52 protein-coding genes, 1 pseudogene and 1 riboswitch (1 of these 54 only partly in view) are annotated in these 56101 nt (G+C 64.4%); of the genes and pseudogenes, 19 read left to right on the forward strand and 34 right to left on the reverse strand.

The genetic code is table 11. The annotated features are described in order from the left end of the window. Positions 1-158 precede the first annotated feature (158 nt). Positions 159-731, forward strand: coding sequence for a GNAT family N-acetyltransferase (locus tag HMPREF1478_RS07435; protein WP_016461471.1), 573 nt, complete (start codon positions 159-161; stop codon positions 729-731). Positions 732-744: 13 nt separating this feature from the next. On the opposite strand, the gene HMPREF1478_RS07440 is transcribed toward HMPREF1478_RS07435, so the two are convergent. Continuing rightward, positions 745-2616 carry a cation:proton antiporter gene (locus HMPREF1478_RS07440; protein ID WP_016461472.1) on the reverse strand — a complete coding sequence of 624 codons (1872 nt, stop codon included), beginning with the start codon at positions 2614-2616 and terminating at the stop codon, positions 745-747. Between the two features lie 218 nt (positions 2617-2834). Here HMPREF1478_RS07440 and HMPREF1478_RS07445 point away from each other — a divergent pair, with 218 nt between their 5' ends. Both HMPREF1478_RS07445 and HMPREF1478_RS07450 read left to right on the forward strand, forming a co-directional pair. After that, positions 2835-3428 carry a protoglobin domain-containing protein gene (locus HMPREF1478_RS07445; protein WP_016461473.1) on the forward strand — a complete coding sequence of 198 codons (594 nt, stop codon included), beginning with the start codon at positions 2835-2837 and terminating at the stop codon, positions 3426-3428. Continuing rightward, positions 3397-4002, forward strand: a complete 606-nt coding sequence (locus HMPREF1478_RS07450) for a methylated-DNA--[protein]-cysteine S-methyltransferase (RefSeq protein WP_016461474.1) — start codon at positions 3397-3399, stop codon at positions 4000-4002. The genes HMPREF1478_RS07445 and HMPREF1478_RS07450 overlap by 32 nt, the downstream gene beginning before the upstream one ends. Position 4003: 1 nt before the next feature. Here the strand turns inward: HMPREF1478_RS07450 and HMPREF1478_RS07455 are convergent, their stop codons facing one another. After that, positions 4004-5326, reverse strand: coding sequence for a hypothetical protein (locus tag HMPREF1478_RS07455; RefSeq protein ID WP_016461475.1), 1323 nt, complete (start codon positions 5324-5326; stop codon positions 4004-4006). A gap of 152 nt (positions 5327-5478) precedes the next feature. On the opposite strand from HMPREF1478_RS07455, the gene HMPREF1478_RS07460 reads away from it, so the two are divergent. Next, positions 5479-5742: a type II toxin-antitoxin system prevent-host-death family antitoxin gene (locus HMPREF1478_RS07460; RefSeq protein ID WP_016461476.1), complete on the forward strand. Its 264-nt coding sequence runs from the start codon at positions 5479-5481 to the stop codon at positions 5740-5742. Positions 5743-5864: 122 nt separating this feature from the next. Here the strand turns inward: HMPREF1478_RS07460 and HMPREF1478_RS07465 are convergent, their stop codons facing one another. The 5 genes from HMPREF1478_RS07465 to HMPREF1478_RS07485 form a co-directional block, all read right to left on the reverse strand. Then, positions 5865-7187: a YkvI family membrane protein gene (locus HMPREF1478_RS07465; RefSeq protein ID WP_016461477.1), complete on the reverse strand. Its 1323-nt coding sequence runs from the start codon at positions 7185-7187 to the stop codon at positions 5865-5867. Positions 7188-7418: 231 nt separating this feature from the next. Continuing rightward, positions 7419-8141: a nitroreductase gene (locus tag HMPREF1478_RS07470; protein ID WP_016461478.1), complete on the reverse strand. Its 723-nt coding sequence runs from the start codon at positions 8139-8141 to the stop codon at positions 7419-7421. 71 nt (positions 8142-8212) lie between these two features. Further along, on the reverse strand, positions 8213-8470 hold the full coding sequence (locus HMPREF1478_RS07475; RefSeq protein WP_016461479.1) for a type II toxin-antitoxin system RelB/DinJ family antitoxin: 258 nt from the start codon (positions 8468-8470) through the stop codon (positions 8213-8215). 106 nt (positions 8471-8576) lie between these two features. After that, a complete protein-coding gene (locus tag HMPREF1478_RS07480; protein ID WP_016461480.1) occupies positions 8577-9626 on the reverse strand; it encodes a threonine aldolase family protein in 1050 nt (349 codons plus the stop codon). Positions 9627-9691: 65 nt separating this feature from the next. Next, on the reverse strand, positions 9692-9961 hold the full coding sequence (locus HMPREF1478_RS07485; protein ID WP_016461481.1) for a type II toxin-antitoxin system RelB/DinJ family antitoxin: 270 nt from the start codon (positions 9959-9961) through the stop codon (positions 9692-9694). A gap of 82 nt (positions 9962-10043) precedes the next feature. On the opposite strand from HMPREF1478_RS07485, the gene HMPREF1478_RS07490 reads away from it, so the two are divergent. Then, positions 10044-10865: a class I SAM-dependent methyltransferase gene (locus HMPREF1478_RS07490; RefSeq protein ID WP_016461482.1), complete on the forward strand. Its 822-nt coding sequence runs from the start codon at positions 10044-10046 to the stop codon at positions 10863-10865. Between the two features lie 21 nt (positions 10866-10886). Here HMPREF1478_RS07490 and arfB read toward each other — a convergent pair whose 3' ends face one another. Both arfB and HMPREF1478_RS07500 read right to left on the reverse strand, forming a co-directional pair. Then, complete coding sequence (gene arfB, locus HMPREF1478_RS07495; RefSeq protein ID WP_016461483.1) at positions 10887-11327, reverse strand: alternative ribosome rescue aminoacyl-tRNA hydrolase ArfB; 441 nt, start codon at positions 11325-11327, stop codon at positions 10887-10889. Positions 11328-11359: 32 nt separating this feature from the next. Beyond that, the gene (locus HMPREF1478_RS07500) at positions 11360-11959 is read right to left on the reverse strand and encodes a uracil-DNA glycosylase family protein (RefSeq protein ID WP_034475488.1); all 600 of its coding nucleotides are present in this window, start codon (positions 11957-11959) and stop codon (positions 11360-11362) included. Between the two features lie 319 nt (positions 11960-12278). Here HMPREF1478_RS07500 and HMPREF1478_RS07505 point away from each other — a divergent pair, with 319 nt between their 5' ends. Next, the gene (locus HMPREF1478_RS07505) at positions 12279-13286 is read left to right on the forward strand and encodes an alpha/beta hydrolase (RefSeq protein WP_016461485.1); all 1008 of its coding nucleotides are present in this window, start codon (positions 12279-12281) and stop codon (positions 13284-13286) included. 98 nt (positions 13287-13384) lie between these two features. Here the strand turns inward: HMPREF1478_RS07505 and hemQ are convergent, their stop codons facing one another. Next, positions 13385-15595, reverse strand: coding sequence for a hydrogen peroxide-dependent heme synthase (gene hemQ, locus HMPREF1478_RS07510; protein ID WP_051113425.1), 2211 nt, complete (start codon positions 15593-15595; stop codon positions 13385-13387). Between the two features lie 204 nt (positions 15596-15799). On the opposite strand from hemQ, the gene HMPREF1478_RS07515 reads away from it, so the two are divergent. From HMPREF1478_RS07515 to HMPREF1478_RS07525, 3 genes are read left to right on the forward strand one after another with little or no spacing between them, the layout of a single operon-like run. Further along, on the forward strand, positions 15800-16723 hold the full coding sequence (locus HMPREF1478_RS07515; protein ID WP_016461487.1) for an ABC transporter ATP-binding protein: 924 nt from the start codon (positions 15800-15802) through the stop codon (positions 16721-16723). After that, positions 16710-17471, forward strand: a complete 762-nt coding sequence (locus HMPREF1478_RS07520; protein ID WP_016461488.1) for an ABC transporter permease — start codon at positions 16710-16712, stop codon at positions 17469-17471. Before HMPREF1478_RS07515 ends, HMPREF1478_RS07520 begins: the two co-directional genes overlap by 14 nt. Before the next feature lie 22 nt (positions 17472-17493). Continuing rightward, entirely contained in the window at positions 17494-18210 is a 717-nt protein-coding gene (locus tag HMPREF1478_RS07525; protein ID WP_016461489.1) for a TetR/AcrR family transcriptional regulator, read from the forward strand. Here HMPREF1478_RS07525 and HMPREF1478_RS07530 read toward each other — a convergent pair. Then, positions 18207-19340 (reverse strand): glycosyltransferase, encoded by a 1134-nt coding sequence (locus tag HMPREF1478_RS07530; RefSeq protein WP_034475494.1) that lies wholly within the window; start codon positions 19338-19340, stop codon positions 18207-18209. The two genes, HMPREF1478_RS07525 and HMPREF1478_RS07530, sit on opposite strands and share 4 nt — an antisense overlap. A 248-nt stretch (positions 19341-19588) precedes the next feature. On the opposite strand from HMPREF1478_RS07530, the gene HMPREF1478_RS07535 reads away from it, so the two are divergent. Then, the gene (locus HMPREF1478_RS07535) at positions 19589-20743 is read left to right on the forward strand and encodes an ADP-ribosylglycohydrolase family protein (RefSeq protein ID WP_016461491.1); all 1155 of its coding nucleotides are present in this window, start codon (positions 19589-19591) and stop codon (positions 20741-20743) included. 18 nt (positions 20744-20761) lie between these two features. On the opposite strand, the gene HMPREF1478_RS07540 is transcribed toward HMPREF1478_RS07535, so the two are convergent. Further along, complete coding sequence (locus HMPREF1478_RS07540) at positions 20762-21307, reverse strand: GNAT family N-acetyltransferase (RefSeq protein ID WP_016461492.1); 546 nt, start codon at positions 21305-21307, stop codon at positions 20762-20764. A 246-nt stretch (positions 21308-21553) separates the two neighbouring features. On the opposite strand from HMPREF1478_RS07540, the gene relB reads away from it, so the two are divergent. The 3 genes from relB to HMPREF1478_RS07555 all read left to right on the forward strand — a co-directional run bounded on the left by relB (position 21554) and on the right by HMPREF1478_RS07555 (position 22717). Then, positions 21554-21769 (forward strand): type II toxin-antitoxin system RelB family antitoxin, encoded by a 216-nt coding sequence (gene relB, locus HMPREF1478_RS07545; protein WP_007589967.1) that lies wholly within the window; start codon positions 21554-21556, stop codon positions 21767-21769. Then, entirely contained in the window at positions 21770-22036 is a 267-nt protein-coding gene (locus tag HMPREF1478_RS07550) for a type II toxin-antitoxin system RelE family toxin (protein WP_016461493.1), read from the forward strand. Positions 22037-22207: 171 nt separating this feature from the next. Beyond that, positions 22208-22717 carry a pyridoxamine 5'-phosphate oxidase family protein gene (locus HMPREF1478_RS07555; RefSeq protein WP_016461494.1) on the forward strand — a complete coding sequence of 170 codons (510 nt, stop codon included), beginning with the start codon at positions 22208-22210 and terminating at the stop codon, positions 22715-22717. 8 nt (positions 22718-22725) lie between these two features. On the opposite strand, the gene HMPREF1478_RS07560 is transcribed toward HMPREF1478_RS07555, so the two are convergent. Beyond that, positions 22726-23691 (reverse strand): Fic family protein, encoded by a 966-nt coding sequence (locus HMPREF1478_RS07560; protein WP_016461495.1) that lies wholly within the window; start codon positions 23689-23691, stop codon positions 22726-22728. A 145-nt stretch (positions 23692-23836) separates the two neighbouring features. Here HMPREF1478_RS07560 and HMPREF1478_RS07565 point away from each other — a divergent pair, with 145 nt between their 5' ends. Next, positions 23837-25165 (forward strand): ISL3 family transposase, encoded by a 1329-nt coding sequence (locus HMPREF1478_RS07565; protein WP_016461496.1) that lies wholly within the window; start codon positions 23837-23839, stop codon positions 25163-25165. Positions 25166-25266: 101 nt separating this feature from the next. Here the strand turns inward: HMPREF1478_RS07565 and HMPREF1478_RS07570 are convergent, their stop codons facing one another. The 4 genes from HMPREF1478_RS07570 to HMPREF1478_RS07585 all read right to left on the reverse strand — a co-directional run bounded on the left by HMPREF1478_RS07570 (position 25267) and on the right by HMPREF1478_RS07585 (position 27579). Then, positions 25267-25926: a DUF421 domain-containing protein gene (locus tag HMPREF1478_RS07570; protein ID WP_016461497.1), complete on the reverse strand. Its 660-nt coding sequence runs from the start codon at positions 25924-25926 to the stop codon at positions 25267-25269. Between the two features lies 1 nt (position 25927). After that, a complete protein-coding gene (locus HMPREF1478_RS07575) occupies positions 25928-26377 on the reverse strand; it encodes a DUF3290 domain-containing protein (protein WP_016461498.1) in 450 nt (149 codons plus the stop codon). Between the two features lie 159 nt (positions 26378-26536). Next, the gene (locus HMPREF1478_RS07580; protein ID WP_016461500.1) at positions 26537-26992 is read right to left on the reverse strand and encodes a hypothetical protein; all 456 of its coding nucleotides are present in this window, start codon (positions 26990-26992) and stop codon (positions 26537-26539) included. Further along, positions 26992-27579, reverse strand: a complete 588-nt coding sequence (locus tag HMPREF1478_RS07585) for a TetR/AcrR family transcriptional regulator (protein WP_016461501.1) — start codon at positions 27577-27579, stop codon at positions 26992-26994. Before HMPREF1478_RS07585 ends, HMPREF1478_RS07580 begins: the two co-directional genes overlap by 1 nt. Positions 27580-27840: 261 nt before the next feature. On the opposite strand from HMPREF1478_RS07585, the gene HMPREF1478_RS07590 reads away from it, so the two are divergent. After that, positions 27841-28689 (forward strand): aldo/keto reductase, encoded by an 849-nt coding sequence (locus tag HMPREF1478_RS07590; RefSeq protein WP_016461502.1) that lies wholly within the window; start codon positions 27841-27843, stop codon positions 28687-28689. Positions 28690-28889: 200 nt separating this feature from the next. On the opposite strand, the gene HMPREF1478_RS07595 is transcribed toward HMPREF1478_RS07590, so the two are convergent. Further along, positions 28890-29759 carry a DUF2262 domain-containing protein gene (locus HMPREF1478_RS07595; RefSeq protein ID WP_016461503.1) on the reverse strand — a complete coding sequence of 290 codons (870 nt, stop codon included), beginning with the start codon at positions 29757-29759 and terminating at the stop codon, positions 28890-28892. A gap of 148 nt (positions 29760-29907) precedes the next feature. Further along, a complete protein-coding gene (locus tag HMPREF1478_RS07600) occupies positions 29908-30120 on the reverse strand; it encodes a type II toxin-antitoxin system Phd/YefM family antitoxin (protein WP_003793591.1) in 213 nt (70 codons plus the stop codon). A gap of 111 nt (positions 30121-30231) precedes the next feature. On the opposite strand from HMPREF1478_RS07600, the gene HMPREF1478_RS10945 reads away from it, so the two are divergent. Continuing rightward, complete coding sequence (locus HMPREF1478_RS10945; RefSeq protein WP_016461505.1) at positions 30232-30366, forward strand: hypothetical protein; 135 nt, start codon at positions 30232-30234, stop codon at positions 30364-30366. A gap of 73 nt (positions 30367-30439) precedes the next feature. On the opposite strand, the gene HMPREF1478_RS07610 is transcribed toward HMPREF1478_RS10945, so the two are convergent. From HMPREF1478_RS07610 to HMPREF1478_RS07620, 3 genes and pseudogenes are all read right to left on the reverse strand, one after another. Further along, on the reverse strand, positions 30440-32281 hold the full coding sequence (locus HMPREF1478_RS07610) for a DUF262 domain-containing protein (protein WP_083326506.1): 1842 nt from the start codon (positions 32279-32281) through the stop codon (positions 30440-30442). Positions 32282-32344: 63 nt separating this feature from the next. Further along, positions 32345-32989 carry an integrase core domain-containing protein gene (locus tag HMPREF1478_RS07615; RefSeq protein WP_048676698.1) on the reverse strand — a complete coding sequence of 215 codons (645 nt, stop codon included), beginning with the start codon at positions 32987-32989 and terminating at the stop codon, positions 32345-32347. A gap of 29 nt (positions 32990-33018) precedes the next feature. Continuing rightward, positions 33019-33288 (reverse strand): annotated as a pseudogene (locus HMPREF1478_RS07620) (GMP synthase (glutamine-hydrolyzing)); the annotation flags it as partial. Positions 33289-33366: 78 nt separating this feature from the next. Between HMPREF1478_RS07620 and HMPREF1478_RS07625 the strand changes: the two are divergent. Further along, complete coding sequence (locus HMPREF1478_RS07625) at positions 33367-34212, forward strand: class I SAM-dependent methyltransferase (protein ID WP_016461509.1); 846 nt, start codon at positions 33367-33369, stop codon at positions 34210-34212. 619 nt (positions 34213-34831) lie between these two features. Here HMPREF1478_RS07625 and HMPREF1478_RS07630 read toward each other — a convergent pair. The 11 genes from HMPREF1478_RS07630 to HMPREF1478_RS07685 form a co-directional block, all read right to left on the reverse strand. Then, positions 34832-35656 carry an alpha/beta fold hydrolase gene (locus HMPREF1478_RS07630; RefSeq protein WP_016461510.1) on the reverse strand — a complete coding sequence of 275 codons (825 nt, stop codon included), beginning with the start codon at positions 35654-35656 and terminating at the stop codon, positions 34832-34834. 520 nt (positions 35657-36176) lie between these two features. After that, entirely contained in the window at positions 36177-37733 is a 1557-nt protein-coding gene (gene guaA, locus HMPREF1478_RS07640) for a glutamine-hydrolyzing GMP synthase (protein WP_034475387.1), read from the reverse strand. 151 nt (positions 37734-37884) lie between these two features. Then, positions 37885-38469 carry a biotin transporter BioY gene (locus HMPREF1478_RS07645; RefSeq protein ID WP_016461513.1) on the reverse strand — a complete coding sequence of 195 codons (585 nt, stop codon included), beginning with the start codon at positions 38467-38469 and terminating at the stop codon, positions 37885-37887. Positions 38470-38616: 147 nt separating this feature from the next. Then, entirely contained in the window at positions 38617-40458 is a 1842-nt protein-coding gene (gene purH, locus HMPREF1478_RS07650) for a bifunctional phosphoribosylaminoimidazolecarboxamide formyltransferase/IMP cyclohydrolase (RefSeq protein WP_016461514.1), read from the reverse strand. Between the two features lie 23 nt (positions 40459-40481). After that, positions 40482-40566, reverse strand: a riboswitch (ZMP/ZTP riboswitch). A gap of 3 nt (positions 40567-40569) precedes the next feature. Further along, the gene (locus HMPREF1478_RS07655; protein WP_232207453.1) at positions 40570-42087 is read right to left on the reverse strand and encodes a cell division protein PerM; all 1518 of its coding nucleotides are present in this window, start codon (positions 42085-42087) and stop codon (positions 40570-40572) included. 73 nt (positions 42088-42160) lie between these two features. After that, positions 42161-43081 carry a succinate--CoA ligase subunit alpha gene (sucD, locus tag HMPREF1478_RS07660; protein WP_016461516.1) on the reverse strand — a complete coding sequence of 307 codons (921 nt, stop codon included), beginning with the start codon at positions 43079-43081 and terminating at the stop codon, positions 42161-42163. Between the two features lie 27 nt (positions 43082-43108). Next, positions 43109-44296 (reverse strand): ADP-forming succinate--CoA ligase subunit beta, encoded by a 1188-nt coding sequence (gene sucC, locus HMPREF1478_RS07665; protein WP_016461517.1) that lies wholly within the window; start codon positions 44294-44296, stop codon positions 43109-43111. Between the two features lie 1888 nt (positions 44297-46184). Further along, positions 46185-49001: a UvrD-helicase domain-containing protein gene (locus tag HMPREF1478_RS07670; protein WP_016461519.1), complete on the reverse strand. Its 2817-nt coding sequence runs from the start codon at positions 48999-49001 to the stop codon at positions 46185-46187. A gap of 137 nt (positions 49002-49138) precedes the next feature. After that, positions 49139-50629 carry a DUF1846 domain-containing protein gene (locus HMPREF1478_RS07675; protein ID WP_016461520.1) on the reverse strand — a complete coding sequence of 497 codons (1491 nt, stop codon included), beginning with the start codon at positions 50627-50629 and terminating at the stop codon, positions 49139-49141. Between the two features lie 133 nt (positions 50630-50762). Continuing rightward, entirely contained in the window at positions 50763-51413 is a 651-nt protein-coding gene (locus HMPREF1478_RS07680; RefSeq protein WP_016461521.1) for a LuxR C-terminal-related transcriptional regulator, read from the reverse strand. Next, the gene (locus tag HMPREF1478_RS07685) at positions 51410-52600 is read right to left on the reverse strand and encodes an ATP-binding protein (protein ID WP_034475390.1); all 1191 of its coding nucleotides are present in this window, start codon (positions 52598-52600) and stop codon (positions 51410-51412) included. The genes HMPREF1478_RS07680 and HMPREF1478_RS07685 overlap by 4 nt, the downstream gene beginning before the upstream one ends. 259 nt (positions 52601-52859) lie before the next feature. Here HMPREF1478_RS07685 and HMPREF1478_RS07690 point away from each other — a divergent pair, with 259 nt between their 5' ends. Continuing rightward, on the forward strand, positions 52860-54530 hold the full coding sequence (locus HMPREF1478_RS07690) for a PspC domain-containing protein (protein WP_232207454.1): 1671 nt from the start codon (positions 52860-52862) through the stop codon (positions 54528-54530). Between the two features lie 15 nt (positions 54531-54545). Beyond that, a complete protein-coding gene (locus HMPREF1478_RS07695) occupies positions 54546-55274 on the forward strand; it encodes a hypothetical protein (protein ID WP_016461524.1) in 729 nt (242 codons plus the stop codon). Between the two features lie 90 nt (positions 55275-55364). On the opposite strand, the gene ptsP is transcribed toward HMPREF1478_RS07695, so the two are convergent. Continuing rightward, positions 55365-56101, reverse strand: partial view of a phosphoenolpyruvate--protein phosphotransferase gene (gene ptsP, locus HMPREF1478_RS07700; protein WP_016461525.1) — the end only. 946 nt of this gene lie beyond the right edge of the window; 737 of the gene's 1683 nt are visible here — the last part of the coding sequence; its start codon lies beyond the right edge, outside the window; its stop codon occupies positions 55365-55367.

Raw genomic sequence — 56101 nt, forward strand, 5'->3', positions numbered from 1 at the left:
CCCGACCGCCGCTGTTCACCCACTGGGCCCTGATCGTCCCCTGACCCGACCCTGACGACAGTTCCGCACGCCACAGTCCCTTGGTCGAAACCCCGCCCCGGCCTCGTTCATCGGGCCCGCTCCCTGGAGGCAACAGACCGAGCGAGTAGACTGGTTCCATGACCGACCTCACCCAGATTCCCGTGCCCAACGAGGGTCCGATCGCCGACAAAGTTACGGAAATCTACGAGCGGTCCTTCCCGCCCGAGGAACAGGTCCCCCTTCCCGAGCTGGCGCAGAGCGCCATGCGCGACGAGGTCGATTTCCTTGCCTGGATCGACCCCTCCCTCCCTGCGGGCGAGGACGGGGCGGGCAACGTGGTCGCCCTGACTTTCTCCTTCGCTTTCCCGGACCTGTTCTACCTGGGTTTCCTCGCGGTGGATGGTCGCACGCGCAGCTCGGGCTACGGCACGCGCATCCTCACGCACATCCGCGAGCGCTACGGCGACGTGCCGCAACTGCTCGAAATCGAGCCGGTCGTCCGCGAGGCCGGGAACTACCAGCAGCGCGTGCGACGCCTGGCGTTCTACGAGCGCAACGGCTTTACGGTGAGGAACATGCTCACGCACGAGGCCGGCCAGACCTACCGGGTCCTGGCGCGCGACGGCGTCGTCACCCCGCAGCGCCTGGAGGAGGCACTCAACTCGGTGAGCGAGAACCCGGCCTACGCCTCGCGGGTGACGACGGACTGACGTCTGCGCACAGTCAGTGGCCGACGCCGCCGCTGGAGACCAGGAGGATCTCCTCGTTGTCGAGTCGCGCGAGCGCGCCTTCCAGTGCCGCCGAGGAGAAGATGCCCTCGTCGCGGGCCTGCAGGAGCGCGTCACGCTGGGCGTGGATCGCCTCCAGCGCCAGTTCACGGATCTGGTCGCGCGTGAAGGAACGCTCAACCTCTTCCTCGCTCATGTCGACGGTGCCGTGACCATCGTCGTCGCTGTCGACAGCGGCATCCTGGAGGATGTCCGTGAGGACGCGGTCAGCGGCGTGCGCCGGCCGCACGTGCTCACCCATGGCCTCGTCAGTGAGTGCATGTCCCAACCGGGACAGCGTGCGCGAGACACCCGCGGACAGCAGGGTCTGTCCGTCGACCTCGTGGATCGCCTGGGCGAGGGCGGTGTCCACCAGCGCGGAGCCCATCACCTTCAGGAGCTTGGCGCGCTCCTCCTCGGAGATATCGCCCGTGGCCATCTGGGGCTTGACGAGGCGGATGAGCCCGGGCAGGGTCAGGCCCTGGATGACGAGGGCGCCCGCCGCGATGAACAGGGCGATCGTGAGCAACAGCGCGCGCATCGGCGCATGCGTCGAGATGGTTTGCGCTGCAGCCAGGGTGATCGCGCCGCGCATGCCCGCCCAGACGATGACGCTACCCTCGCGCGGGCCCAGCGGTTCGTTCTCGAAGTAATCCAGGTCGGAACCGCGCATGGCGTTGCGGCGCGCGCGCCGCTTGAGGCGGCGACGATAGTGGTTAAGCGCGTCTTCCCAGTGTTCGGGACTCAGGTTGCGGGCCTCGAGCATGTCGGCGTCGACTTCGCAGGCCTCGTTCATGCGTTTCTCGAAGCGCGCGATTCGCGAGTTCTCAACTTCGTAGCGACGTTGACGGTGGGTACGGCGGTGGTCCAGCCAGGCAAGCATGAACGCGATGAACACGGCGCGGATTGCCATGATGAGCGCGCCGAGGGTGACGGCGAGGAACGCGGCGAAGGCCAAGCCGCCGGAGAACGCGGCGGTCTCCTCGACGATGCCGAAGGCCTGCAGGCCCATCGTCAGGAAGATCCCGCTCTCCAAGACGAGCGTCATGGTCTGCCAGTTCTGCTGGGAGAAACGCCTGTTCGCCGCCGAGATCGTGGCGGCTCGGCGGCGCGAGACGACCAGGCCGGCGACGACGGCCGCGACCAGGCCGGAGCCTCCCAGATGCTCGGCGGGGATCGAGGCGATGAAGGGCATCGTGAAGGAAAAAACCGTGTCGGCCGAGGGCTCCTTGATGAGGGCGCGCAGGCGTACGCCGATCTCACCGACAACCCAGCCGATAGCGGCCGCGATACCGAGCGCAAGGGCGACCTTGCCGAAGAGCAGACCCGGGTTGAGCGCATGCTCGTCGGCCGCCAGGCCGGCGCTCATCGCGGCGGACAGGAGGACGAGCGAGGTCGCGTCATTGAAGAGCCCTTCGCCTTCGAGCACCGTAATGATGCGGTGGGAGACGCCGGAACGTTTCGCAATCGAGACGGCGACCGCATCCGTCGGTGACAGCACCGCCCCCAGGGCGACGCCCCAGGGCAGGGAGATGGCGGGAACCAGCCAGTTAATGACAAAACCGACCGCGAAGGCGGACAGGAACACGAGGGGGATCGCAAGCATCGCGACGGCGTTCATCTCGCGTCGGAAGTCCATGGTCGGCATACGCACGGCCGCAGAGAACAGCAGCGGCGGCAGCACCATTTCGAGGATGATGTGCGGCTCGATCTCGATGGCCCCCACCTGCGGCAGGAACCCGATCGCCAGGCCGACGACCAGCAGGATCAGGGGGGATGCCACGCGCACCTTGGGCGCGATGAATTGGCATGCCACGATGATGAGCATTCCTGCCAGGGCAATAAGAAGGGGTTCCACGAGTCAATTGTATTTCGGGCAACCCCACCTGCGTCGTTGCCATCTCACTACAGCGGCTACGCGCGCCGCGAACTCGCGCGGCGTACCACGCCCCGCCCGCATGGCCTCGACACCATCCCCGAATGTCAAACAGACCCACACGATCAGAGCACGTTGTACAATCGACGCATCGTTTCAAGGAGGTTCTCATGACTGCTTACGACCACTCGTCGGGGTACACCTACGGCACCGATGCCGTCCCCACGTCTCCGCTGACACTCGAGGATCTGCGCCAGATTGAGGCAGCCGCACACGTCCAGCCCGGTGACGCAGAGCTGCTCTCACGAGCAGAACCCATCCTGGCGCCGCATGCCATGGAAATGGTCGACACGTGGCGTGGAATTCTGGCTCAAAAGACGTATTTGGCAGCCCATTCCGCGCACCCAGATGGACAGCCGAACCCCGAGTACGCCCAGGCGTCAAAGCCCCGCTTCGCCCAGTGGATCATCGACATGTGCACGCGCGAGCGGGACCAGGCATGGTTGGACTACCAGTACCTGATCGGCGCACGGCATATGTCCGCAGCGAAGAACGCGGCGGATGGGGCGGACTCGACGCCATTCGTGCCCCTGCGCTACGTGCTCGCCTTCATCGCGCCGACTGTGGAGGTCGGGCACCGTCTCCTCGCGGAGGGCTTCGAAGGCGAAGAACTGAGCGCCGTCCGTGATGCCTGGACTCGCGCTGTCACTGTCGCCGTGACAGTGTGGGCGTATGCCTACCGAGAGCACCCCGAGCAGTTCTAATCCGGCGCTCGCCGCCTACAGCTCCCCCATCGGCAGCCTCACGCTGGCCGCGCGGGGCGGTGCGCTCATCGGCTTGTGGGGGGCCGGGCAGCGTTTCTTCGGCTCCCCCTACGGCATCGACGAGGCCGTGGCGCGCTCCGCGCTCGACCTAACCTCGCCCGTTTCCCGGGATGTTATCCTCGCCGAGGCCGGGTGGGGCGAGGCGGACGCGCGGGCTCTGGGCGCGGCGATGTCCTGGCTCGACGGATACTTCGCGGGCGAGGCCCCCTCCCCCGCCACCGTTCGTCTCGCGCCTGCGGGCACGGACTTTCAAAAGCGCGTGTGGGAGGCGATGGACGCTATCCCCTACGGCGCGACGCACACGTACGGGCATCTCGCGGCCACGATGCGGGGCGCGGGCATCCCCGCGTCAGCCCAGGCGGTCGGCGGAGCGGTCGGACGCAATCCCCTGCTGCTCATTCGCCCCTGCCACCGTGTTGTGGCCGCGGACGGCCCGGGCGGCTACGCGGCCGGAGCGGAGGCGAAAGCATGGCTGCTTGCGCACGAGGCAGCCACGGCCTCGTCGGTCAGCTGACTCAGCCGTTCGCCCGGTCTGCCTCAATCGCCTGCTCGACCAGGGCCTCGTCAACGGGCAGAGCCTCGCGCGCGTAGGCGGCGGCGTCATCCTGAGTGTCGGCGATCTGCTCGGCGATCGTGTCGGCCTCGCGGCGCAGCTCGGCGCCATCGACGACCGAGGCCTGCGCGAGGGTACGGGCCTGGGCGCGGTGCTCGTCCGTGTACTCCAGGTCGTCGGCGTGCTTGCGCACGAGGACGCGGATGAGCTTGCGGCGCAGGTTCTCCTCGCGTAGGACGGCGGAGCGCTCGCGCAGCCAGCCGACCGCGAGGACGACGAGGAGGGCGACGCCCAGCCAACCAATGATCGGGTACATGCCGCCGATCAGTTTCTTAAAGCCCATGAGCGAAGCCGCGTAGCCCACGGCAACGACGCCGACGAGGACGATGCGCATGCGAGTGGTCGACCCGCCCGAGAAGCGTCGCGCCGTCGAGTAGAACAGCGAAAAGACCGTGTTGTAGATGAGCGCGAAAATGATGAGGGTGTAGATGAAGGCGAAGGCCGGGTGGATCGAGCGCGCGATCTCGAGGGCGGGAACGTTCACGTCCCAGATGCGATCCATGTTCAGATACAGGCACAGGGCGTCCGCGCCGATGACGAGGGCGATGATAGTGCCGCCGATGCGCCCGGCGCGGCGGGCCTCGCCGATGCGTAGCACCGAGCCGCCGAGCACGAAGGCCATCGCAATTCCGTTGACGACACACAGCGCGAAGTAGTTGATCGTGGAGAGCCACAGGTTGGGCAGCGCCGGGGTGACCTGGGTGGCGGCGGCGTTGAGTTCGGCGACGCCCGGGTGCGGGGTGGCCAGCGAGTAGATGGTGAGGATCGTGATGGCGACGATGATCATGGGCGTAAAGACGCCGATCACCTTCATGATCCGGTCGAAGTCGAGAAAGGCCGTGAGGATCACGAGCACCGCGCACAGGGCGCTACCCGCCCACGCGGGCAGGCCGAACTGCTGCTCAAGGTTCGCGCCGGCCCCCGCGAGCATCACGAAGCCCATCGCGAAGCCCGAGAAGACGAGCACGACGTCGATGACGCGGCGCAGCGCCGGGTGGGTGATGCGTTCGAAGACTTCGTCGTGATGGCCGGATCGGTAGTAGGAGCCCAGCTGGAGCGCGACGACACCGAAGACGACGTTGAGGACGCCCAGGGCCGCGATGCCGATCAGTCCCTTCGCGCCGAAGGAGAGGAAGTACTGGAGCAGGTCCTGGCCACTCGCCAGGCCCGCGCCGATGACGACTCCCACGTAGGCGAAGGCGACAGAGAGGTACTTCTTGGACATAGGGTCCTTCCGATTGCGAACGTTTTACGAGGCCGGGGCCTCGTTCCACGGTAGACGCTCACCCAGGAGAGCGGCACGTCCGTGGGAAATTGTTCACGCTCAGGAAAGCTCATCCAGATACAGATGTGTACACAAAGTACTAAACTGACACCATGAACACACTTGCCACAACCCTATCGACTCGGGAGCTGCGCGCGAACCTCTCCGATGTCCTCGGACGAGCCTCCTACGGCGGCGAGCGTATCGGAGTGACGAAAAACGGCCGCCTCACTGCGATCGTGATCGGCGTCGAGGACTTGCTGGCCCTGGAAGAGCTCGAGGACGCGCGCGACCTCGAAGCCTTCCGCGAGGCGGTTCGCAAAGACGACGGGCAGCGCGTGAGCCTGGCCGACCTGCGCGCTGAGCTCAACGACTAGCGATACATCGCTCGTAGCGTCACTTGCCTTAGAGGCGCTGAATCGGCGGGCGCAGGACCCTATCCGAGACATGTGAGGCCCACCCTTCATTCATGAAGGATGAGCCTCAACTTGTGCAACGACTATGCGTTTGGCTGTCCGTTCTCGAGCGCTTCTTCCACCAGTGCCTCATCGACCGGCAACTCTGCCCTCGCATAAGCTGCAGCGTCTTCCTGCGAATCCACAATCTCTTCCGCAATCGAGCTCGCGTCGCGACGCAACTCAACACCGTCGACAACGGATGCGCGGGCCAGATGACGAGCCTTGAGTCGGTCCTCATCCTTGAACTCAAGGTCATCAGCATGCTTGCGCACCATAACGCGGATGAGCTTGCGTCGCAGATTCTCCTCGCGCAGAACGGCGGAGCGCTCGCGCAGCCAGCCGACCGCGAGGACGACGAGGAGGGCGACACCCAGCCAGCCAATGATCGGGTACATCACGCCGATCAGCTTCTTGAAGCCCATGAAGGAAGCCGCATAGCCCGCCGCAACAACAGCGATGAGAACAATGCGCAAACGAGCAGTCGAACCCCCCGAGAAGCGGCGGGCCGTCGAATAGAACAAGGAGAAAGCGGTGTTGTAGATGAGCGCAAAAATAACGAGCGTGTATCCAAACGCAAAGGCCGGATGAACCGAGCGCGCGATCTCCAAAGCCGGTACATCGAAGTTCCAAATGCGATCGACATTGAGATAGAGGGCCACCGCATCCGCACCGAGGACCAGCGCGATGAGGACGCCGCCGATATGACCGGCACGGCGAGCTTCACCGATGCGCAGGATCGATCCACCCAGCACGAAGGCCATCGCGATACCGCCGACAACACACAGCGCAAAGTAGTTAAGCGTGGAAAAAACAAGGTTTGGCAGCGCGGGCGTCACGTTGCGAGCAGCGGCATCGAGCTCAGCAACACTTGCATGTGGGGTTACCAGCGAGTAAATCATCAAGACCGCAATCGCGACCATGATGATCGGCGTGAACACCCCAATCACATTCATGATGCGATCAAAATTTAAGAACGCAGTCAGAACCACCAACACCGCACACAGGGCTCCACCCATCCACGAGGGCAGGCCGAACTGCTGCTCGAGGTTCGCTCCCGCACCCGCGAGCATCACGAAGCCCATCGTGAAGGCAGAAAAGACGAGGACCACGTCGATAAGGCGACGAAGCGCAGGATGCGCGATGCGCTCGAAGACCTCGTCATGGTTGTCGGAGCGGTAGTAGGAGCCCAGCTGCAGGGCGACTGCACCGAAAATGACGTTGAGGACACCCAGTGCCGCAATCCCAATCAGGCCTATCGCACCGTACGCGAGGAAGTACTGGAGCAGATCCTGGCCGCTGGCTAGGCCAGCACCAACGATGACCCCGACATAAGCAAAAGCGGCGGAGAGGTATTTTTTGGACATACGTCCCTTTCGATCATAAGTATTTCGGTAGGCCGAAGCCTCACTCCACCGTAGACCTCACTTCAAACCATCAGCATCTTTATGTGCATTCGATCACTCTCATATAGAGTTGCACAGCATGGCACCACTCACCAAAAACGAGCGAAACCCCGACCTCACTGAGCCCATACACAAGACCATGGCCCCTCATTCAATGATGAGGAATACGAGGCACACACCTCTGAAATGACTCTAACGGGCCTGAAGAAGCTGGATCGGCGGGCGCGGCGCCTGCATCGCGTTGATCGGAGCCTCGGGATCCGCGTAACCGAGCGCGAAACCGGTAATCAACTGGTAGCCCTCGGGAATCTCGAACTCGGCTTCGACAGGCTCGCGCCAGATGGAAAGGAAGCCGATCGGGCACGAGTCAATGCCGCGCGACTTGGCGGACAGGAACAGGGTCTGGAGCATGAGGCCGGCGTCCATGGCGCTCCACGGCAGCATGTCCTCGTGGACGAAGACGAAGCCCATGACGGGAGCGTCGAAGGCCATCACGTTGCGGCGGTTCACGCGGTTGCGCCCCTCGATGTCGGGACGCTCGACGCCATAGATGCCGTAGAGGAGCTTCGCGACCTCGATCTGAGCGGGTCGCACCTCGTCCGGGTAGCGCTTGCGCACCGGGAAGTCGCCGTCCGGAACGGGGATCTCAACGGCCGGATCCTCGGCCTTGCGGGCGTGGGCGGCGATCTCCTCGTCGAAGAGACGGCCGTAGTGCTGACGCAGGCGAGCGGCGCGCTCGCCCGTGGCCAGGGCGACGCGGAAGGCGCGCGTGTTGGACCAGGACGGCGCAGTCGTCGCGTCGGCGAGGATCGCGTCGAGGACCTCGGCGGGGATCTCCTGGTCTGTAAAGGCGCGCGTGGAGCGGCGCGAGGCGGTCAGGGTGGAAAAGTCGTTCGTCTGCGCGGTGAGTGTCATGCGCCCAGGCTAACCCGGCTTCGCTCCCCGATCCACCCGGCCCGCCCACTGGACGGCTGCCACTTCGCCGGCTAATGATCCCCATTCAGCTCTCGCGAGATACCACGCCCAGCCTCCAGCTCCGCAATACCTCGGTCAAGATGAGCAAGGTTGGAACGCGAGTAGAATCCATCAACCTCCAAAACGAAGGGAATCCGCTGTTCCCGCGCCACCTTCTTCGCAAAGATCGTGAACGCGGTATTCATTGAGAGACCCATTTCTTTGCAGGCACGCTCCATCGCGGCCTTATCCTCAGCATCGAGTCGAACAGTCACCGTAGCGGTCGCCATTTGATACCTCCAAAATCGACATATCGATAGCTACATGCTATCAGATCGATAGCATATTAAAGACTGTGACAGCGCACTCCACCCAGAGAATGAAGAAAATCTGCCTTTACCGGGCCAGGGCCTGCTCGAAGGACGCCACGTCCTCCTCGGGCGTGGCCCATGACGTGCCGATGCGCGCGAGGTAGCGGCCATCGGGCAGGGTCTCCCAGATGCTGTAGCGCACCTTGTCGGACAGGCGCTCGTGCCCGGCCTGGTCGAGGGCCACGAAGGTCAGGTTGGTCGGCGAATCCATGGTGACGACGTAGCCTGCGCGCTTGAGGGCCTCGCGAATGCGGGCGGTCGCCTTAACGGCGGGCTCGCCGATCGTCAGGTAGAGGCCATCCTCGAAGAGCGCCTCGAACTGCACGCCCAGGAGACGCCCCTTCGCCATGAGCGCACCGTGCTGCTTCATATGGGTGACGAACTGGCGGATCGACCCGCGCTCGGGGATCACCACGGCCTCGCCAAAGAGCGTGCCGCACTTGGTGCCGCCGATGTAGAACACGTCGGTCAGGCGCGCCAGGTCGGCCAGGCTCACGTCATTGGCGGGCGAGGCCAGCGCGTAGGCGAGGCGCGCGCCGTCCACGAAAAGCTTGAGGTCTCGCTGGCGGCATACGGCGGAGAGCTCCTCGAGCTCGCGCAGGGAGTAGAGGGTGCCGTACTCGGTGGGCTGCGAAATATAGACGAGGGCGGGGGCGATCATGTGGTCACGCGCACCATCGCCCTCCCACGCTGCGCAGATGCGTTCGACGTCGGCGGCGTTGATCTTGCCATCAACGGCCGGGGTGTCGAGGATCTTGTGGCCGCCGCGCTCAACGATGCCGGCCTCGTGCATGTTGATGTGGCCGGTGTTGGGCGCGATGACACCCTGCCAGGGCAGGAGGATCGCATCGATGACGGTCGCGTTCGTCTGCGTGCCGCCCACCAGGAAGTACACGTCCGCGTCGGGAGCCTGGCAGGCCTCGCGAATCAGGTCGCGGGCGCGCTCGCAGTGCTCGTCGGTGCCGTAGCCGCTGGACTGTTCCATGTTGGTGGCGACGAGGGCATCGAGCACCCGGGCGTGCGCCCCCTCCTGGTAGTCGCTAGAGAAGTTCGGCAGCGTGGCAGAAAAAGTCATTGGGCCATTATTCCACGCAGTGCCGCGCTTAGAGGCCAAACAGATCTGCGTGGGTTCCCGTCCCGTTAGCGCTTCAACTCCGCCAGAGCGTCCTCAACGTTCAGAGCCTCGATAGAAGGATCAGAGGCCAGCTGCTCCGCTTCCAACATCGCCAGGACCGTCTCGCGCTGCTGTTCATTCAGACGCAGATCGAAGGGCATTCCACCCACACGCACGCTCTGACGCAGGAAAGCATTCACAGCGGACGTCAGATTCATACCGAGCTCCGCGTAGATCGCTTCAACCTCACGCTTAAGATCTGCATCCATGCGCACACTAAAATTCACGGTTGCCATGCAAGAACCTCCTTCTGCATGTCATTATACATACATATCCTCCATCAAGACATGCACATAAGGCGCAGTGAAGGGCTATCTCATGTCGATACACGACAGCACTATGAACCGGGACTCGCAGGCCTATTGGAACAAGCGGGCCGCGACGTTCACACGCAACGCGACCAGCGACTACGAGCACTGGCTTCTGGACTTGCTCGCGCTCGAGGCGGGTGATGAGGTCCTCGACATGGGGTGTGCGACGGGCACACTCGCCGTCCCCCTCGCCCGCGCCGGGCACCGCGTCCACGGCTGTGACTTCGCAGAGGCCATGCTGGCCATCCTCGACGAGCGCACGGCAGCAGAAAATCTGCCAATCACCTCCCACTTGCTCGCCTGGGAGGACGACTGGGAGGAGGCGGGCCTGGGTGAGAACAGCGTGGACGTCGCCTTCGCGTCACGCTCCCTCATGAGCGGGGACGTGTCCGCTTGCGTGCGCAAGCTTGACGCGGCGGCCCGATCACGCGCGGCGGTCGTCGTGCCCGACAGCCTGCTCCCCTCCCGCGACCCACGCCTGCTCACCTACCTGGGACGCTCGGCGAGGCGCCCGCGCGTCGTCCGCGACGTGACCCGCGCGCTCGCGACCCTGGGGCGGATCCCGGTTTTCGCGACTACACGCACCTTCCGTCCGATGCGTTTTTCTTCCTTCGACGAGGCCCGCGCGGACCTTCGTCGCCTGGCCGGCCCAGAGCCATTCACCGCGCGCGAGCAGCGACTTTTCGACGCGTACGCGGCGCAACATGTCGTTCGCGAGGATCACCTTGGCCCCTCTGAGGTGGCAGGAGAACACTGGGTCCTGGACTACCCTCTGCCCGTCACCTGGGCGTTTATCGGCTGGAGCACCGACGGGAGCGAGTGGGCGTAGGCAGCCCCGGCCTCGTTCTTCTTAGTCCGCGTCCGGGCGACGCCTGCGCGCCTTGATCTCCGAGCGCCTCTTCTTGGCATCCAGGCGGCGCAGCTTGGACGCGCGCGTCGGCTTCGTGGCCCGCCTCGGGACGGGAGGGACAAGGGCCGAACGCAGCACTTCGGCGAGGCGCTCGCGCGCGGCGGCGCGGTTGCGACGCTGGGAGCGGTGCTCGGCGGCGGTGATCGTGAGGACGGTTCCGCTCAGGCGATCATCGAGCTCGCAGAGGGCACGCTCGCGCTGCTTGTCATTCAAGGCTATTGTCGTCGCCAGATCCAGGCTGAGTTGGACGCGCGAGTCCGCCGTGTTAACGCCCTGGCCGCCGGGGCCCGAGGCGTGAGAGAAACGCTCGATCAGCTCCCCCGCGGGCACAACGAGGCCGCGCGGGCAGCCGGGCCCGGCGGGAATGCGCAGATCGTCCATGGGACTAGTGTGCACTACCCGCCCGGGCCTCGTTACTTCATGAGCTCAGCGACCCGCTTCTTCAGGTCGGGCAGCACGTCAGTGTCGAACCAGGGGTTCTTCTTCATCCACATCTGATTGCGCGGCGAGGGGTGGACCAGTGGGAAGTACGTGGGCAGGTAGTGCTTGTAGTCGCGCACGACGTCCGTGAGGGAGGCCGAGGACTTCAGGTCCAGGTAGCGCCTGGTCGCGTATGCGCCGACGAGGATCGTCATATCCAAGTGCGGCATCAGCTCGAGCAGGCGCGGGTGCCACTTGTCGGCGAAGTCCTTGCGCGGAGGCAGGTCTCCACTCTTACCCGTGCCCGGGAAGTAGAAGTCCATGGGGACGATTGCGAGCTTGCCCGAATGATAGAACGCGTCGCGGTCGATGCCCATCCAGTCGCGCAGCCGGTCGCCGCTGCGGTCGTTCCACACGATGCCGGTCTCCTCGGCGAAGCGCCCGGGCGCCTGGCCGACGATCATGATGCGACACTGCGGGCCCGCGAAGAACAGCGGGTCGATTCCACGCTTCGTAAACGAGGCGTTCTCGGGATCGTTTTTGATATCGTCAGCGATTTTCTGGAAGCGCGGATCCGTGATCTCCGGTGTCATACCCCCAGCGTATGTCACGTCCGCACTCACTCCGCCTCCAACGCCTTGGAGGTCACACGCTGCACACACGCCATAGTTCCCCACAAATGTCGCATGCAATTCCCCGAACACCCCTTTTACAAACCCCGCACAAACCCCGGAATTTCAACGATCACAATTCAAATCCTGAAAGACTCGCGGGGGAATTGCATGCGAAATGGGATAGAAGGCGTCGCGCGGGAAGGACCACACCGATTGGTAGCGACGCATCGGGCGGGCATAGAGTGGAGCGCATGAGGACAGCTGAACGCATGACGACGAACGGGCTGAGGCGCAGCCAGTGACAACACGACTCGTACGGAAAACCAATAGGTTCCGCATCACCGCCATCATCGCGCTGTGCCTGCTCACCCTCGTGGGGGTCACCTCGTTCGCGCTCAATCGTTCGGGCAACGGACAGAAAGACCCCACGGCCATTGCCTATGAAGAGGACGAGGACCCCCTGCCCGAGGGCGTCGCCTCACTCATGGACACGGCCAAGTCTCTGCACGGCACGATCGACACGATCACCTACGAGCAGAGCTACGAGGGAACGACTTACACCAAGCAGGCCTACGTGTACGTTCCCGCGTCCTACACCTCGGACACACCCGCGAACGTCCTCTATCTGACGCACGGCTGGTGGGGAAACGCCGCCGGTCTGGCTGACGGCGTTTCACCCGTCGTCGACGAGCTGGAGAGCGGCGGCAAGGCTGCACCGACGCTGGTCGTTTTCGCGACCTACTATCCGGATCGCTCGTTCGCGACGGATGACTACGAGGAGGACTACACCCTCAATCGCTTCTTCGCGACGAGCGAGATCGATACTCTGATCGACACCGTCGAGTCCCGCTACACCACGTTCGCCCGCGGCGACACCTCCGACCAGTCGCTGCGAGCCTCGCGCAAGCACCGCGCATTCGGCGGTTTCTCGATGGGCGCGACGACCACGTGGGATGTTTTTGCCTTGCGTCCGCAGTACTTCTACGGGTACATGCCGATGGCCGGCGAGTCGTGGATCGGACGCGAGGAGGAGGCGGATTCCCCGCGCATCGCCGAGCTGGTGACCGCCGGCGTCGAGCGCGCCCACTACGGGCCACGAGACTTCCTCATTCTCGCGTCGGTCGGCTCGGAGGACCCGGCCCTGTGGGACATGACCCCGCAGATTGATGAGCTCCACGAGGATTATCCCGACCTCATGACCGAGGACAGCCTGCAGCTGTGGATCGACGACGGCGAAACCCACTCAATGACCTCGATCGCCAACCAGGTCGAGCACAACCTACCGTTGCTCTTCCCTGGCAAGTAAGGCGCGCAGCCCACGCGGCGTGAGCACAACACACGCAGCCCCGGCCTCGTTCCTTTTCTCAGGGACGAGGCCGGGGCTGGCTTACAGAGCAGAGGGTCTTATGCGCGGGGCTGACGCTCGGCCCACTCGCCGAGGCTCACGCGCGGACCCGTGAAGAACGGGGTGTCCTCGCGCACGTAGAGGCGCGCCTCGGTGTAGCGCTGGGCGTGCATGACGCCCTCGAGGCGGTCCAGGGTGTCGGCCTCGAACGCGAGCACCCACTCGTAGTCGGAGAAGCCGAAGGCCGACAGGGTCGAGCCCTTGACGTCCGGGTACTGAGCGAAGCCGTTGCGGCCGTGTTCGGCCATGATGCGGGCGCGCTCTTCGGGGGCCTTCAGGTACCAGTCGTAGGAGCGCACGAAGGGGTAGACCATCGCCCAGTCGCGGGGTGCGACGCCGCCGAAGCAGGCGGGGATGTGACGCTTATTGAACTCGGCGGGGGTGTGCAGGCCCATGCAGGACCACACCGGGTCCAGGAACTTGCCCAGCGCCGACGCACGCAGGCGGTGGTAGGCGTCCTGGAGGACCTCCGGGTCGTCGTCGAGCCACCACACCATCAGGTCCGCCTCGGCGCGGAAGCCGGAGACGTCGTAGAAGCCGCGGATTTCCGCGCCCGCACCCTTCACGTAGTCCAGGGATTCGGCGACGATGCGGCCGCGCTCGCCATCGTCGGCGGGCAGGGACTCACCGAGCGCGAACACGGAGTAGAGGGCGTAGTGCTGCTTGTTGTTGACCTCGTCGAAGTCGACGTCCGTCGCGTCGCGCGGGTCAGTGACGCGGGCGTGAGCGGCGTGCGAGTGGGGCGTCGCCTCGGTGCCTGCGTGGCGGGCCTGGTGGCGCGCGGCGTGCTCACCGACGCGGTCCGGCACTCCTGCGGGATGTCCCGGGTTTTCCGGGTTCTGCTCGGGCGGCACGACGGCGTGGGGATGCGGGGTAGACATGGAGTCCTCCTGGGTTGGGGCTAATTGACCGGCGGCTCGGGCGTGCGCGCCGGAAGAATGAGGGGTGGGTGCGACGTCGGGATGCCCACCAGCGCCGGAGGGCGAGGCATGGCCGGGGCGCGCCGGGGAGAGGCAGCAGTCGCTCGGGCAGACGGTATGGAAGGGGCCGGTGCCCGTCACGGTGACGCGCGCGGGGTTCTCGCCTCGTGCCTGGGCAGCGCGCTCTTCGAGCACGTCGACCAGGGAGGACACGAAGCCCGGGTCGGTCGAGACGGTGTCGGCGCGCTCGTAGGGGATCCCCAGGCGCGCGGCGGTTTCCTTCGCCTCGGTGTCGAGGTCGTAGACGACCTCCATGTGGTCGCAGATGAACCCGATCGGGACGACGACGGCGCCGGTCAGCGGCGTTGTGTCGCCCGCGATTTCCTCGAGGAAATCGTTGATATCGGGCTCGAGCCAGCGGGCCTGCGGGGGGCCGGACCGCGAGCAATACACGAGGTCGTAGCCCAGATCCGCGCGCCCAAGGACGCGCCGCAGCTCCGGCATGATCGCTTGGATAAGGGCGTGATGCTGGGCAACGTAGCTGATTTCGGTTGCAGGCGTCCCCGCCGGCGACGAGGCCTCGCTCCCCTGCTGCTCGGTGCGACCGCCCGAGGCCGCCACGGCCTCGTCGAATGTCGAGCGGAACGGGAAGGGCGAGGATCCCGCCTCCATGCTCACGGGGATGGAGTGGGTGACGAAGATCAGGCGGATCCCGTCCGCGTCGACACCGCGTGCCGCGAGGGCCTCCCACGCGCGCCGGACGGATGTGATCTGCGCGCTCGCCATGCCGGGGGTCGAGTAGTAGGGACGGACCTTGTCCAGGATGATGTCGGCGTCGGGATTATCGGCGCTGTCTTCAGCCCCCAGTACGATCGTCCCCCATTTGTCGCGCAGGGCCTCCGCGGCCTCGGCGAGGTCTTCGCGGTACTGGCGGCATCCCGAGTACGAGGCGTAGGCGGAGGTGGGCAGGACGAGGATGCGCCGGGCACCCGCCTGGGCGAGCTCGTCGAGGCCTTCGGAAACAAAGGGATGCCAGTTGCGATTTCCCCACCCGACGGGAATGTCGTGCCCGCGCCTGCCAAGTTCCGCGGACAGGTCGGCGATCAGGCGCTGGTTGCAAGCATTGATGGGCGAGACTCCGCCGAAGCGCTTGTAGTGCGCGGCGACCTGGAGCAGACGCTCATCCGGGATTCCGCGACCGCGCGTCGCGTTGCGCATGAACGGCAGGACGTCGTCCGGGCCGTTCGGGCCACCGTAGGACAGCAGCATGATCGCGTCGTAGGTATCCATACCTGGCACTTTCAGTCCTCCTTCAGGCCTCGAGCAGACAGTCTAGGGCTGCTTCCCTCCCCCATGCAGCGACAGATTGTCAGAAAAACTCTTAAATTCAGCGATTTCTCTTGCACACGCAGCGCCGCCTTGCACCCATAAGTTAACACTGTTAACCTTACGTGCGACACAAAGTTAACAGCGTTAACCGATGGGAGAATCACCGTGTCACATCCACATGCTCCGGGCCTGGACGCCCGGGGAATCCGCAAGAGCTACGGCACTCACGAGGTCCTGCGCGGGGTCGACCTGCGCGTCGAACCCGGTCAGGTCCTCGGCCTACTCGGACGGAACGGAGCGGGCAAGTCCACGCTCATCACGATCCTGTGCGGACTGCGCCGCGCCGACTCGGGGACCGCATCCATCTGCGGCCACCGCACCGCATCCGCCGAGGCCGCGCGGTTAATCGGATACGCACCCCAGGAGCTGGGCATCTACCCCGACCTGAGCGTCGCCCAGAATCTGGCGGCCTTCGGCGAACTGCACGGACTCGGCCGACGCGAGGCCACCTCCCGCGCGGGCGAGGTCATGGACCTCCTCGGCCTCACAGAGAAACGAGGCCAGCGCGCCTCACACCTATCGGGCGGACAGCAGCGCAGGCTCCACGCGGGCATGGCGATTATGCACCGCCCGCGCCTGGTGTTCATGGACGAGCCGACCGTCGGCGCGGACGTGGAGGCGCGCAGCCAGATCCTGCGCGCAGTCCGCCAGCTCGCCGACGACGGAGCGGCCGTCGTCTACACCTCGCACTACCTCGCCGAGTTCGAGGAGCTTGGCTCCGACATCGCGATCCTGAACGAGGGACGCATCGTCGCGAGCGGCACGCTCGAAGAGATCGTCTCTCACCACGCGCGCGCCGAGGTCACGCTCGAGTTCGATCGCCCCATCCCCTCGATCAACGGGTGGAGCGCCGACGACAGGCGCCTCCAACTCATCGGGGACGAGGCCGACCCAGGTTCGCGGATCGGCGAAGCCTTGGCCTCGCCCGCCCTCGAAGGCGCACGCCTGACGGACGTGCGCATCATGCAGGCGAGCCTGCACAACGCGTACCTGCAGATCATCAAGGAGAGTGACCATGTCGCGGCTTAAGCAACTCGGGGCAATGACCCGCCTGAACATCCGCCTGCAGCTCACCGACCCGGCACCCACCCTCATCCTGACGGTCATCCCCCTCGTCTTGATTCCCTTCATGATGCCGGCGTTCAAGTCGATGCTCCTGGCCGACGGCTACACAGGCGTCACCGGTGCCGAGCAGGCAGTGCCGTCAATCGCGATCCTCTTCTCGTTCCTGGCCGTGCAGAACATCATCAGCTCGTTCTTCAACGAGCGTTCGTGGGGCACGTGGGAGCGCCTCGAGGCCTCCCCAACCTCGCGCGCATCCATCCTGACGGGTAAGGCGCTGGTCGCCTTCCTCATGCAGACCGTCCAGATCGCAGTTGTCCTCGCGCTCGGCGCCCTCATCTTCGGGTACCGGCCGACCGGATCTCTCGTCGCGCTCGCTGCGGTCCTTCTCAGTTTCTCCGCGGTCCTGTCGGCGCTCGGAGTCGCGCTCGCGCTGTGGTCACGCAGCCGCGACGCAGCCCTGTCGCTGTCGAACATTATCGGTATGCTGGCGGCGGGCATCGGCGGGTCTTTCTCCACGGTCTCTTCGTTCCCGGATTGGGCGCAGCACGCCGCGCGCCTGTCCCCCGCATACTGGGCGATCACGGCGATTCACGAGGTGAGCCTGGACGGAGCAAGCCTGTCGGACGTCGGGACACGGATCGGTGTCCTGTGGGGTTTCTTCGCCGTGATCGCGGGGCTGGCACTGGTACAGTTCCGTTATCACAGGGAGTAATAGCCACCGAAGCGGAGAGTCCATGCCGTCGTCACGCCAGCGCGCACTATCGCGAGACATCATCTTGTCGACCGCGCTCGATCTGGTGGACGAGGAGGGGCTCTCCGCTTTGTCTCTGCGGTCCTTGGGAAAGCGCCTCGGCGTCTCCCAGGCCGCTTTTTATCGCCATTTCCCCGACAAGGCGGCACTCCTGGAGGGTATCGCCGAGCAGGTCTGGCGCCTCACGTTCGAGGCCTTCCTGGGCCGCGTGAACGCAGGAGGGGACGACGCGGAATCGACGACCGCACCCGAGGCGAGTGAGACGACCGAGGACACCCCGGCCTCGCCCCTGCTGACCTATATGCGCACCTACGCGCACTGCCTGGCCTCCACGCTGCGCTCCCACCCGGGCGCAGTCATGCTGCTGCTCACGCACCCAATGTCGACGCCCGAGCAGCTCTCGCTACTGGCGCGCGTGTTCGTGACGCTCGCACGGCGCGGTTTCACGCCGAACGCGGACATGCTGGGGCTGGTCAATGCGGTGTCGATCTACACGACGGCGTTCGTCGCCGCCGAGGTCGTCCCGCCCGTGGGTGGCTCCCCCGAGCAGCCGGTCGACCTGTCGGCCGCGAGCGCCGCGCTCGACCCCGAGGACGCGCAGGCGCTGCGCCCGCTCATCGAGGATCTCCTGGACGGCCGATACGACTTTAACGCACAGTTTGAGCGGGGCCTGGAGGCGATCCTGCGCGGCTGGGCCTAGCTGATCAGTTTTTCTACCTCGCGCACGATGCGCTTGGTGCCTCCCAGCAAGGACAGTTCCTCGCGTAGCCCTCGGATTCCCGAGGTCAGGGCCGCTTCATCGACGAGGCGGCGGGCGGCGCACGCAATGAGCACTGGCCGGGAAGCGCGCACGGTCAGGCCGCAGCGCGCGTTTTCCACGGCCTCGGCGTTGAATTGCCGCTCAAAGACGCGCCCCGGAACGATCACCTGGGGGACTTCATAAGACAGGGCGTCCATCATCGAGTTTTGCCCGCCGTGGTGCACGAAGACGCAGGCGCGTGGCAGGAGCTCGGCGACATCGAAGCGGGGCGCACAGTACACCGTGTAACCACCTGAGACCTGGGTGGCCTCGGGCACGCCCGCGACGTACACGTCGCATCCGAGGGCCTCGGCGAGCTCTCGCCCGGCGCGCACGGCGACGCCCGCGGGGACGCTTCCCGCGCCGAGGTAGACGAGGGCACAGTCGCGATTCTTCGCTGTCAGGGCGGGTGGCTCGTCGAGGAACCCGCAGTAGACGGCCCGCTCCCCTGGGCGCGGTTCCAGGGTCGGGCAGCTCGGGATGAAGCGGCGCCGCATCCCCTCAAGGACCGTCAGGGACGAGGCCGGGGCGGGCATTCCCATGTCGCGCAGCAGGCGTCGAATTCCTGCGGATTTACGAGGGTTGGAGGCGTAGGCGGCGGTCGTCGGCTGCGAGGCACTGCCCACGCACGGGATTCCCTCGGCGCGGGCAGCGATGACGGCAGCGAGGCTGAATTCGGAGTAGACGACGTCGGGGCGCGCGGTGCGCATGTGGGCGCGAAGCGTATCGACGGCCGCGCGCGTGTAGCGCTCGTCGAGAGCGCCGGTGAGCCAGAGGACCTCCTCGAAGCTATGCACGGGCTTGCGGCCCATGAGCCCGAGGCGCGAGGCCAGGGGGAAGGTGTGGCGGGCAATGGCCTCGGGAAGGCCGAGGGGTGAGGGCACCGGGATCTCGAGCGTCGAAGCGATAGGATCGGCGCAGTTGCCGTCATCTCCACACGCGAGCGTGACCTCGTGGCCGCCATCCTGGAAGGCGCGGGCAACGCGTTGTGCGCGCGACCACGGCCCACCCATCCGCGAGCGGGCAAGCATGGGAACGACGAGAACCTTCACGTGTCAAGGGTACGCCGCTCACAACACGGCGCAGACACTCACAGAGCGCCATAACCCCGCCCGGCCTCGTGTCACCTGACAAACGAGGCCGGGGCGACGTCCGCGCAGATCACCGCGAAAACGACGAAGACCTTCACAAGCCCAGGTCAGATTGCTCAGGAGCACTACAAAACCTTGACCGGTAAACTGGCTCTGGTCACGGTCAGAACCCACGCGAGGAGGCACCCATGGACCGGCGAGATCGCATCCGAGGAGCAATGATCGGCTGCGCCGCAGGAGACGCACTGGGTTACCCGGTCGAAAGACTCTCAGAGACCGCGATAGCCGAACGCTACGGGCTCCGCGGAATCACCGACTACGACTTGGACGAGAACGGAACCGCGCGTATCACCGCAGACACACAACTCATGCTGCTCAGCGCAAATGGGATCCTCTTCGCTCACACGCGAGGAGCCCTGCGCGGGATCATGGCCCCTGTGTACCAGTATTTCGACGCTTTCTACTTTGACTGGTACCGGGTGCAGACAACCGAACGTGCATCCCGAAGTCGGGTGGGATGGATCAGCGCCTACCCTTCGTCGTCCGCACAGCGCGCTCTTTCTCCCACCTCCATGAAGGTCTTTAGTTCCGATAAGTTCGGCTCAATGGATGAGCCCGTCAATGATTCCAAAGGCTCCGGATGCCTGCTGAGGGCCGTTCCCATTGGCCTGTCCTACTCCGACGACCCCGCCTATATTCTCGACCTGGCGGCAAACACGGCTGCCCTCACACACGGCCACAAACTTGCTTGGATATCGTCGGGGGCACTAGCCCTCATCATCTCACTCATCATTCACCAGGAGCTCTCCATCACCGAGGCCGTCAACCAAACACTGAAGGCTCTGGAGGAGACCTTCCCCGATTCCCGCACCACGGTCGTGTACGAGTTGTTGCGGAGCATCCGCCCGGCGGTGTCGCTCGCTTCCTCAGCCTCAAGTGACCTGGACGCCATCCATTCCCTCGGCGAGGGGTGGGTCGCCGAGGAGGCTTTAGCGATCGGCCTCCTCTGCGCACTGCGCCACGAAAACGACATTGCAGGAGCGATGACTTTCGCTGCCAACCACGGAGGCAACTCCAACACAACTGCGGCGATCGCAGGCATGTTGGTGGGAGCACGTATTGGCTTCAGCGCGATCCCCGACAGGTTCGTTGACAGGCTCGAGCTCGTCGATGTCATCCTCGAGCTCGCCGACGACGTCACCACAGACTGTCCAATGTCCGATTGGGGCCCGAGTAATCCAGTGTGGGAACACAAGTACACCTACTGCGACTACGCGTATTGGCGCAGGCGCACCCCGGAGGCCGAGGAAGACAAGGAAGGCGAGGCCAAGCAGACTGACTAGTCCAGCGACCCTGTGGAGCTACAACTCCAGCCTCATGTGCACGAGCTCCTGGTAGCCAGCGGCCGCAGACCGGTAGCCTCGGGGGTTGCGCCCATACTCCTCGAACCCCGCGCGCCGGTAGAGGGACACCGCGCGTTGATTGTCAGCCACTACCTCGAGCTCGAGTTGGGCATAGCCCGCCCGGCGCGCACAGTCGATACTCGCCTCCATGAGCACTCGGCCGATCCCCAGCCCCCAATGTTCTTTGAGGATGCTGATCCCAAAGCGCGCCCGGTGCACCACCTTGCGCCTGCTGCCCACCGCCGTGACTCCTGCGCTCCCCACGATCCGTCCATCAAGGACGGCGACGAGCTCAACCTCATTGTCACTGCGCTCCATTTCCGCCAGCGAGCGAGCCTCCTGTTCATCATCGGTTCCTTGCTCATCCGGGTAGGACAGCAGGTAGTCGGTCTCCGCATGCGTGCGCTGCATGACGTCACGCAGCGCACGGGCATCCGACGCGACGGCATTCCGCACGAGGAGTTCCACCCCACCCTGTAACAGCACCGTTTCGGCGTGCCTCATCGTCGGCCTCCTCGTCTCCCTAGCCGCACGGTTCTTGACAACAGTGTGAACGCCCCGCAGCATACTGTCAGCTTGAAATAGCTACACGCTCCAGACCTCAGCCCTCCCAATGACCGGGCAGCGCTGACGGCAATCATCAGGCAGAGACAGGACCGTTCAGGCAGCTTTACCCACTAGGGCCAACACCATTGCACATTGACACCAGAGCGACATAGAATACATTGTATTCACCACCGGGAGGTCACCATGCCCACCATGACCATGCGCCTCGACGAAACGGACGCCGAGGTCGTGCGCAAGTACGCCGAATTTGAAGGAAAAACAATCTCTGACTTCGTTCGAGATGCCGTCTTCGAGAAGATCGAGGACCAGCAGGACCTCGCAACTCTGCGCGAGGCGATCGCTGCAGACAACGGCGTTCGCTACACCCACGAGCAGGTACTCGCGCAGCTGGGCCTGTGAATGTCCTATCACGTCGAGTACAGCGACACAGCCCTCAAGCAACTGAAGAAGATGGACCGATTCGACGCGCGACTCATTACGTCATGGATCGGCAAAAACCTCGAGGGCTGCTCGGACCCCCGCATCCACGGCAAAGGACTGACCGCCAACCGATCAGGCGAGTGGCGCTACCGCATCGGCAACTACCGCGCCCTGTGCATCATCGAGGATGACCGCCTCATCATCGAAGTCTTTTCCGTCGGACACCGCCGACACATCTTCCAGTGATATCACTGGCAAGGCCCCGGCACGCGATCGACTCTGTGCGCTTCACGCGAGCTCGCCCCGGCCTCGTTCATAGTCCCAGGCACGAGAACGTCGACTAAATCGCGTCGCCGCCATATCCTGGGTGGAGGGCCTCAACGACGTGTGCCCTATCGACAAAGAGGGAGATTCGCAATGAGTGGCATCGACTGGGAGGCTGCGGCAAACCACTGGATCGCGCAGGAGAGCGCAGAGACGCGCATGCCCGCGGCTGACTTGGTCACGGAGATCGAGGCCTTCCTGGCCAGGCACAAGATCTGCACGCTGGCGACCGCCGGGAACGGTATCGTGCGCAACACGACGGTCGAATATCTCTACGCCGAAGGGGCGTTCTGGATCATCAGCGAGGGCGGCCAAAAGTTCCGCACCCTGCAGGCCAACAAGAACGTGTGCCTGGCGATCCATGACGACGACATTTCTTTCGCGACGCTGGCGGGCTTGCAGGTCACGGGCACCGCCGAGGTTGTGGAGCCTTTCGGTGCCGACTACGCCCACGCCTGCAAGCTGCGGGGTCTCCCCATGGAGCGCCTGCGCGCCATGCCCTTCGTCATGAACATCATCAAGGTGACCCCCACGCGCTTCGACTACGTCAACGGCACGCTGAAAGAGCGAGGCTATTCCCCGCGCCAGCACATCGACTTCTGAGGAAGCGGCTAGAGTCCGGTGGCGCGGACAACCCACACGCCCGACCTGGGGCTCCCCTGCCGTTCGAGCGCGCCTTCTTCTTTGAGCTGAGCGACCGTGCGCTCAGCGCTCCGCTTCGAGCACCCGAGATGTTGCGCGAGGTGAGCGACGGTGGAACGCGGGTTGTCGCTGAGGAAAGCGAGCGCGCGGGTTCGAACCACTTCCTGCGGGTTTGACGGCTTCGCATACGGAAGAATCGATTCACGAATCGCCTCGAGCATGAACTCCACAAAACTCTCACACGAACCGGTCGCACCCGAGCGGGCCAAGGCCTCGTAATAGTCTGCCTGCCGCCTCCTGATAGCGGACTCAACGGGCAGCCACGCCAACTCCGAACGCCACCTGGACAGGAGCAGCGTCTGCCAGAGACGTCCCGTCCGCCCATTCCCATCAGAGAAGGGATGACAGAACTCGAACTCGAAGTGGAAGACACACGAAGCGAGCAGCGGGTGCATACGCGTCGTACGCAGCCACTCGAAGAGGCCTCCCATGACCTCGGGGACGTAGGCGGCTGGAGTCCCCGCATGGATGAGGGTATCTCCGTTGAACACGCCGACATTGCCCGACCGAAAGCGCCCAGCATCGGGGACGAGGCCACCCATCATCACGCGGTGAACGCGCAGCAAATCCTCCAACAAATGAGGATCGAGTTCAGGAATTAGGTCGTAGGCGGCGCGCGCGTTTTCGACTTCGAGGATGTCGCGCCGGTCTCCGAGAACCCGCTTGCCGTCGATAATCGCGCTCACCGCGCGTTCGTCTAGTTTGTTCCCTTCGATGACGAGCGAGGAGTAGATCGTCTGGATCCGCAGCTCCCGACGCAGCATCGGGCTGGTCGACAAGGGGGCTTGAGGCGACAGCATGCCGACGAGTTCAGCGATCTCCATGCACAGCGCATCGATCGCGTCAGTGCGTTCAAATGACGGTTCGTAGGCCATGACCACCTCCTATTACCGCCACAATTATACCGGCTCTTCCGAGTTGAGTGTGGGTGACCGGGTGTTGGTCGGGGGTTGCGGGTAGAGGTCGAGGTCCTTGATGATGAGCGGACTTCTACCCCCGCTGTCGTCAAGGACCTCGACAATGTCTCACCCTACCTGCTGCTGCTCTGTGTCGCTTGATCGTTGTGATCGGTGTGATCTGCTCGTCGACTTAGAGGGCTTCCATCTGATGAGTGCGGTTCGCACCCCAGATGCTCTGGTGCTCGATGTTGAGTCGTGCAACCAGCTGGCGGGGTGCCCAGATTGTGGGGTGATCGCTCAAGGTCATGGGCGTGTGGTGGTGGAGGTGATCGACGCGCCCTGGGCCGGGGTCCCGGTGCGGATCCGGTGGCATAAGCGACGCTGGATATGCCGCGAACACACCTGCCAGATCACGACTTTCACTGAGCAGAACCACTCGGTGTGTGCTCCCAGGGCGCGCCTGGGTGTTCGGGCGATCCGCTGGGCGATCCGACAGTTGCGCTTCGAGGGAGCCACTATCTCGGGGCTGGCCCGCCAGTTAGGAACCACGTGGAATACCGTGTGGTCCCATATCAAGCCGTGTCTGCAAGCCGCATCTGATGACCCCGCCCGTTTCTCAGGGGTGCGGGTGCTGGGGGTTGACGAGCACGTGTGGCACCACCAGGACCGACGCCGACGAGGGCCCCGTGAGCTCACCGGCATCGTGGACCTGACGCGAGGGGAGGATCATCCCACGGCCCGCTTGTTGGATCTGGTCCCGGGAAGGTCTGGCACCGTGTACAAGAACTGGCTGGCCGAGCGCGGCGAAGACTTCCGCTCCGGTATCCAGATCGCGACGCTGGATCCCTTCCAGGGATATAAGAACGCCATTGATGACCAGCTCCAAGACGCCACCAGCGTGCTCGATGCCTTTCACATCGTCAAGCTCGCCGGTGACGCTCTCGATGAGGTGCGTCGTCGCGTCCAGCAAGACACGACCGGTCACCGCGGGCGCAAGGGTGATCCTCTCTATCAGATCCGCAATCTTTTGCGCGCCTCGCGTGATCGGCTCACGAAGCGTCAACAAGAACGACTCCGTGAGGCCTTCACGGCAGATGAGGCGCATATCAGTGTCGAAGTCGCCTACCACTGCGCCCAGCAAGTCCGAGACGTCTTCCATCAAGACACCCCCGCCCAAGGCCGACGCCTGGCCGCTCGTCTCGTCGAGCGCCTACCAACGTGTCCCATCCCCGAAATCGCTCGCCTAGGTCGGACCCTACGCAAGTGGAAGGACGCCTTCTTGGCCTACTTCGACACAGCCGGAGCCAGCAACGGCCCAACCGAAGCCATCAACGGAATCATCGAACTAGGCAGACGCACCGCCAGAGGCTACCGCAACCCCACCAACTACCATCTCCGAATGCTCCTCATCGCGGGAGGCCTAGATGCCTCCAACCACACTCAACTCTGAAGAGCCATTATACCGCCACTGGCGGTAATCGCGTGGCACTAAAGGGCAGATGACCCACACAACGGCAGGAGGCCTCGTCCATTGACGAGGCCTCCTCGAAGTTAGCTCTTCACGCTCGTTGCCTTCGGATACGGGATCACCTCGAGATGCCCGGAGACGAGCTCGCCCAGGAACACCTGCTTGACCGAGGAATAGCCCAATTTCTTGAGTTCCTCCTTGATCCACGCTTTATCTTTGCCGGCGAGAAGGAGACCGTCGGGCACGAGCTGACCGTCGGTCACGAGCGGCAGGAGCGAGCGACTACTCCCGTCACCGCGCACACGAATCGTCAACGACCCATTAGTTTCCATGATCGCCGCAACAACATCGCCCATACTGGCAATCTTCTGCTCACGCAGGCTCCGACTGAGTCCCTCCGCGGTCATTCCCACCTTCGCACAGCGGGCAATATCCACTTCACCATCACGAACGATCAGCTCGGGCTGACAGGCCGCAAGCTTCTTAAAGGCTTTACTGCTATCGATCAGGATTTTCGTCGCGATAACAACGAGTGACCAAATCAAAATAATGATCAGAAACTGGAGCACCGTCACCGACGAGTTATAGATAACGCCGCCGATAATGCCACCCAGCACGTAGTTCTGCACCTGATTGAGAGGCGTATTCAGTGAGAAGTCGCGCTTTCCCAGGATGTTGATCTGGAGCAGCATCGTGAGGATACCGAGCGCGAACTTGATAGCCGTCAGCGTGTAGAAGTCCATGTCAGTGCTCCCCATTCACGTAGACGCCATGGTCGATGATGTGCGTGCGCTCAAGAGTGAAGGAATTGCTGTCATTATTGAGGTGGACGGTGTAGTCCTCCTCGTTAAAGCGCACGATCATCCCGTCCTGCAGGGACGTCTTATTCACCATGACATCACGCGCCTGGACACCGTGATCGACGGCGACACCCTCCATGAAGCCCACGAGCAGCTGCGCCTGCGACTGCTGATCGCTGACCTTCAGGTATTGCTCGGTCTGGATTCCCAGCAGGACGAGCGAAAACACGAGGAGCCCAATGCCCGCGTCACGCCAGCGAGTTTTCACCCGGTTATGCATATACAGGGCACTAAACGCGAGAGCCACAACGAGCAAGACAATGATCGCAGCTAGACGCCGTGTCGCATCCAAACTCTGGTGCGACAGAATGTAGTCGAGGGTATAGAAGTTCATGCGCTATCCATATTTTTGCAGGTCACTCAAACAGGGTCACACTAGCACCGCAGCCAACGCAGACAGCGCAGCACTCACAGCGGACACACGAAGCAGCAGCACTGGGGGCGCGACGGCCTCGCCCATTGACGAGGCCTTGGCTGGGAGCGCGTGAAACGCTCAGTTGGTCCCGTGAAACGCCCAGGCGCGGCCGCGCGCGCCCCGCGCGATGTAGCTGACGCCCGCCAGGGTCAGGGCGAGGCCGAGGCCCGTGTAGAAGAAGGCGATGAACCAGTCGGGGAAGAGTCCTGCGGCGCGCATGCCGATACCAAACGACATCATGATCGCCATCATCATGTAGCTCTTGCGATCGAAGAAGCGGACGACGTGGTGGCGCTCCCCCTCCAGGTCGGCGATGCGCTGGGCGTTCTTCTTGACAAGCTTGCTGAACATGGGGTGGAAGGCACAGAAGATGGCGACGGCACCGCCCGCGAGCGCAACGAGGACGAGCGCGGCAAGGCCGCGCACGTCGATGGCCGCGCGCACGCCCAGGATTGCGACGTTCAGGCCGGCGAGCAGCCATACGATACCGGCGACGGCGATCAGGGGCTGTTTCTTGATGCTGAATCGACTCATTACTTTGTTTCCTTTTCGTCTGTGGAATCGTCGTACAGGGCGGCGTCGAGGAGGGCGAACAGCGTCTCGCACTCGCTGCCATCCATGAGCGAAGCGAAAATACTGCGCAGCACGTAGCGACACAGGGCCTCGGCGTTCATGGGGCCGACGAGCCGGGAACGATCCACGGCCTCGTCCGCGTCGAGAACACGCGCGAGTCCGCCCTCGATGTGGGCGAGCATGGGGGCGCGCACAGCCTCGAGGGCTTCCTGTTCTGCGCTGGGTAGGCGACGCATCTCGGCGAACCAGTCGACGCTCATGTCAGCGCGCGCGGCGCACAGGGCCTCGCGGAATCGCTGCACGTAGGAGGTGAAGCGTTCGCCGGGGCGCACGGCGCACAGCTCGTCGGAGAGGTTGGCCTCGAAGAAGCGCGTGAGCACGGCGGCCGTCAGGTCCGCCTTGGTCGGGAAGTAGCCGTAGACCGAGCCGACCGCAATGCCGCACGCGGTGGCGACCTTGCGAACGGAGAGCGCGGAGATGCCGTCGCGCGACGCGATGGCGTAAGCCTGGCTGACCAGCTTCTCCGGGTCGATCACTTGTTTGGGCACGGCTTCCTCCTGTCCTACTACCTGCAACAATCCATAATGAACAGTGTTCAGTATAGGCCTGAGCAAGCCCGCGTCAATCGCAGAACCAAGGGATCACAACACTCCCGACGCCAACTCGTCACATGTCACACGCCTACACACAACCGCCGCCAGGCATGCCTTCCCGGGATGACTATAGGCTGACAGTCAGAGGAGTCCGCGCAGGTCAGCTACAGCATTGCCGTTCCAGCGCACTCCCCTGATGAGAACGAAGGAGCTCACATGGACCTCATCACCCTGAACAACGGCGTCACTATTCCCCAGGTCGGCCTCGGCACCTACCTGCTGGAGCCGGACGATGCCCAGTCGGCGGTCACCTACGCGCTCGACAACGGCTACACGCTGATCGACACGGCGAACGTCTACGTGAACGAGCGCGCCGTCGGGCGCGGAATGCGCGCGTCCTCAAAGGCGCGCAAGGAGGTTTTCCTCGAGACGAAGCTCTGGCCGTCGTTCTTCGAACACCCCACCGCCGTCGACGAGACGCTCGAGCGCCTGGGTACGGACTACATCGACCTGATGATCCTGCACCAGCCCGCCGGCGACACGGTCGCGGGTTACCGCATCCTCGAGAAGGCGCATAAGGAAGGCAAGATTCGCGCGATCGGCCTGTCGAACTTCGACGTGGCCCAGACGCAGCGCATCCTCGACGAGTGCGAGGTTGTCCCCGCGATCAACCAGGTCGAGTGCCACCCCTACTTCCCACAGACGGAACTCAAGGAACTCCTCAAGGGGCACGACATCGCGCTGCAGGCGTGGTACCCGCTGGGCGGGCGCGGCAACGACTCGATCATGAGCGAGTCCCTCGTCCAGGAACTCGCCGAGAAGCACGGCAAGTCCCCCGCCCAGGTGCTGCTACGCTGGCATATCCAGCAGGGACACATCGTGATCCCGGGCTCGAAGACACCGTCGCACATCGCTCAGAACATCGACCTGTTCGACTTTACGCTGACCGACGAGGACATGGCCCAGATCGATTCCCTCGACAAGGGGAAGCCGTTCTTCGAGCACACCGACGAGGCCCTGGCGGGCTTCCTGGCATACGTGCCCGACGTGGAGGGCCAGAAGTAGTCACATTCCCTGCGCACCCACGCGCGGCGCAGGATTGCGTCGCTTGATCCCCTAGCGGACTACGCTCACACAACGAGGCCTACCCCGATTGGCAGGGTAGGCCTCGTTAGCAGGCTCGTCCCTGGCGTTTTTCGTGCAATGTGCCCGCTGATGCCTCCACATCGACTCGATAGCGCCACTGCAGCGAGCGCTCAGGACGTCTAACCCGCCATCACCGCCGAGGCCACCCCATCGGCCAGGGTTCCGTACACCACGACGCAGTGCCCGAAGAACATATCGTCGTCATCGAAGTAGGCGGAGAATGAGCCGTCCGGATCCATCGCGATACTAGTGAGTTCGATCCGCTGCGCGAAGCTCTCTTCGGTGATCTCGGGGACCTCCTCGTCGGCTGACTCACGCCATTCACACGCAAGCTGTGTGAGCTCCCGCGCGGCGAACGCCCGCATGTCGCGATCCCACCGGTCTTGATCGGTCATCATCTGCTTCATGGCGGCCACGGCAGCAGTCCAGGTGTCTTCGCTGGACGAATCAACCTCCAGAGAGATGTCGATGTCCTCACCCCGCCACGAGATGCCTCCCTCGAACATGTCGAGGTCCTTGTCGAGGGAGAGCTCGCCCAGCTCCTCGTCGTTGAGGACTACCGGCCTGCGGTATTCGGCCAGCACCTCTTCCAAGGCGGGGCACGGGGCATCTTCTTCCAGGACCTCAACGATCAGGAATTGGTTCTGCGAGGAGGCGGTCACGCCCTCGGGAATCTTGTGCGGAATCCTCTTGCGCGCCTTGAGGCGGTACACCGCCTCCCGACGGAAGCGATCGAGGATTCCTCCGGCATCGCTTTCCTCGTCGCTGACGGGATAGACTATCCGGCCGTCACCCGTGTGCAGTGCACCGGTCTGGCAGTCCACATACGCAATGAAGTAGTGCGAGACGTCCCAGAATCCGTTCATCTTGCCGGCCCCGCTACCGCCGGCGAGCAGGACGAGGATCTCCTTGGCCTCTTCCTCGAAGGTGCGTTCCCATTCAGCCTGCGTCATGTCGTTTTGTGAGCGCATGTATTCGAGCAGATCCACGTGCCATCCTCCTTGATCAATGGCCTCCGCTTCGCTACGACGAACCCTACCCCACGCGAGGCATCATGAACGCCATCAAGACCACCGAAGCGAGCAATCGCAGCCGAATGGATGGCGCATACGTCATCCTGAGAAAACGCGAAAGCGTTCACTTCGCGAGCTCTTCAAACACGTCCGCGTAGGCATCCATGAAGTCAACAGCGACATCGACAGCACTCTCAGACTGCTGCGCCGGTTGAATGACTACCCACGGCCTGTTGTTCTTGAGGATCGTGACAGGCTTCCCCGTCCTATTCACCTCTGCTGTCACTCGCGAAAAATTGTTCTTCGCCTCGGCAAGCCCCATCGTCAGTGTCGACATACTACCCCTTTCAGTCTTAGCCATAATTATGGCCAGAATTCGACCTCAGATCAAGGCCGATGCCGCAGCCGTCTATGCGCGCTGGGGAATTAGCCTCTCGACGCAATCAACATGTTCCTCGCGAAGTCGATCGAAGTCGGAGGCCTCCCCTTCGACATGCGACCCAAGACTCCCACGTTCGATGGTCTCGAGCGCTACGCCTATCGCCCCACGATGGACTCAAACGGCGTTGCACAGCAGGTGTGAGACCTCCAAACCGCCTGAAGATTTGTCGGGGCAGGGCGGGGTAGAGCGGTCATTGCAAACCCTCCCCTAACCTCTATAGCGTGAACAGTTGGATTACTTCTTTAACGAGTTTCGCTGTTCTCGCTGTGATTGCTGCTTCGTCCCAATCGTTTCTTGAAGCAATATCGGAGTTGATATTCAAGCCGTTGAGGTAGCCAACAGAGTTGCCATCTTTATCCTTCCTGAGCTTCTTTTCCTGGAAGGAAAGATTGCTCAAGGTTGAGTTGTAACCAGTCAAAGTTAGGTTGCCGAGCTCATGGACATGATCGTTCTGAATCTGGGCGGCGAGCGCCTTGTCTCCACCGGCAATCATGGTGACCCAAGCGTCAGGTAGGTTCTTCCCCTGGGGAAGAACGTGTTCGATAGTCCAAACGTATGTACCAGAAGGAACGCGCTCCCAAAGGCCCTTCATCTCCTTGGTAACCGACGGCGTAGCCAAGCTCGTCAAAATGAACCTAGCCGTGTCAGGATTGGATTCATAAAGCGGGCCAGCAAGCATCTCAGCAAATCGATTATCGTCTGCCGAGACCGCCAGAAGCTTGGCGCGCACGAACTGCACGAGATCGTCACCAGTTTTCTTTTCATCTTCGATGCCCTCAACGATGTTGATGAAGATCCTGGTAAGGTCGCGCGTTGGAGGAGCGTCGGTAAGGTTACGCCTTACGAAGAACTTGACCAAAAGATCATTTACCTGGACCAGATGCTGATCCGTGAGCGAAAGGCTGTCCGCTCTCCGCATCAAGTGGAGCAGGAGCACATACGAGGGAACGCCCTGAATCCTTGAAAGGTTCATAAGCGACTCTTCCAAGTCGCCAGAGATGCCATCCGTGTCCACAAGCGCGATCTTCGTGTACTCCTCCGCGTTCTTGAGCAACCAATCGAGCATGCCGGCTGCATCGTTCTTAATCTGCTTCTCGTAGATGTGGAGGAGGTTTGACCTGGTTGCTACGGCTCCGAGAGGGTACTGAGCGGTTCCGGTGATGAACGGCTTGTTCACCTCTCGCCTGAACGCAGCGTATGCCTGTCTGAAGAAGCGCTCCTGAGTCTTGTAGTCCTCTCCAAGCAGGGAGAGCATGCGCTGCCACTGGTTGAAGTGGTCGTCCAGGTCCTCCTCGGTTGCGTCCTTAAAGCTGGAGAGCAGGGTGTTCTTAATGAGGTCAACCGCGCTCAAGGCCTGGCCCCTATTGTTAAGGGACTCGAACAGGGTATAGGCCTCGGATGCGTTGGAAACGCTGATCTGGACTATCACTGCGGAAAGCACTTTGTCGAGGAAGTTGCTGAAGGCCTCGTAGGCGTTGTTCGGGTGGGTTCTCTCAGGCGCTTCGACCATGGCCTCTAGTCGGGACTCGAAGTATGCGTATGCCTTATAGATCTTCCTGTTGCCTGCGTACTTGGGCCTCTTGTCCTTAATTTGATTGGAGACCCGCTCTCCCATGAGAGCCCTGTAGTCTTGGAGGTTCTGGCCTTGGACCTGGGGAACCACGCGCGTCTGCCCCTTGGACTTCTTCATGATGAGGCGGTTCTTGAGGTTGATGAGTTCGACGTTGACCTCATCTTCGTCCTCCTCGGCATCATCTTTGTGCTTGCTGAGCTGGTCGTACAGTGCAGCAAGCAGCAAACTGACGGTGGTGAGCCTCTGCTGGCCGTCGATAAGCTCGCATTGGGTCACGCCCTTTTCCGCATTGTAGCCATGGTCGATGACGATGATAGAGCCGAGGAAATAACCCTTGTCATTGTCGGAAATGTCGTCGAAGAGGTTCTCCCAGTCGCGCTTGGCCCAGGTGTACTCGCGCTGGTAGCGAGGCACATTAAACATGAGGGGTGAGTCCGTAGAGAATAGCTCGCCGATAGTCGGTTTGATTACGTCGTTGATCAACGAGATCACTCCAATTGGCCTGGTCTGGTTTTGTGGACCAGGTGTGTTGAGGGTTGTTGGTTGTTATTGGTGGTGTTGTGCCCATTGGCGTGCGTATTGGTTGGGTGAGAGCCAGCCCAGCGCGCTGTGGGGGTACTCTTCATTGTAGCGGCGCGACCAGGCGCTGATCAGGGCGCGCGCGTGATCGAGGTCCTCGAACATGTTGTCCTCGAGGAGTTCGTCGCGCATGCGGTTGTGCAAGGACTCCACGAATCCGTTATGCCACGGCTGGCCCGGGGGTATGAATGCTTGGAGCGTGTCGTGCTCGCTGTCCCAGCGTCCCACGCCTGCGGCGATGAATTCGAGCCCGTTATCGGCGCGCAGCACCTGGGGTGCCCCATGGGTTAGGACAGCCAGGTCAAGCATTTCGATCACGTCGACGGCTCCCATGCGCCGCTCAACGCGCAAAGCCAGGTGCTGGCGCGTGAACTCATCAACGACGATACAGACCTTCAAGACACGCCCCTTCCAGTCCGAGTCGAACTGGAAATCAATGGCCCACACCTGCCCAGGAGCGCTAGCCCTGGCAGGTGCTGTAGGTGCGGCGCGGTGCGGGGCTTGTGGGCTTTGCGCGGACACCCGCGCAAGACGCTGAGAAAACCCCTGGCCGATCAGGCGGCTTTGCCGTGAGTCGCATACGAAACGAAACTCAGCGGCACGTTGCAGCACTTAAAAGCGCAGGTCAAAGCCCTATCTTCCTACTCCCACTCGATGGTGGCCGGGGGCTTGGAGGTCACGTCGAGGACGACGCGGTTGACCTCGGGCACCGAGTTGGTGATGCGCGTGGAGATGCGGGCCAGGACGTCGTAGGGCAGGCGCGTCCAGTCGGCCGTCATCGCATCCTCGGAGGACACGGGGCGCAGCACGATCGGGTGGCCGTAGGTGCGGCCATCACCCTGGACGCCCACGGAACGAACGTCGGCGAGCAGGACGACCGGGCACTGCCAGATCTCCTGATCCATACCTGCAGTTGCGTAGTGCGGACAAAACACGCAAACCCTCTGCAGGCGCCGCGCACCAAAATCCCACCGGCATACAATGACTAAATGACTGAAACAAGCAGGAAAGCGCAGTGGTTTTCCGATAACGAACGCAACTGGGACGACCGCGCCGAGCTGCACATGGCTGGCAACTACTACGACTACCAGCGCCTTCTCGAGGACCCGACGGCCATTAGCTCTGAACTGGCCCAAGATATCGAACGATTCGGCGATCTCACCGGCAAAGATGTTATCCACCTGCAGTGCCACCTTGGAACGGACACGATCGGGTTTGCGCGCCGCGGGGCCTCGCGCGTCATTGGCCTCGATTTGTCCGAGGCCTCACTTGCCCACGCACGCAGCATCGCCGAGCGCGCAGGCGCTGACGTGGAGTTCGTTCACGCGAACGTGTACGACGCGCGCCAAGCAGTGTCTGGAAACTTCGATCTGGTGTACACCTCGATCGGCGTCCTGTGTTGGCTGCCCGATATCGCCCGATGGGCGCAAGTCATCGCTTCCCTGCTCAAGCCGGGCGGCACTTTCTTCATCCGCGATGACCATCCGATGTTCATGACAATCGGGGAGGATATTTCCGACGGGCTCAAGATCGAGCAGCCATACTTCGAGCAGGACGCTCCGATGACGTGGGATGACGATTCAAGCTACGTGGACTCCCCCGGTGCGCCGCGGATTACTCACACAACGAACCACCAGTGGAATCATTCCCTTGGCCAGATCGTCACTGCTCTCATCAACGCTGGGCTGGTGATTGATGAGCTTGAAGAGACCCCGCGCGCTGCCTGGTGCCCGTGGCCCGAACTTATGGAACAAGATTCCACTGGCGGATGGCATCTTCGTGAGCACCCCGAACGTCTGCCCCTTCAGTTTGCGATCACCGCACACAAAAACTGAGGGCACACTCCTACTCCACTTGGATCAAGCATTTTTCGCGTGCATGTACTCGAGTAGATCTATCCCGATCTTTCCTTGAACAAACAGAGCATGCGCATGAGAATGACTACTCCCAGTTGGGTAATCGCCAATATGCAAGGGACCCCCGAAGCCATTAATTCAGGGGTCCCTCATGCTGAATTCACAGCACCAATGCGGAAGTACTACTCCCACTCGATTGTCGCATAGCCCGTTTCCGTGTAGTCAGCGGGGCAGGTGAGCTGGGATTCCTTTTACTCTTTCATTGAGAGAGCCGTGTAGTCACCCTGTAGTCAGCACTGACTACATGCGATGTAGTCACTTGAGAAGAGTATTTTCGTCCGACCGAAGAGTGATAGCTTTGACCTGCGGAAACGCAGTTCGGTTGTGCGCAACTGACTACATGAATGAAAGGGGTGCCGACGGGGTGGGCCGCTCCCCGACCCGAGAGTAACAAATCCCGAGCGAAGAGTGTTGGCGATGATCTGGGGAAATATACTCTAAAGAGAAGGAAGTAACCACATAGAACGCAATGTGGATCTACAAATGTCGCTCATCGTGCTAACGAAAATGTGCAAGAAGAGGCTGCAGTTACCCAACACTATTTCAGCGCAACCATGAGTTGCTCAATCTTACTGTTCACAAAGCTAGGATTATCAACATTCGAGTTATGCCCTGCTCCAGGTATCCACACGAGAGGGATCTTCTCACCAGCAGCCCATTTACGGTTAAACACTTTGACATCGCCAGCATGGTCCTTCTCCCCGCAGAGCAAGAGCGCCGGACAGTCAATGTTGTAAGCGCGCCTAGATTCAACAGCATCGGCGAGCATCTTGTAGCCGTGCGCGGCGAGCTCCACATACTCCTCCTTGGCGTAGCTCTCGATGAAGGAACGCATGCCGGCCTTCCCCTGGGCGGTTGTTGCCACGCCCCACGATCCCAGCACCTTCAGCCACGACCAGGGCACAAACTGGTACATCCCCTTGGTATGGCGCAGCGCTTTGACCTCCCACGTCGAGTAGTACTTCCTCTTGAGCGGCGCTGAATCAATGGAGACGAAGCCGGCAGCTTCTCTCGGATGGAGGTCGATGAACGCCTGTGCAACGTAGCCGCCGACCGACTGGCCCACAAGCACGAGGTTTTTGATGCTCTCAGCCTCCAAAATTGCGTGCAAAATACGGGCGCAATCGTCCATGGAGAAGTCAAGCGGATATGGGCGCGACTTCCCATGTGCAGGAGCATCCCATACCAGGCAGTTTGCCTTACCTGAGAAATACGCCATCTGCGCGTCGAACATGGTGTGGTCGGCAGTGAGACCAGGAAGAAATACAAGCCACGGTGCGTCCGTGTCAGCAGAAGCGTCTATCCAATAGAAGACATTGCCGCTGCTGGTGTGGTAAACGCGCTCATGCAAGGTTTGAGGCATGTTGAATCTTTCGCAATCAGGTTTTTAGCTGGACAGGCAGCCGTGGCGTCTTTGGCAGGTACTCGCTTGAGGACGACTAGATCTCCCAGACCGGGACAGCCTGCACCACTGCTTCAACGGTGTCGCGCTCGCAATACCGAAACGCACCATCGCCTCAGGCTTACTCATCCCACCGTCAACCATAGCCCTCGCTGCGGCGACCTTGGTCTCATAGTCGTATCTCGCCCGCTTTACTCCCATGACAAGAAGCCCACCCCTCCCGATCACGCGGTACATCTTCTGCCACTCTCTCACAGTCTCGGCACACACACCAAGCCTCCTGGCGCTCAAACCATAGCCAAATCCCCTCGCAAACATCTCCACCGCCTGCTCCCGAAGCAAACGATCATGCCTCAACCCCAGATCCACAGACACGAAAAGCCTCCCGTTTCTTGGACTTCAATTTCGATGTCCAAGAAACGGGAGGCAGTTCATGACGAGGCCGGGGCTTTCAGTCTGCGCGATCAGCTCTCGGAAAGCGTCACTCCCACTCGATGGTGGCCGGGGGCTTGGAGGTCACGTCAAGGACGACGCGGTTGACCTCGGGCACCGAGTTGGTGATGCGCGTGGAGATGCGGGCCAGGACGTCGTAGGGCAGGCGCGTCCAGTCAGCCGTCATCGCGTCCTCGGAGGACACGGGGCGCAGCACGATCGGGTGGCCGTAGGTGCGGCCATCACCCTGGACGCCCACGGAACGGACGTCGGCGAGCAGGACGACCGGGCACTGCCAGATCTCCTGATCCAGGCCGGCAGCCGTGAGTTCCTCGCGGGCGATCAGGTCGGCGGCGCGCAGGATGTCCAGGCGCTCGCGCGTGACCTCGCCGATGATACGAATGCCGAGGCCCGGGCCCGGGAAGGGCTGACGGTTCACCAGGTAGTCGGGCAGGCCCAGCTCGCGGCCGACCGCACGCACCTCGTCCTTGAAGAGGGTGCGCAGGGGCTCGACCAGCTCGAAGGTCATATCCTCGGGCAGGCCACCCACGTTGTGGTGGCTCTTGATGTTGGCCGCGCCCTCGCCGCCGCCGGACTCGACGACGTCGGGGTACAGGGTACCCTGGACGAGGAACTTCACCTCGCCGCCAGCGGCGCCAACCTCTTCGATGACCTGCTTCTGAGCGACCTCGAAGGAGCGGATGAACTCGCGGCCGATGATCTTACGCTTCGCCTCGGGCTCGGTGACGCCGGCCAGAGCGGACAGGAAGCGCTCAGACTCGTCGCACGTGATGACGCGGATGCCCATGCCGCGCGCGTAGTCGTTCTCCACCTGCTCGCGCTCGCCCGCGCGCAGCAGGCCGTGATCGATGAAGAAGCAGGTCAGCTGGTCGCCAACGGCCTTGTGCACGAGCGCCGCGGCCACAGAGGAGTCCACGCCGCCGGAGAGCGCACAAATCACCTGCGCGTCGCCGACCTGCTCACGAATCTTCTCGACCTGCTCATCCACGATGGAACCGGCGGTCCACGTGGGCTTGATCCCCGCACCCTCGTAGAGGAAGTTCTTCAGCGCGTCCTGGCCGAACTGGGAGTGGCCCACCTCGGGGTGCCACTGCAGGCCGTAGAGGCGACGCTCACGCGACTCGAAGGCCGCGACGGGGGTCTCGGTGGTCGACGCGGTGACGGTGAAGCCCTCGGGCGCGCCCTGGACGGCGTCACCGTGGCTCATCCACACGATCTGGTCGTCGGGGGTGCCGTCGAACAGGCAGGAGTCCTTAGCAACAGTGGCTTCGGTGTGCCCGTACTCGCGGGTGCCCGTGCGCCCCACGGTGCCACCGAGGGCGTGAGCCATCGTCTGGAAGCCGTAGCAGATGCCCAGGACGGGCACGCCGGCCTCGAAAATCGCGGGATCGACGGAGGGCGCACCCTCCTCGTACACGGAAGACGGGCCGCCGGACAGGATGATGGCGGCGGGCTCCTTGGCGAGCATGTCCGCCACGCTCATGGTGTGAGGGACGATCTCGGAGTAGACGTTGGCCTCACGCACGCGGCGCGCGATCAACTGGGCATACTGTGCGCCGAAGTCGACGACGAGGACGGGATGCATGTCAGAAGCGTTCACCCTGCCAATGGTACCCGCGCGCGCCCCGCCCCGTCGCACTCCATTACGCATGTCACCACTGCGCACACCGGATACGACGACGGCCCCGCCCCCGGGTGGGGACGAGGCCGACTCGCGTTGCGCTGTAGCGCGCGGCTCAGCGGAAGATGGAGCGCAGCAGCGGGAAGGCGCCGGTGGCCACAGCGGCCTTGACCAGGTCGCCGATGATGAAGGGCACGAAGCCCTTCATCAGGCCCTGCTCAATCGTCATGTGCGCAAACGGGATCATCCAGGCCAGGCCGAGGATGTACACGGAGAAGAGGGACACGAGCGCGGTCGGCGCCATGGTCACAATGCGACGGTCGGCGCCGCGCTGGGCGGCCAGGCCCGCGATCGCGGCGACGAGGAGGTAGCCGAGGATGTAGCCGAAGGACGCGAAGGCCCAGCCCACGTTCGTGCCGGTGAAGACCGGGGCACCCGCAACGCCGAGGAGGGCGTACGCCGCGACGGAGACGAGGCCTCGACGCGCGCCGAGGGTCGTGCCGACCGAGAGGGCGCCGAGCGTGCCGAGCGAGACGGGAACGGGCGTGAAGGGCAGCGGGACCGAGATGCGGGCCAGCACGATCATGGCAATCGTTCCGGCGGCGATCAGGGCGATCTCGCGAACGATCGTGCCACCGAGGCGGTCGGCGAGAACGCGGTTCTCACGCGCGGCGACGGGGGAAGCGGTCAGAGTGGTCATACGGCACCTTTCAACAGGGCTAACAGCCTTTCGTTCAACAATTGAACGATATGCTGCCCGCCGTTCCCTGTCAAGCACACGGGGGCAAATCTCAGGGGGCGAGCGCCACACCGGCGCTCGCCCCCTGGAGCCCATGAGCAGGAATGATCAGTGCGCGAAGTGGCGCGTTCCCGTCAGGTACATCGTGATGCCAGCGGCGTTCGCCGCGTCAATCGACTCCTGGTCACGCACGGAACCACCGGGCTGGACAACAGCCTTCACGCCCGCATCGATGAGCACCTGCAGGCCGTCTGCGAAGGGGAAGAACGCATCGGACGCGGCGACCGCGCCGATGGAACGCTGCTCGGGAGCCTCACCCACGACCTCGGACGCGCGAGCACCGCCCGCACTATCCACGTTGGACGCCGCCGCGTCACCCGTCGAACGCGAGCCCAGCGTGTTCGCACGCTCAACCGCCAGCTTGCACGAGTCCACGCGGTTCACCTGGCCCATGCCAACGCCCACCGAGGCGCCGTCCTTGACCAGCAGAATCGCGTTCGAGCGCACCGCACGCACCGTGCGCCACGCGAACTCCAGGTCCGCCAGCGTCGCCTCGTCGGCGGGAGCACCCGCCGCGAGCGTCCAGTTCTCCGGAGAATCGCCGGGCGCGTCAATATCGTCGCGCTCCTGGACCAGCAGGCCGCCGCTGATCTGCTTGAACTCATACGAACCGCGAGCCGGGGGCTCCACCTGCAGGACACGCAGGTTCTTCTTGGCACTGAGCACCTCGAGCGCGCCCTCCTCGTAATCGGGGGCCAGCACGACCTCGGTGAAGATCGGGACGATCTGGCGAGCCAGCTCCACACTCACCGGGCGATTCACGGCGATCACGCCGCCGAACGCCGACACGGGGTCGCAGGCGTGCGCCAGGCGGTGCGCCTCGGCCACATCGTCAGCCACCGCGATGCCGCAGGGGTTCGCGTGCTTGATGATCGCGACGCAGGGGCGCTCGTGATCGTAGGCGGCGCGCAGGGCGGCGTCACCGTCCGTGTAGTTGTTGTAGCTCATGGCCTTGCCGTGCAGCTGGCGCGCATTCGCGATGCCCGGGGCCAAGGCCTCGTCCTCGGTCTCCTCGTCCTCGAAGGACTCGTCGATCTCGCGGTACACGGCCGCACCCTGGTGCGGGTTCTCGCCGTAGCGCAGCGACTCCACGCGCTCGAACGCGTCGGCGACGAACACGGGCATGCCCGAGGCCTGCCCCTCCTCCTCGGGGACCTCCACCACGTAGTCTTCCTCAGTCTGGTAGCCCAGCGACTCCAGGAACGCCGCGTCGGAGGCGTCCAGGTGGGTCTCGGCAGCCTCGTCGAGGGTCTCGCGCACATCCTCAAGATCCAGCTCGTCGGCAAACCAACCGGCGATCGCCAGGTCGTAGGTCGCCGTGTGCGCGAAGGCCTCGGCAGCCAGGACGCGGCGCTGCTCAAGGGTGAAGCCCTCCCCCGCCGCGGCCGCGGCGACATCCGCGTAACGCTCCGGCGAGGTCACGACCGCGACCGACGGATGATTCTTCGCGGCAGCACGCACCATGGAGGGACCGCCGATGTCGATCTGCTCGACGCACTCATCGAAGGACGCGCCCGAGGCGACCGTGTCCTGGAACGGGTACAGGTTGCACACAACGAGGTCAAACGCCTTGATCCCCAGCTGCGCAATCTGCTCGCGATGAGCAGCCTTACGCTGGTCGGCCAGGATGCCGGAATGAATGAAGGGGTGCAGGGTCTTGACCCGGCCCTCGAGCACCTCGGGGAAACCGGTCACGTCGTCGACCGGGGTGACGGCCACGCCAGCCGCCGCAATGCGAGCGGCCGTGGAGCCCGTGGAGACAATCTCCACGCCGGCCTCGCCCAGCGCACGCGCAAGGTCCTCCAGGCCCGTCTTGTCATACACAGAAATCAGGGCCCGCTTAATCGGGCGCACGTCGATGGGTTCCAGGTTGTCCAGTGAGACGGACATAGTTCCTCCAGGTTGAGACCAAACCCAGGCGCCCAGGCGGGCGACGCCTCGCGGGAAATGCAGCCGCTCCCCGGTGGTCATCCACCCTCGCCAGTCGCGGCACCTCCCAGTCTAGTTCAGGCCCTCGCGCCGCGTCGCCCTCGTCTCGGGGTCATCCGCGTCACCCTCGGCCTGCGCGAACTCATCGTCCACGGGCTCGTCCGCGGCCGTTTCGCTAGCCTCCTCGGGCATCTCGTCCGCTTCTCCCCCATCGGCCACCGCATTGAGATCCTCAGCCCCGGCCTCGTCGGTGTCTGCGTCCGTGTCGCCCGCCTCAGCGGAATCGGAGGCCTCAGCCCAGGCCTCGTCAGTCGTCGAGGCGGCTGTGCCCACACGGGAGGCACGCTCGGCGGCGCGGCGACGCAGGGCCTCGCCCTCGTTGCGCACGCGGCCCGCACCCTCGCCGAGGAGCGCACGCGTCGTCGGGTGGGTCGACAGGGCGATGATCAGCGCGGGCAGAGCGATCTCAAGTACGAGCGCCACAGTCGCCCACCCCACGCGCGGCCCCATCGACGCCAGGCGCACGGAACCCAGGCTCATCGTCGCACTCCACATCCACAGGGCCGTCACGGCCGCGACGACCAACGAGGCCAGAACGCCCTGCGCGCTCTGGTGCAGCAGGTGCTCACGACGGAACGAACGCGCCGCGACGATGCCCAGGCCAACCCCCAGCGCGATCGGCGCGAGAATCACCCACAGACCGGGAGCCGTCTGAGGAACAGCACCCAAGAGCGGGATGGGCGGGATCGGGCCAGTGCCCGCCACGGCCGGAGAATGCAGCGAATCGATGGCCGTCAGGAAACCCGCACCCGACCACCACGAAGCCGCCCACGCCATGACCGTCGGCGCAAACGCCAGCTGGGCGCCGACAATAAACGCCGTATCCGCGCCCGAGGCCGCCCCCAGGATCTCCTGGATCCCGGCGATCCGACTCCAACCAGCCACAAGCGCAACAATCGCGGCAACGAGCGACGCGCCCGCAAGCACCAGGACGGACACGCCACCCAACTTCAGGCCACCCGAAATCCAGTGCTGCATCGTCGGAGCCTCATGATCGCGCGCATACCCCGACGCAACAAACCACACCGAGCCGATCAACGGAATCAACACGCCGCCGATCGTGCCCGTCCACCAGTGCGCATGAGTGCCCGACGTACCCGCGAGCAGCCAGGACGTCAAAAGAAAACCGGGCACAGCAAACAGCGCCGCACTGCGCGGGAAACCAGCCGTATTGCGCAGCAGGAGGCGCACAAGGACGATCAGCAGCGCGCCCGCCAGCGTCGGGATCGCACGGTAATGCACTCCCCCAACCACCGACGTACCGCCAATGACAGCCGCCCACAGGTCGCCACCCAATCCGAGCGCGTCGCGCGGCGTCGTATCATTCATCCACGTATTCGAGCGCAACGTCAGGTAGGCGATCATCGCGAACACCGTGATGAGCGCCCAGCCCGCGAAGGCCGCCTCAACACCCGCGATCACGCCGCGCGCCCACCCCTGCGGGACAGCAACGCGGATCGTCGCCCGATCCGCCACGTACGTGGTCGTCGTCCGCCGGGGGCTGGGTACTTCTCTGATGCGCTCGCTCACAGGCCCATAGTGTCAGAATCGGCCCGGGGCCGCGACGCTGCGCGCCGACCCCGGGCCGATTCGTGCTGTGACGTTAGCGCGAGAGAATCTCTCGAGCGATCTGCGCCGTCTGCGAAGGCGTGCGACCCACGCGCACGCCCACGGCCTCGAGCGCCTCCGCCTTCGCGGCAGCCGTGCCCGACGAACCGGACACGATCGCGCCCGCGTGGCCCATCGTCTTACCCTCAGGCGCGGTGAATCCCGCGATGTAGGCGACGACAGGCTTCGTCATGTTCTCCTGGATCCACGCGGCCGCGCGCTCCTCGGCGTCGCCGCCGATCTCGCCGATCATGATGACGAGATCCGTATCGGGATCCGCCTCAAAAGCCGCCAGCGCATCGATGTGAGTCGTACCCACGACCGGATCGCCGCCGATGCCGAGGCACGTCGTGAAGCCGAAATCTCGCAGCTCGTACATGAGCTGGTAGGTCAGCGTGCCCGACTTGGAGACGAGGCCGAGGCGGCCCGGACCCGTAATATCCGCCGGGGTGATGCCCAGGTTCGCCTGTCCGGGCGAGATGATGCCGGGGCAGTTCGGGCCGATCAGGCGCACGCCCGCCGCGAGCGCGCGCTCGACGACGATCGTGGAATCCTGGACGGGAATGCCCTCGGTGATGAGGACGATCGTCTCAATACCCGCCTCGATAGCCTCGAGGGCAGCGCCCTTCGCGAAGGCCGGGGGCACGAAGATAACGGAGGCGTTCGCGCCGGTGGCCTCGCGGGCCTCGGCGACCGTGCCGAAGACGGGGATCTCGACCTGGCCGTCGGTGACCTTGTCGGCCCCCGGGCCGTAGCCCTGCACGTCGAACGTGACGGTCGTGCCAGCCTTGCGCGGATTCGTGCCGCCCACGATGGTCGTGCCCGAGCTGAGCATGCGCTGAGTGTGCTTGCGGCCCTCGGCGCCGGTCATGCCCTGGACGATGACCCGGGTGTCAGAGTTGACGAAGATAGTCATGGTGATTCTCCTGGAATTCTCGGGTCGTTACTTCGACGAGGCCTGGGCTGCGAGCTCGGCCGCACGCCGGGCTGCACCGTCCATCGTCTCTTCCATGTGGACAAGCGGATGCGCGGCCTCCGCGAGGATCGCGCGCCCCTCCTCGACCTTGTTACCGTCGAGACGCACAACGAGCGGCTTGGAGGCCGCATCACCCAGCGTCTCAAGCGCGCCGATGATGCCTCGGGCGACCTGGTCGCACGCGGTGATGCCGCCGAAAACGTTGACGAACACGGAGCGAACCTGCTCGTCGCCGAGGATGATATCCAGGCCCTTGGCCATGACCTCGGCCGAGGCGCCGCCGCCGATGTCCAGGAAGTTCGCGGGCTTCATACCGCCGAACTCCTCGCCGGCCATCGCAACCACGTCGAGCGTCGACATGACGAGGCCCGCGCCGTTACCGATGATGCCGACCTGGCCCTCCAGGCGCACGTAGTTGAGACCAGCCGCCTTCGCTGCGGCCTCGCGCGGATCCTGCGCGGCCACGTCCACAAGCTCAGCGTGGCCCGGGTGACGGAAGCGGGCGTTGTCGTCGAGAGTCACCTTGCCGTCGACCGCCCACACGGAGCCATCGGGACTGGAGACGAGCGGGTTGACCTCAACCAGAGTCGCATCCTCATCGCGGTAGACGGTCCACAGGGTTTCGAGGACGGGGGCGATGGCCTCGGTGGTTTCCTCGTCGAAGCCCGCCTCCTTCGCGATGTGGCGGGCGACCTCAGCGTCAATGCCAACGACCGGATCCAGCGGGACGCGGGCGAGGGCCTCGGGGCGTTCCTTGGCGAGAGTCTCAATATCCATGCCGCCCTCGCGCGAGCACATCGCCAGGTGGCGGCGGTTCGAGCGATCCAGCAGGATCGAGAAGTAGTATTCGGCGGCGATGTCCGCGCCGACAGCGATCATGACCTTCTTGACGATATGGCCCTTGATATCGAGGCCGAGAATCGCCTCAGCCTTCTCGTAGGCCTCGTCGGCGGTGTGGGCGAGCTTGACGCCGCCAGCCTTGCCGCGGCCACCGGTCTTCACCTGGGCCTTGACAACCAGCAGCGACGCACCCTCCGCGAGCAGCTCGCGCGCACCCTCGCGCGCCTCTTCGGGGGTCGACGCCAGGCGGTAGTCGAGCACGGGCACGCCGTGCTCCTTGAACATCTGCCGGGCCTGGTACTCGTAGAGATCCACCTTATTCCCTCCGTTGAACGTGGTGTGGTCAGCGCAATAATTCTACCGTGCAACCGGCACAAACGCGCCATTTCCTTACATTATGAAGGCTTGTCACGCCCTTGACCCGAGCGCGCTTTTCCTTTGACGTCGCTTTGCGTTGCGGGTGGGTTGCTCGGGTGGGTTGCCCGGGTGGGTTGCAGGGCTCGTCGGGGTGGTTGCCGACCTCGTTGGGGCAGGCAGGGCGTTCCCACTGCCCCGCATGATCACTCCCACGGTAACGAATCCAGCTCTCACGGCGCGACTCGGCGTCATGCGGGTCCCGACAAGTCGCACGTGGGCCCGACAACTCGCACGTGGGCCCGACAACTCGCACGTGGGCCCGATAAGTCGGATGTGGGCCCGATGGTATGCGTGTGGGCAGCGCCGCCCACGTGCATGTCGAGGGGTTTACGTGCGTATCAAGGGGTTTACGCGCACACTCAGCGGTTAACGTGCGAATGCACAATGTGGCTGGCGGGTCGCTACCACCCTGTCCAGGCGCCCGACAATGTGCGCGAGCAACCCATACCCCCGGGAACTGCCCAAAACGCAGACCACTTCGCCCCCAACAGTGCTTTTCCACCGTTTTTTGGCGAGGTGGTCTGCGGTTTGGGCGCCATACCACCTCGAACAGTGCCCGCGCTGCCGCCAAGCGGGGGGAATTGCATCATTAGAGCTGCGACACGCCGGCGACACGCCGACGCAGCGCTTCGCATGGCGCAAAACCCCCACCGCTACCAGTATCGAGCGCGCTGCAGGGGCGGGAGGGCCAGGATGGGGCGCCGGTCGGTGGCGGACGCCCGGCAACTGCACACACGGCAGGGCGCCACGACGAAACAAATCTCGCCCAACAAGAACCACGCCGCGCCGCTTCGGTACAAAACTCTCCCCGCACACCCCTTCTCACCGCATGTCCGGTACAAAACTCTCCCTGCTCGCCCGAAATGGCTCAATTTGGCGCTTTTTCTACATGCAGGGAGAGTTTTATACCGTTGTCACCACCAAGAAGCCGAGCAGGGAGAATTTTGTACCGTATGCGAGGCAGAGATGGGGCTCGCCAACACAACAGGACACCAGGCCCACAGGCATGGAGGGCGCCGAAGGGCCTGGCCGCGGCGCCGGTGGGCGGTGGCGGACCCGGCCGCAGTATCCACAAACAACAGCAACACCCCGCCCAAGCAAATTTCGCATGCAATTCCCCCACGACACGAATCGATGCACGCTCAAAAACCGCAGAATATCAACGATTAGACTTCAATACTTGAAATACGCTCAGGGGAATTGCATGCGAAATTACCGAGATGCAGTCAGGACTCAGCACCATGCCACGACCAGGCCCACAGTCATGGAGGGCGCCGGAGGATCCGGAGGGCTTGGCCGGGCTTCGAGGCGGGGCCTGGCTGCAGTGCCAATGGATAACGGGACCCGGACACAGTATCCACAAACAACAGCAACACCCGGCCCAAGCAAATTTCGCATGCAATTCCCCCACGACATGGATCGACGCACGCTCAAAAACCGCAGAATATCAACGATTAGACTTCAATACTTGAAATACACTCAGGGGAATTGCATGCGAAATTACCGAGATACAGTCAGGACCCAGCACCACGCCACTGACCCACAGGCACGGAGGACGCCGGAGGGGCCGGATGGCCCGGTCGCGGCGCCCGTGGGCGGCGGCAGGGCCTGGCCGGGCTTCGAGGCGACGCGCCGAGCCGAAGGCTCGCGGCGCGGACGGCTCGCGGGCGGGCCACCGCCCACGGGTGCATCAAGCAGCCCGGCCCACGAGATAGGCCACGCAGCGCCCGGAACACCCGTGGGACCACAAGCAGGCCGAGCAGCGCTGGGATTTAGCCGGGAAACGCTAGGAGATCTTCTCCATCGGAGCCATGCGCACGAGCAGGCGCTTCTCGCCCAGGCCGAAGCGGATGCGGGCCACGGTGCGCGGCCCCTCACCTTCGATGCCGGTAACGGTGCCGGCGCCCAGGGTGGCGTGCTTGATGCGGTCGCCGACCTTGAGGGAGAGCACTGGCTTGTCCTCGGCGGGTTTGGTGGCAGGAGCCACGCCCATGCGCGTCACCTTGCGTACCCCCGCAGACTGCGCGGAGGCGCCGCCACGTCCGGAGCCGAAGGCACCCGTGTCGGTGTCACCCCACGGGTCGCGTCCCTCGGAGCTACGGGAACGCCCGTAGGCACCCGAGCCGTACGATCCGGACCCGTAGGAGCCCCCGTAGGACGCGCGCATGCGCTCCCCCGACGTGGCCGCGCGGCGCACGTCGAGGAGCTCCGCGGGAATGTCGTCGAGGAACCGTGAGGGCGGCATCTCCTGCGGAGTCCCCCAGGCGCTGCGTACGGCCGCGCGCGTCAAGTAGAGACGTTCGCGTGCCCGCGTGATGGCCACATACGCCAGGCGGCGTTCCTCCTCCAGCTCGTTCTCATCCCCGAGGCTGCGCTGGTGCGGGAAGGTCCCATCCTCCATGCCGGTGACGAACACGACGGGGAATTCGAGGCCCTTCGCGGTGTGCACGGTCATGAGGGTGACCTGCCCGCTGCGCTCGCCCTCTGCGGGCACCTGGTCCGAGTCGGCCACGAGGGCGACGCGCTCGAGGAAATCCGCGAGGGTTCCACCCGGAGCGTCGGCCGCGAAGGCTCCCGCGACCGAGTGCAGTTCTGCCAGGTTTTCCACGCGCGAGGCATCCTGCGGGTCCTCGCTGCGGCGCAGCTCCGCCAGGTAGCCGGTGCGGTCCAAGACCTCTTCGAGGATGTCGGCCTGCGACGCGCCTCGGGCCTCCGCGGCACGCAGGGTTTCGATGAGTCCCCAGAATGCTGCCGCCGACTTCGCGGCACGCGGGGTAATCCCGAGGACCTCAGGAACCGCCTCGGTCGCATTCTCGGTAGGCAACGAGGCCGGGGCCGCAGCCACGCTCTCATCCGCAGCCGCGCTCACAGCGGGGTTCTCCCCCGCCACCTCACCCGAGGAGGCGGACACCGAAGAATCAGCCGAGGCCTCGTCCGGGGACGTAGAGCGTGCGAGCGCGTCGATGTCGATCCCCTCGCCCTCACCCGCGGGGCAGCCTGCGTGTAGCCAGAGGTGGCGCAAGGCCGCGCCGAAGGAGATTCCGTAGCGGGCGGCGTGCGCGGCGATGGCTTCTTCGGCCTTCGCGCCGATGCCTCGCTTGGGGACGTTGAGGACGCGGCGGGCCGCGACCGTGTCGTCGGGGTTGGAGATGACCTGGAGGTACGCCAGGGCGTCCTTGATTTCGCGGCGCTCGTAGAAGCGTGTGCCGCCGACGACGCGGTACGGGATGCCCTGGCGCACGAGGAGTTCCTCCAGCGCGCGGGACTGCGCGTTCGTGCGGTAGAAGACCGCGATGTCGCCCCATTCGACGCCGGAGTCCGCGAGGCGGTCGATCTCGCCGACGACGAAGCGGGCCTCGTCGTGCTCGGAATCGGCGGCATCCAGCGTGATGAGCGCGCCGTCGCCCGAAGCCGTCCACAGGTTTTTCGCGCGACGCCCCGTATTGCGGGCGATGACCGCGTTCGCGGCCGACAGGATGTTCTGCGTCGAGCGGTAGTTCTGCTCGAGCAGGATCGTGCGCGCGCCCGTGAAGTCGCGCTCGAACTCCTCGATGTTGCGGATCGTGGCGCCTCGGAAGGCGTAAATCGACTGGTCGGAGTCGCCCACGACCGTCAGCTCCGCGGGGGTCACCCCGTCGGATCCATCCCCCACGAGGGCGCGCACGAGGACGTACTGCGCGTGGTTGGTGTCCTGGTACTCGTCGACGAGGATGTGGCGGAAGCGCCGGTGGTAGTGCTCGGCGATCAGCGGGTTCTCGCGCAGCAGGTCGACCGTGCGCATGATGAGGTCGTCGAAGTCCAGCGCGTTCGAGGCGCGCATACGCTTGTCGTACTCGACGTAGGCGTCCGCAACGATGCGCGAGACAGGGTCCTTGCCCGCCGTCTGGGCATAGCGCGCCGGGCCGATCAGCTCGTTCTTCGCGTCCGAAATGCGCGCCGCCACCATCTTTGGGGTGAAGCGTTTGATGTCCACGTCCTGGGCTTTGAGGACCATCTGGATGAGGCGCTGGGAATCCTGGGCGTCGTAGATCGTAAACGACGAGGACAGCCCGGCTGCCTCATGTTCGTAGCGCAGCAGGCGCACGCACGCCGAGTGGAAGGTCGACACCCACATGCGGCGCGCGTCGTCGCCCACGAGGGCGCCCGCGCGCTCGCGCATCTCGGCCGCCGCCTTGTTCGTGAACGTGATCGCCAGGATTTCCCCCGCCCGCGCGCGTCCCGTGGCCAGCAGGTAGGCGATACGGTGCGTGAGCACGCGCGTCTTGCCAGAGCCCGCGCCGGCCAGGATCAGCAGCGGCGAACCCGCGTGCGTCACGGCCTCGCGCTGGCGATCGTTGAGGCCGCGCGTCAGCGACTCGGGGTCGACGCTCGGGCGCGAGGGACGCTCCCAGCCCGACGAAAAACCGCCCGAGGCCGCGGGAGGCTCCCACGCCGACGGTGCACCCGATGCCCCACCCGGCACGGCGATCTCCGGCCACGCGTCGGAGCCCAAGGCATCCTCCACGTCAAAGGCGGGCACCTCCGGCGGCACGTAGTCGTCCTGGAAACCCCCGTCGGGGCCGATCAGGAAACCAAGGTCAGGCAAAGAAGTCGAGTCACTCATCGCCTCCAAGGGTAAACCGCCCCACCCTCACCTGCGACTCCCGCCCCGGGTGGCGCCAACCACGAAAGGCAGCACACAACGAGGCCGGGGCCTCCCCGCGCTCATACGCGGTGGAAACCCCGGCCTCGTCGAAGCGATTACTTCTTGCGGTACAGCGACTTCGTCGCGTAGACCGGCTCCGTCGTCACCTGGATGCCGAGGGAACGGAAGATGCCCTCGTCCACGGGACCCAGGATGACCGACTCGTGAACGTCGCAGTCGCGCAGCGAGCTGAGCTTATCCAGGGCGCGGCGCGCATTGTCGTCGCCGTTAGCACTAACCGCGAGCGCGATGAGGACCTCGTCAGTGTGCAGGCGCGGGTTGCGCGAGCCCAGGTCGTGGGTCTTGAGGCGCTGGATCGGCTCGATCGACTGGGGAGCCAGCAGCTGGACCTCGTCGGGCAGCCCCGCGAGCTTCTTGAGGGCGTTGAGCAGCATCGCCGAGGAGCAGCCCAGCAGCGCCGACGTCTTACCCGTGACGATCTGGCCGTCGGGCAGCTCGATCGCTGCGGCCGGCTCGCCCGTCGCCTCGGCCAGCTCGAGGGTGGGGCGAACGACCGGGCGGTCCATGCGCCCCACGCCCACGCGGCTCATCAGCAGGGAGATGCGCGCCGACTGCACGGGCTCGCTCATTTCCTTCTTCTCGGTGACGAGCGCCTTGTAGTAGCGGCGAATGATCTCCTGACGCGAAGCCTCCGCGCAGGCCTCGTCGTCCACGATGCAGTGGCCCGCCATGTTGACGCCCATGTCCGTGGGGCTCTTGTAGGGGGAGGAGCCGAGGATCTTCTCGAACAGGCGGTTCAAGACGGGGAAGATTTCCACGTCGCGGTTGTAGTTGACCGTCTTGATCCCGTACGCCTCCAGGTGGAAGGGATCGATCATGTTGACGTCGTCGAGGTCGGCGGTGGCCGCCTCGTAGGCGATGTTCACCGGGTGATCCAGCGCAATGTTCCAGATCGGGAAGGTCTCCCACTTCGCGTACCCCGACTCGATCCCGCGCTTGTGGTCGTGGTAGAGCTGCGACAGGCAGGTCGCCATCTTGCCGGAACCCGGGCCGGGGGCGGTCACGACGATCAGGTCGCGGGTGGTCTCCACGTACTCGTTCGCGCCGTAGCCCTCATCGGAGACGATGCGCTCAACGTCCGAGGGGTAGCCGGGGATCGGGAAGTGTCGGTAGACGCGGATGCCGAGCTTCTCGAAGCGTTCCTTGACCTCGGCGGCCGCCTTGTTGTCGTCCGTCCACTGGGTGATGACGACGGACCCGACGTACAGGCCGCGCTCACGGAACTCGTCGATCTGGCGCAGAACCTCATCGTCGTAGGTGGTGCCCATGTCGGCGCGGACCTTGCGGCGCGCGAAATCCTTGGCGTTGACGGCGACGATGATCTCAACCTCGTCGGCCAGTTCGCGCAGCATGCGCACCTTGTTATCGGGCGTAAAACCCGGAAGGACACGCGAGGCGTGCATGTCGTCGATCAGCTTGCCGCCAAACTCCAGGTAGAGCTTGCCGCCGAATTCGCTGCGTCGCTGGGCGATGTGTCGAGACTGCATCTCGACGTACTGATCACTGTCAAAACCGATGCGGTGCATGCATCCTCCGAGGTCGCAGAAATAGAAGAGGCCGTCCGTGCGGGGCGGGCAGGCGCAGTCGCGCCCTCGGGGTTCCATTGTAAGGGCGGCGGCGCATCACTTTACGGATGGCACGCACGAAAGGGGTCCGACCTCACACGATGTGTCGCTGCATCGCCCAACGCGTCAGCTCGTTGCGGTTGGAGAGCTGGAGCTTGCGCAGGACCGCGCTCACGTGGGTTTCGACGGTCTTGATGGAGATGAAGAGGTCGTGGGCGACTTCTTTGTAGGTGTAGCCGCGGGCGATGAGGCGCATGACTTCCTGTTCGCGCGCCGACAGCAGGTCCAGCTCACTGTCGGTCGTGGAAACCTCACCGGTCCCGAAGGCATCCAGGACGAAGCCGGCCAGGCGCGGGCTGAAGGCGGCGTCCCCGGCGGCGACTCGTCCGATGGCCTCGACGAGGTCGGGGGTGGAGATCGACTTGGTGACGTATCCGCGGGCGCCCGCCCGGATAACTTGGACGACGTCCTCGGCGGCGTCGGAGACGGATAGCGCGAGGAAGTGCAGGCCCTCAATGTCGCGGCAGGAGCTGGCCACTTCGGCCCCGCCTCCGCCGTTGCCACCGGGCAGGTGCACGTCGAGGAGGGCGACGTCCGGGGTGAGCGTGCGGCAGGCTGCGATGGCACCCTCGACGTCGGACGCGTCGCCGACGACTTCCAGGTCAGCCCCGGAATTTTCAAGCTCGGCGCGCACTCCTGCGCGCACCATGGGGTGGTCGTCGATAACGAGGATGCGGATGGTCACTGTGTCCTCCCGGTGGGCGCTGTTTCTTCCAGGATATCGGAGCGCGGCACGCTCAGAGCAATTTCGGTTCCGCGGGCGAGACGCCTGATCGTGGCGCTTCCCCCTGCTCGGCGCATACGCCCGACGATAGAGTCGCGCACGCCGTGGCGGTCGGCGGCGATGGTGGCGGGGTCGAATCCTTCGCCGTTGTCCTTGACGAAGGCCTCGATGGCTCGGGGGCGTACTTCGACGTAGACGGAGACGGGCGGGGCGCCGTGACGCACGGCGTTTTGGCAGGCCTCGGCCAGAGCCGCGACGAGGGCAAGCTCACCGGGACCCGGGCGCATGTCGCCGACGACGACGACACTGATCGGCACGCCGTAGCGACTCTCGACGCCAACGACGGCCTCGGTGACGGCTGCTTCGAGGGAATCGGCGGCCTGCGCGTGGCCCGTGTACAGCCAAGCACGCAGTTCGCGCTCCTCGGTGAGGGCGATGGCGCGCACGCGGGCCGGGTCCTCGGCGGAGGCGCGGATCAGGGTGAGGGCCTGGAGCACCGAGTCGTGCAGGTGAGCGGCGATGTCGGCGCGCTCGGCTTCACGCACGCGCTGCGCCTGAGCCTGCGAGAGATCCTTCGTGGTGCGCAGCCACATGGGGACGAGGGCGAAGAGCACGCCCGCCACCAGAGCAGCCCCGATGAGACCACCGCGCAGCAGGATGACGGGCGGATTATCGCGCGAAGCGACCATCACGACGCCGAGCGCCAGCAGCACGATGCCGCCGAAGACAGCCCCGACGAAGCGCACGGAACGCCAGGAGCCCACGTTGCGGCTCTGGCTCCACACGAGCGCAATGCCCGCGATGATCGAAACGATGGCCCCCATATCTCGCCAGTCCAGGGTGCCCGTCGCGTTCAAGACGGTACCCGCGATCGCGGCCACGATCAGGGCCACGCCGACGACAATCAAGCGGTTGCGCGACACCTGGGCGGCGCGTTCTTCACGCAGCCGGACGAGGCCGGGGCTGAGCGTGCCCTCCCCGCTTCGCTCCGGGGAATCCTCGGGGACCGTCACCCACAGCCACAGGTAGACGCCGATGCCCACGCCGAACGCGGCGAGGCAGATGAACAGGACGCGCACGACCGCGGCCGACAGCCGCAGGTGTACGGCCAGACCCGAGCACACGCCGCCCAGCCAAGGGGCCGGCATGTCCGGGCTCGAGGCGGTCGCGCGCACGAGCGGGGGCCTGCTGGGAGGCGCCGGAATCGGCGGAGTCCACCCCGGACGGGGGGAATTCACGGGTCTGCTCACGCTCCCATTGTGGCATGCCCCAGGGGCACTCCCCGGGATACCCCCAGCACAATCAGGGGTCATTCAGGGGGTCCCCTACTGTCGCGGCGTACCCATTCTTTGGTTGAGTAGTGGTATCGATCCACGCCGCGTGGATCCCATCGAGAGGAAGTGCATGATGAGTTGGTCGAACGGCACAACAGACCCGAGTGCTCAGTACCAGCAGCGCCCGCCCCGCAGCGGTATCTTCGAGTCCATCCGAGGCTCCGGGTGGTACCGCGCGAAGCCCCGTGTTCTCGGAGGCGTCTGCTCGGGTATCTCCGCCCATCAGGGGTGGGACCTGTCGCTCGTGCGCGTCCTCGTGGTGGTCACCGCGTTCTTCATGCCGGTCGTTGTCCTCGTCTACGGGCTCGCCTGGCTGCTCCTGCCCGAGGCTGAGGATGGTCGCATTCACGTCGAAGAGACCATCGAGGGGCGCTTCGACGTTGCCGTCCTCGGCGGCGCCCTGATGATTCTCGCCTCTGTCTCCTCGATCTTCTCCGATATCGGCATCTTCGGCATCATGGGACTCGGATGGTTCACGCTCCTCATCGGGTTTCTCTGCCTGACGGGCATTGCGGCCGTCATCGTGGTTCTGCTGCGCTCTAGCACACAGGGCGCGGGCCAGCAGCGGCCCTCGTACGGGGCCGCCCACTACGAGGCTCCACGAAACAACGCCCCGTCGGCTGCCCCCACCCCGAACGCGGCGGGCACCTCCGTCCCTTTTGCACCAGCTACCCCGGCCGCTGACGGCACGGGGGAGCCGGATCCGGGCATGAAGCCCGAGCAGGGTCCCGCAGGTTTCCCCGCGTACGGCGTTCCGAGCGATTTCCAGTCCTCCCCCGCCGGCGCCACCAGCCCGCAGGCCGGACCGCGTCCGGCCGCTGCTACCGCCTCCGTGCCCCACCCGGGCTGGACGCCTCCCGCGAGCGCGCCCACGCCTCGTCGATGGAACGTTCCGCCCACGCCGACGCATCGCCCCCGCACCGTTTCCGGTCGCGTGAACCTGGCGATCACGGGCCTGCTGACGCTCATCACAGCTGCTGTTTTCGCCGGACTGTACTGGGCGGATAAGGGCCTGTCGATCCCCTTCATTACCGGTGAGACCGAGGGGCAGACGATCGCCCGCATCATCACCATTGGTGGCGGCGTGTGCCTGCTTGTCGTCGGGCTCTCCCTGGCGATTGCGGCCCTGCGCGACCGCAGCGCGGGATGGCTCACCGCCCTGTCGGTCATCGGCATCATCATGGCGTTTCCCACCGCGGCCATCGGCACCCAGGCCGCCCGCCCGACCGATTTCCACATCAACGTTCGCCCAGGAATCGTCGGCACTCAGACGACGCTCGACTGGACGGTCGACAAGGTCAGCGGAGGCAACCCGACCAGCTCGACCACGCTCGACCTGACCGGCGCACCCGTGGGCACGACCAAGACGATCACGGTCGACTGGCAGGCCTGGAGCCGACTCACCATTCAGATGGCCGAGGGCCAGCCCGTGCAGATCATCTGTCAGTCCAGCATCGACGACCTGTCCACCAACATGGACGGCGACGGCTGGGCGTCCGCGCTGAACAACTGCGCGGGGGCGACCGCCACCTCCCCCTCCTGGGGAAAGCCCTCCCTCGGCGGCATCACGATCCTCATTACCGACGACGCGGACATCGACACGCTGACGATCGTGCAGTCCCCTGACGCCTCGGGCACCTGGGGTTCCACGCCGGCACCCGCTGCCACGCCCTCGGCAACCCCCTCGACGACTCCGAGCACCTCTCCATCCCCCACCCCTACCGGCTCCCAGTCGGGTAACTGAGGAAGGACCACGACCATGACCACCTCGAGCGACGACCTCACCACCGAGCTGCCCGAATTCGATGCAACGACGCCGCTGCCGACGATCCCCGCGCCGACTGTCGGCGTCGGCACGGACGCGACGACGGAGCTGCCGACCTCCTCGCCGGATCTGTCCTCGGATCCGCTGGCAGTCTTCCGCGAGTCACCGACTGCCCAGATGCCCACCGACCCCTTTCGCTCAGACGCTGGGACTGCGAGCCAGGCGGGCGCATCGGGCGCGCAGGGGCCGCATGCGCAGGCAGGCTCTTCTGCCGGCTCCGTAGGGGCGGGCGGGCGCACCGCCTTCGACCCGGCCTCCACAGGTGAGTCCATTCCCGCAGGGCACGAGGCCGGGGCACCCCATCGTCGTCAGGAGCCCCTGGGTGCTCCCGGTGCAGCGCTGGGCCCGACCCCGGGTGTCAACGCCACGTGGAGCGCGCCGAGAGGCCCCGTCGATGTGCGCACGCTGCCCGAAGCACCGAGCAGGGGCGTGCGGGTCGGTTCCTTCGTGTGGGCGCTCCTCGTGTGCATGGTGGGAATTTTCCTCATCGCCGAGGCCTACGTAACGAACTTCAACCTGCCGATCCTCGGGATCAGCTCGATCGCAGCGCTGGGCGTGATCTTGATTCTCACCGCGCTCTTCTCTGGACGTTCCAAGAAGAACCGGAAGGCGGATGCCCCGTCGGCGGCATCGAATCCGGCGGACGCGATCCACAGGGACTGACGCGGCGCCTGGCAACGCACGCGCAAACGGGGTGGGCCCGGGAACCGCTTGGTTCCCGGGCCCACCCCGTTATGTGTCAGAAGCGTCGAATCAGAGCAGATCCAGCATCGCCGGAGCCACCAGCTTCAGGACGTTCTCACGGCCTTCCTTCGCGTTGGGCGCATCCACCGCGTAGGCCGCCATCTGCTGACAGGTCGCCAGGTCGTGCATACGCAGGGCGGCGCGCACGGCGTTGACCTTCGAGGGCGCCATCGACAGGGAGGCAACACCCAGGCCCGTGAGGACCAAGGCGAGCAGCGGGTCACCGCCCGCCTCGCCACACACGCCAATCGGCTTGCCCGTCGCACGACCGCCGTTGCAGGCGTGGCGGATCATCTCGAGGACCGCGGGCTGCCACGGATCCAGGAGGGGCGCCAGGTTGCCGTCCAGACGGTCGGCGGCCATCGTGTACTGGGTCAGGTCGTTCGTGCCGATAGACGCGAAGTCCACGATCGACAGGAGCTGCTCGGCGCGCAGGGCAGCCGCAGGCACCTCGATCATGATGCCGACCTTGGGCAGGCCGTAGCCGCGCGCCTTGTCGGCGAACCACTTGGCTTCGTCAGCGGTCGAGACCATGGGGGCCATGACCCAGAGCTCCGCACCCGTCGCCTTGTGGGCGGCGGCCAGAGCCTGCAGCTGCGTATCAATGAGGTCCTCGCGCACCTGGCACAGGCGCAGGCCGCGCACACCCAGGGCGGGGTTCTCTTCGGCACCCAGATCAGCGAAGCTCAGCGGCTTGTCGGCGCCCGCATCGAGGGTACGAACGACCACGCGACGCGATCCGAAGG

Source organism: Actinomyces sp. HPA0247, assembly GCA_000411415.1.
Lineage (GTDB): Bacteria > Actinomycetota > Actinomycetes > Actinomycetales > Actinomycetaceae > Pauljensenia.

Bases quoted from the DNA above. Each gene is read 5' to 3' on its own strand.
- HMPREF1478_RS07695 (WP_016461524.1), top strand. From the start codon at position 54,546: ATGACCACCTCGAGCGACGACCTCACCACCGAGCTGCCCGAATTCGAT.
- HMPREF1478_RS07530 (WP_034475494.1), bottom strand. From the start codon at position 19,340: ATGCTTGCCCGCTCGCGGATGGGTGGGCCGTGGTCGCGCGCACAACGC.
- HMPREF1478_RS07570 (WP_016461497.1), bottom strand. From the start codon at position 25,926: ATGGACTTCTACACGCTGACGGCTATCAAGTTCGCGCTCGGTATCCTC.
- HMPREF1478_RS07540 (WP_016461492.1), bottom strand. From the start codon at position 21,307: ATGAGGCACGCCGAAACGGTGCTGTTACAGGGTGGGGTGGAACTCCTC.
- HMPREF1478_RS07535 (WP_016461491.1), top strand. From the start codon at position 19,589: ATGGACCGGCGAGATCGCATCCGAGGAGCAATGATCGGCTGCGCCGCA.
- HMPREF1478_RS10945 (WP_016461505.1), top strand. From the start codon at position 30,232: ATGTTCCTCGCGAAGTCGATCGAAGTCGGAGGCCTCCCCTTCGACATG.
- HMPREF1478_RS07600 (WP_003793591.1), bottom strand. From the start codon at position 30,120: ATGTCGACACTGACGATGGGGCTTGCCGAGGCGAAGAACAATTTTTCG.
- HMPREF1478_RS07500 (WP_034475488.1), bottom strand. From the start codon at position 11,959: ATGACACCGGAGATCACGGATCCGCGCTTCCAGAAAATCGCTGACGAT.
- HMPREF1478_RS07670 (WP_016461519.1), bottom strand. From the start codon at position 49,001: ATGAGTGACTCGACTTCTTTGCCTGACCTTGGTTTCCTGATCGGCCCC.
- HMPREF1478_RS07460 (WP_016461476.1), top strand. From the start codon at position 5,479: ATGAACACACTTGCCACAACCCTATCGACTCGGGAGCTGCGCGCGAAC.
- HMPREF1478_RS07645 (WP_016461513.1), bottom strand. From the start codon at position 38,469: ATGACCACTCTGACCGCTTCCCCCGTCGCCGCGCGTGAGAACCGCGTT.
- HMPREF1478_RS07550 (WP_016461493.1), top strand. From the start codon at position 21,770: ATGTCCTATCACGTCGAGTACAGCGACACAGCCCTCAAGCAACTGAAG.
- HMPREF1478_RS07470 (WP_016461478.1), bottom strand. From the start codon at position 8,141: ATGACACTCACCGCGCAGACGAACGACTTTTCCACCCTGACCGCCTCG.
- relB (WP_007589967.1), top strand. From the start codon at position 21,554: ATGCCCACCATGACCATGCGCCTCGACGAAACGGACGCCGAGGTCGTG.
- HMPREF1478_RS07675 (WP_016461520.1), bottom strand. From the start codon at position 50,629: ATGCACCGCATCGGTTTTGACAGTGATCAGTACGTCGAGATGCAGTCT.
- guaA (WP_034475387.1), bottom strand. From the start codon at position 37,733: ATGCATCCCGTCCTCGTCGTCGACTTCGGCGCACAGTATGCCCAGTTG.
- HMPREF1478_RS07565 (WP_016461496.1), top strand. From the start codon at position 23,837: ATGTCTCACCCTACCTGCTGCTGCTCTGTGTCGCTTGATCGTTGTGAT.
- HMPREF1478_RS07685 (WP_034475390.1), bottom strand. From the start codon at position 52,600: ATGCCGGCCCCTTGGCTGGGCGGCGTGTGCTCGGGTCTGGCCGTACAC.
- HMPREF1478_RS07525 (WP_016461489.1), top strand. From the start codon at position 17,494: ATGCCGTCGTCACGCCAGCGCGCACTATCGCGAGACATCATCTTGTCG.
- HMPREF1478_RS07690 (WP_232207454.1), top strand. From the start codon at position 52,860: ATGAGTTGGTCGAACGGCACAACAGACCCGAGTGCTCAGTACCAGCAG.
- purH (WP_016461514.1), bottom strand. From the start codon at position 40,458: ATGTCCGTCTCACTGGACAACCTGGAACCCATCGACGTGCGCCCGATT.
- sucD (WP_016461516.1), bottom strand. From the start codon at position 43,081: ATGACTATCTTCGTCAACTCTGACACCCGGGTCATCGTCCAGGGCATG.
- HMPREF1478_RS07630 (WP_016461510.1), bottom strand. From the start codon at position 35,656: ATGCCTCAAACCTTGCATGAGCGCGTTTACCACACCAGCAGCGGCAAT.
- HMPREF1478_RS07475 (WP_016461479.1), bottom strand. From the start codon at position 8,470: ATGGCGACCGCTACGGTGACTGTTCGACTCGATGCTGAGGATAAGGCC.
- hemQ (WP_051113425.1), bottom strand. From the start codon at position 15,595: ATGGATACCTACGACGCGATCATGCTGCTGTCCTACGGTGGCCCGAAC.
- HMPREF1478_RS07450 (WP_016461474.1), top strand. From the start codon at position 3,397: ATGCCTACCGAGAGCACCCCGAGCAGTTCTAATCCGGCGCTCGCCGCC.
- HMPREF1478_RS07445 (WP_016461473.1), top strand. From the start codon at position 2,835: ATGACTGCTTACGACCACTCGTCGGGGTACACCTACGGCACCGATGCC.
- HMPREF1478_RS07590 (WP_016461502.1), top strand. From the start codon at position 27,841: ATGGACCTCATCACCCTGAACAACGGCGTCACTATTCCCCAGGTCGGC.
- HMPREF1478_RS07625 (WP_016461509.1), top strand. From the start codon at position 33,367: ATGACTGAAACAAGCAGGAAAGCGCAGTGGTTTTCCGATAACGAACGC.
- HMPREF1478_RS07580 (WP_016461500.1), bottom strand. From the start codon at position 26,992: ATGAGTCGATTCAGCATCAAGAAACAGCCCCTGATCGCCGTCGCCGGT.
- HMPREF1478_RS07485 (WP_016461481.1), bottom strand. From the start codon at position 9,961: ATGGCAACCGTGAATTTTAGTGTGCGCATGGATGCAGATCTTAAGCGT.
- HMPREF1478_RS07560 (WP_016461495.1), bottom strand. From the start codon at position 23,691: ATGGCCTACGAACCGTCATTTGAACGCACTGACGCGATCGATGCGCTG.
- HMPREF1478_RS07455 (WP_016461475.1), bottom strand. From the start codon at position 5,326: ATGTCCAAGAAGTACCTCTCTGTCGCCTTCGCCTACGTGGGAGTCGTC.
- HMPREF1478_RS07575 (WP_016461498.1), bottom strand. From the start codon at position 26,377: ATGAACTTCTATACCCTCGACTACATTCTGTCGCACCAGAGTTTGGAT.
- HMPREF1478_RS07480 (WP_016461480.1), bottom strand. From the start codon at position 9,626: ATGACTTTTTCTGCCACGCTGCCGAACTTCTCTAGCGACTACCAGGAG.
- HMPREF1478_RS07440 (WP_016461472.1), bottom strand. From the start codon at position 2,616: ATGCTCATCATCGTGGCATGCCAATTCATCGCGCCCAAGGTGCGCGTG.
- HMPREF1478_RS07490 (WP_016461482.1), top strand. From the start codon at position 10,044: ATGTCGATACACGACAGCACTATGAACCGGGACTCGCAGGCCTATTGG.
- HMPREF1478_RS07555 (WP_016461494.1), top strand. From the start codon at position 22,208: ATGAGTGGCATCGACTGGGAGGCTGCGGCAAACCACTGGATCGCGCAG.
- HMPREF1478_RS07465 (WP_016461477.1), bottom strand. From the start codon at position 7,187: ATGTCCAAAAAATACCTCTCCGCCGCTTTTGCTTATGTCGGGGTCATC.
- arfB (WP_016461483.1), bottom strand. From the start codon at position 11,327: ATGGACGATCTGCGCATTCCCGCCGGGCCCGGCTGCCCGCGCGGCCTC.
- HMPREF1478_RS07435 (WP_016461471.1), top strand. From the start codon at position 159: ATGACCGACCTCACCCAGATTCCCGTGCCCAACGAGGGTCCGATCGCC.
- HMPREF1478_RS07520 (WP_016461488.1), top strand. From the start codon at position 16,710: ATGTCGCGGCTTAAGCAACTCGGGGCAATGACCCGCCTGAACATCCGC.